The organism is Flavobacterium sp. SORGH_AS_0622, assembly GCF_030818825.1.
GTDB lineage: Bacteria > Bacteroidota > Bacteroidia > Flavobacteriales > Flavobacteriaceae > Flavobacterium.
In genome coordinates this window covers 5,132,762-5,190,432 of record NZ_JAUTAX010000001.1, presented here as the reverse complement: position 1 = coordinate 5,190,432, position 57,671 = coordinate 5,132,762, and the positions used below count along the sequence as shown (strand labels likewise).

The window sequence follows — 57,671 nt, the reverse complement described above, 5'->3', positions numbered from 1 at the left end:
GGATTTCGATTATATCCGCTTCGATTACTGCCGAAACGTTTTTATACCAATAAATTTGAATTTGAAATCGAAGTAATTGTGCGCGCTGCGTGGAAAGGAATTGTAGTTAAAAATATTCCGATTCAGGTTTTGTATGATCCTGCAGAAAGGGTTTCGCATTTTCGTCCGTTTCGAGATTTTACCCGAATTAGTATTCTAAATACGGTTTTGGTAACCAATTCTTTGTTGTACATAAAACCGAGAGATTTTTTTAGAAGAGCAAAAAAAAAAGGTTTTAAAAAATTCTTTCTAGAAGATATTTTAGAAAGTTCTGATTCTAATTTTAAAAAATCGGCCGCTATTGCTTTGGGCATTTTTATTGGACTTTCCCCTTTCTGGGGATTCCAGACTATCTTGCTTTTTACTTTTGCCGCGATTTTTCGGCTGAATAAAGTAATCGCATATTTAACTTCTAATGTGAGTTTTCCACCTTTTATCCCTTTTATTATTTACGGTTCTTTGAAAGTAGGAAGCTTTTTTGTTTCCAGCAATGCCCCGCTAATTTTAGATAGTTCGATGACATTTGATGATATTCAAAAAAATGCTGCACAATATATCGTCGGAAGTCTTATTTTAGCAACCGTTTCGGCACTATCAGTTGGTCTTATTAGTTATTTACTTTTAACGGCTTTTAGTAAAAAACGCATCAAATAAAATTTATTTATTTTCGCCACGAATTTCACGAATTAGCACAAATTAATTCGTGGAAATTAGTGAAATTCGTTGCAAAAAAATTTTAAACCTAAACCATGCATCAATACTTCTATGCCATTCATTTATTTGTAAATCGAAGAAAGTCTCTTTCGGTTTTTTTGGCTGTTTTGATGCTTTTAGTTTTCGGATTTTTTGCTTCACGATTAAAGTTTGAAGAAGATATTACCAAACTTATTCCAACAAACGACAAAACAGATGTTACGGCAAAAGTGCTCAAACAATTAAACTTTGCCGACAAAACTACCGTAATTTTCAAACTCGAAAAAAACGGTTCGGCCGATGATTTAAAAGAAATGGCTATTGCTTTTTCAGACAGCGTTTCTAAATCCTGCAAACCATTTATAACTGGAATTCAAGGAAAAATCGACGAAGAAAATATTCAGGAAACCATTGATTTTGTTTACAACAATCTGCCTCTTTTTCTAGATGATAAAGATTATCAAAACATTCAGCAGAAGTTAGAAAAAGACAGCATTGCAGCAACTGTTCAGGGAAATTATAAATCTATTATTTCTCCTTCAGGATTTGTTACCAAAGACTTTATTTTGCAGGATCCGTTTGGGATTTCATTTATCGCTTTAAAAAAATTACAGCAACTAAATATTGGTGATGATTTTACACTCGAAAATGGTTTTGTAATGACGAAAGATAAAAAGAAATTGCTGCTTTTTATCACTTCTAATATTCCTTCGAGTGAAACCGAAAAAAACACCATTTTTGCCGAAAAGCTCAAATCTATTCAGGAAAACCTAAATCAGAAATTTAAAGGGAAAACTTCAATCAGTTATTTTGGTTCTGCTTTAATTGCTGTTGCAAACGCCAATCAAATTAAGAGCGACATTATTTTAACGACATCCATTGCGATGTTTACGTTAATGCTGATTCTGATTTTATTTTATCGGAAAATCTTAATTCCGCTTATTATTTTTCTGCCGACCGTTTTTGGAGGTTTATTTGCAGTTGCTTTTTTATATTTCGTTAGAGAACAAATCTCAGCAATTTCATTAGGAATTGGTTCTATTTTGCTCGGAATTACAATCGATTATTCTATTCATATTCTCACACATTACAAACATAATAGCGATGTAAAAACTCTTTACAAAGACATTACAATGCCTGTTATCATGAGCAGTTCTACAACTGCTGTTGCATTTTTATGTCTGCTTTTTGTAAAATCTGATGCGCTGAATGATCTCGGAATTTTCGCTGCCGTCATTGTTATGGCGACTGGCGTTTTTTCACTTTTAATTGTTCCGCATTTGTATAAACCAAAAGAAAATCCGGCAGAACATAAAAAGAATGTGATCGATAAAATGGCTCATTTTTCTTTTCACAATAATAAAATCTTAATCGGATTGTGCGTGATTATAACTATTATCTGTTGTTTTACTTATAACGACGTTGGTTTTAATAACGATTTATCACAGCTGAATTTTATTCCGAAAGACATTAAAGCCGCCGAAAAAGAATTGGAACAAAGTACCAGTTTAACTTCCAAAACCATTTATGTCGCTTCCTACGGAAAAACCATGGAAGAAGCTTTGCAGCATAATACTAAACTATTTGTAGATCTATCAAAAGAAAAACAGCAGGATAAAATCTTAAATTTCAGTTCAGTTGGCGGTATTGTACTTTCACAACAAGCGCAAATTGAAAAAATTAATAAATGGAATTCATTTTGGACTTCGCAGAAAAAGCAATTCATAAAATCAGAATTAATTAATAAAGGTTCTAAACTTGGATTTAAGCCTACCACTTATAATTTATTTTTTGATCATTTAGATTTTGATTTCAAACCTGTTGCTGCAACTGAATTTTTAAAAATCAAAGCGCTTCAATTACAAGAATTTATAACCGAAAAAAATGGTTTTTATACGATTTCGACTTTAGTAAAAGTAGCGCCCGAGCAGCGCGATGCTTTTGTAAAATCAGCTTCAGCTAAAGAAAATGTAATTGCCATCGATCGCCAGCAGATGAACGAAACGTTTTTCAGCACTTTAAAAACTGATTTTAATTCTCTTGTCAATTATTCTTTTGTTGCCGTAATTCTAATTCTATTTTTCTTTTTCCGTAGAATCGAATTGGTTATCATCAGCTGTATTCCAATTGCTTTAACTGGAATTGTAACCGCAGGAATTATGGGCATTTTCGGCATTCAAATGAATATTTTCAGTATGATTGTCTGTACTTTGATTTTTGGTCACGGAGTCGATTTCAGTATTTTTATGACGAGCGCATTACAAAAAGAATATTCGACTGGCGTTAACGAAATCGCAGTTTACAGAACGTCAATTATTTTGGCGGTCATTACAACGATTTTAGGAATCGGTGCGATGATATTTGCCAAACATCCTGCATTGACTTCAATTTCAGCGGTTTCTTTAATTGGGGTTTTTGCGGCTCTGATTATTACTTTCATTTTTTATCCGATTTTATTCAAACTGTTTTTATCAAATCGCCCAAAAAAGGGAAATCCTCCTTTTCAATTGAGAACTTTTGTTCATGGCGTAATTTCGTTTGCTTATTATGGTTTAGGCGGAATCTTAATGTCGATTTTTAGCTTTACCATTATGCCAATTTTGCCTTTCAGCAAAAAATCAAAAATGAAAGCGTTCCGATACGTGATTTCAAAATTCATGAAATCGGTATTGTATTCCAATCCGTTTATACGCAAAAAAGTCATTAATAATTTTAATGAAACTTTTGAAAAACCAGCTGTAATTATTGCCAATCATTCATCGTTTATAGACATTTTGACAATTGGAATGCTGAGTCCAAAAATTATTTTCTTGGTTAGCGACTGGGTTTACAACTCCCCTATTTTTGGCGGTGTCGTTAGAAAAGCAGGATTTTATCCCGTTTCTGAAGGTCTGGAAGGAGGCGTTGAACACTTACGAAAAAAAATAAACGAAGGATATTCATTAATGGTTTTTCCAGAAGGAACACGATCCGAAAATAATGTGATTAAACGCTTTCACAAAGGTGCTTTTTTCCTTGCAGAAGAATTTAATTTAGATATTATTCCGATTGTCATTCACGGTGCTTCAGAACTGATTCCGAAAGGTGATTTTGTCATTCATCATGGAAATTTGACGGTTAATATCTTAAAGAGAATTAGTCCTGATGATTCCTCATTTGGAACAAATTATACCGAAAGAACCAAACAAATTAGTTCATTCTTTAAAGCAGAATATCGTAAAATTCGCCAAGAACTTGAAGGTCCAGATTATTTCAAAAAAATGCTGATCGCCAGTTATGATTATAAAGAAATTGAAATTGGCAACAGCGTAAAAGAAGATTTAAAGCAAAATCTGGAAACCTATTATAACTTAAATAAGCACATTCAGCCAAAAGCCAAAATCCTACATTTAGGAAATGATTATGGACAGCTGGATGTTTTACTAGCTTTGCAGGAACCGCAGCGAAAAATATTTTCTTTTATTACTGAGGAAGAAAAATTGCTTGTCGCAAAAACGAATTATATCGTTACAAAAAGAAAAATATCATATTTGGATCAATTGGAAAATGCATTTGAAAATCAATATGACGTGCTTTTGATTTCTGACGAAAGTTACAAAAACGACCTTGAAAAAGGATTTCAAAACGTTTCTTTTATAATTTTAGTAAATTGTCCGAATTTAAAAGATCTGTTTACAAGTTCAGATTTTGAAATAGTTTCAGAAGAAAAGGGTTTACTTGTTTTAAAGAAAAAAGAATGAAAAAGCAGTACGATGTAGTAATACGTTGGCAGCGGTTTAGGCGGATTGGTTTCTGCTGTTATTCTGGCAAAAGAAGGCTACAGCGTTTGTGTGCTCGAAAAAAACAATCAGTACGGGGGAAATCTTCAGACTTTCGTAAGAGATAAAACCATTTTTGATACGGGAATTCATTATATCGGAGGTTTAGGCGAAGGCCAAAATCTTCATCAGTATTTCAAATATATTGGAATAATGGATGATTTGAATCTGAAAAAACTAGACGAAAATGGTTTTGATATTATTTCTTTTGAAGATGATAAAACCGAATATCCGCATGCACAAGGTTTCGAAAATTTCATTCAGCAATTAACAAATTACTTTCCCAAAGAAAAAGAAAATCTCTTCAACTACTGTCAAAAGATAAAGGAGGTATGCAAGGCATTTCCACTTTATAATCTAGAATCTGAAGGAAAATATAATGATGAAATTTTAGCGCTTAATGCGAAAGAAACCATCGATTCTTTTACTCAAAATGAAAAATTGAAAGCAGTTTTGGCTGGATCCAATTTTCTTTACGCTGGAATTGCAGAGAAATCTCCGTTTTATGTACATGCGCTTGTTGTCAATTCGTATATCGAAAGTTCATGGCGATGCGTAAATGGCGGAAGTCAGATCACGAAACAATTGCTCAAACAACTCAAAAAGCACGGCGGCGAATTTTTTAAACATAAAGAAGTAATTCAATTTGAAGTTGAAAACCAAAAAGTAAATTCGGTTAAAATGAAAGACGGAACTGAAGTTTCTGGAACGTATTTCATTTCTAACATCGAACCTAAGACGACTTTGAAAATGGCGGGTCAGGAAAATTTCAGAAAACCGTTTTTCAATAGAATTCAAAATCTGGAAAATGTCTTTTCAGCTTTTAGTCTTTATATTGTTTTTAAACCCAAAACTTTCAAATACATCAATCATAATTATTATCATTTTAAAAGTCAAAATGACGTTTGGACCGCGCATGATTACGATGAAAATTCATGGCCAAAAACCTTTATGGCTTCTATGAATCCTTCGAAAAAAGACGAAGAATGGGCAGACGGAATGACCTTTTTAACTTATATGAAATATGAGGACGTTAAAACTTGGGAAAACACTTTTAATACCACTTTTGAAGAAAATGAACGAGGCGAAAGTTACGAGGAATTCAAAGCTAAAAAAGCGGCAAAATTTTTAGAAGAAGTTGAAAAGAAATTTCCTGGAATTAAAGACTGTATTAAATCGGTTCATACTTCGACCCCGCTTTCGTACCGCGATTATATTGGCGGCGACGGCGGAAATATGTACGGCTACATTAAAGATTCTAATAATCCGATGAAAACTTTAATTCCCACAAAAACTAAACTAGAAAATCTGTATCTTACGGGCCAAAGTATCAACATGCACGGTGTCTTGGGCGTTACGGTTGGAGCTGTTTTAACCTGCTCTGAGATTGTAGGTAAAGATTATCTGCTGGAAAAAATTAAAAAAGCATCTGAATAATTGAATCATGAAAAGCCGAATTATATATTTCTTCTCTCTCGGTTTTTTAAGCTTGCTGATTTCTTGCGGTACTTCAAAATCAAAACATCATAAACCAGATATTACGGCTTATAACTCGACGAAACCTGTTGTTGAAAAAGTAACAGACAGTACATTTATCTCTGGAAAAAATTCATTTTTAAAAAATAAACAAGGTCTTTGGGAATTGTATGTCGAAGGCGATCCGCTGGAAATTGGTTTGACAACCGGAGCTTTAACCGACTCGCTTTTGCAAAAGCAACAGCGTATTTTTTTCTCTAAAATCACCGATTTTATCCCGTCTAAATTTCAGCAGAAAATGCTTCGCCAGTTTTTAAAATGGTACAATCGCAAATTGTATTTGAATGTTCCAAATGAATATCAAACTGAAATTTACGGCGTTTCGCAATATACTTCGAATGAGTTTGATAATATCGCACCGCAATACCAGCGCAGTTTATATTTACACGCGGCGCACGATATTGGGCACGCGCTTCAAGATCTGGCTTTAGTTGGCTGTTCTTCTTTTGCGGCTTGGAACGAAAAATCGGAAGAAGGTAATTTAATTTTGGCGCGTAATTTTGATTTTTATGTGAATGACGCTTTCGCGGAAAATAAAATCGCAGCCTTTATCAAACCAAAAGAAGGATTTCCGTTTATGATGGTTACCTGGCCGGGAATGATTGGAGCCGTTTCTGGAATGAATTATGAAGGATTGACTGTAACGATAAATGCTTCTAAATCTAAAATTCCGCTGAGCGCGAAAACTCCAATTTCGATTTTGACCCGCGAAATTTTACAGCACGCCAAAACTTTAGACGAAGCTATCGCCATTGCAAAAAAGAGAAAAGTCTTTGTTTCTGAATCGATTATGGTTGGAAGTGCCAATGATAATAAAGCGATTTTAATTGAAGTTTCGCCCAATAAAATGGATGTTTACGATGTTCCTAACAGTGATCAATTAATTTGTTCGAATCATTTTCAAGGCGATGCTTTTGCAGCTGATAAAAGAAATCTGGAACAAATTGCAAACAGCCATTCTGAATATCGTTACGAAAGAATGCAGGAATTACTATCTGAAAATCTGAAAGTAAATCCTGAAATTGCATCAGAAATTCTTCGAAATAAAGAAGGTTTACAAAATATTGCTTTAGGATATGGAAATGAAAAAGCCCTGAATCAGCTCTTGGCACATCACGGAATTATTTTTAAACCAAAAGAAAAATTAGTCTGGGTTTCGGCAAATCCGTATCAATTGGGAGAATTTGTCTGTTATGATTTGAATGCTGTTTTTGGTGAAAATAGAAATAAGATAGAATCTTTTCAAAGTAAAAATCTGAATATTGCCAAAGATCCTTTTTTAGAAACAACTGCTTATCAGAATTTTAAAAAATTTAAAGTTGAAGATCACAAAATAGATGTTCTTCTTGAAAAGAAAGAAGTGATTTCTCCAGAGTTCATTCAAAATTATCAATCGTTAAACCCCGATTATTGGGTTGTATATTATAAGGCAGGATTGTACTTTTACCAAAAAAAGGAATATCTGCAGGCTAAGCTTAATTTTGAAAAAGCTTTAACCCTTGAAATTACTACAGTTCCTGATAAAGAAAAGATTGAAAAATATTTAAAAAAAGTCAAAAGAAAATTACAATGATTCCAGCAATAGAAAAAGATTCTTTAGAAGAGATTAAAATTTTTCAAGAAAAAAAATTAATTGAACTTCTAGAATACATCAGTCAAAATTCTCCTTTTTACAAAAGACTTTTTGCTGGACAAAATATTGATATTTCTAAAGTAAAAACATTAGAAGATTTACAATTTCTTCCAGTTACAACGAAAGAAGATCTACAGCAATATAACGATGATTTTTTGTGTGTTCCGCAGCAAAAAATTATCGATTATGCCTCAACTTCAGGAACTTTAGGCGATCCTGTAACTTTTGGTTTAACGGATTCCGACTTAGATAGACTGGCGTATAACGAAGCCATTTCGTTTGCCTGCGCCGGAATTGCAGAAGGAGATGTTGTGCAGTTAATGACCACAATTGACCGAAAATTTATGGCCGGTTTAGCTTACTTTCTAGGTCTTAGAAAATTGAAAGTCGGCGTTATCCGTGTTGGTGCTGGAATTCCAGAAATGCAGTGGGATTCTATTTTAAAATACAATCCGAGTTATTTAATTACAGTTCCGTCTTTCCTTTTAAAATTAATTGAATACGCTGAAGCCCACGGAATCGATTATAATAATTCGAGTATAAAAGGCGCAGTTTGTATTGGAGAATCTTTGAGAGAACAAGATTTTTCGATGAATATTCTATCCAAAAAAATTACTGATAAGTGGGATATTAAGTTGTTTTCGACTTATGCTTCTACCGAAATGAGTACTGCTTTTACAGAATGTGAACACGGAAAAGGCGGACATCATCATCCGGAATTGATTATTGTTGAAGTTTTGGATGAACATAATCAGCCTGTAAAAAATGGAGAAACCGGCGAACTTACTTTTACTACTTTAGGAATTGAAGCCATGCCATTACTGCGTTTTAAAACTGGCGATATTGTACAGCTTCATGACGAACCTTGCGCCTGCGGTAGAAATACTTTGCGAGTTGGTCCAGTTGTCGGCCGTAAAAAACAGATGATAAAATACAAAGGAACAACGCTTTATCCACCAGCAATGAACGATGTTTTGAGCAGTTTTGATAATATCGAAAATCATCTTATCGAAATTTCAACCAACGATTTAGGCACAGACGAAATCCTGATTAAAATTGCTGCAAAAAATCAAACTCCTGAATTTCTTCAGGAAATAAAAGATCATTTTAGAGCCAAACTAAGAGTAACTCCAAAAATAGAATTTGCTTCAAAAGAAGTTTTAAACCCGCTAGTTTTCAATCCGATGAGTCGAAAACCTATTCGCTTTTTTGATTATAGATAATTTTTTAGGGACAAAGTTGCAAAGGGACAAAGGTTTCTTAATAGCTTGATAAAAAAGCCTTTGAAACTCTGAAACTCAATTAGAGACAAAGTTGCAAAGGTTTCTTAAAAAACTGATAAAAAAACCTTTGTCCCTTTGCAACTCTGAACCTTTGAACCTCAATTTGGTACAAATTAAACTAAATGTTGTAATTTTGCAAAAAATTACGAAGATGGTCAAGATTGGCAACATAGAATTACCTGAATTTCCTTTATTACTCGCTCCGATGGAAGACGTCAGCGATCCGCCGTTTCGCAGATTATGCAAAGCGCACGGGGCAGACATGATGTATTCTGAATTTATTTCGTCGGAAGGATTAATTCGTGATGCTATAAAAAGCCGCATGAAGCTGGATATTTTTGATTACGAGCGTCCAGTTGGAATTCAGATTTTTGGCGGTGATGAAGAAGCGATGGAAATGTCATCTAAAATTGTTTCAACAGTAAAACCAGATTTAGTGGATATCAATTTTGGATGTCCAGTAAAAAAAGTAGTTTGCAAAGGTGCTGGAGCGGGAGTTTTAAAAGATGTTGATTTGATGGTACGTTTGACACAAGCAGTTATTAAAGGAACTGATTTGCCTGTTACAGTAAAAACACGTTTAGGCTGGGATGAAAATTCAATTAACATTGATGAAGTTGCTGAAAGACTTCAGGATATTGGCGTTCAAGCTTTAACGATTCACGCCAGAACCCGGGCGCAAATGTATAAAGGTCATTCTGACTGGTCACATATTGCACGTGTAAAGAACAACCCAAGAATTACAATGCCTATTTTTGGAAATGGCGATATTGACAGCCCAGAAAAAGCATTACAATATAAAAACGAATACGGAATCGACGGAATTATGATTGGCCGTGCGGCGATTGGATATCCTTGGATTTTTAACGAAATCAAGCATTTCTTTAAAACTGGCGAGCACTTACCTGCTCCAACGGTTATTGATCGTGTTGAAGCTGCTAGAAATCATTTAATGTGGTCAATGGAATGGAAAGGGGAACGTTTGGGAATTGTAGAAATGCGTCGTCATTATACGAACTATTTCAAAGGAATTCATTCATTCAAAGAATTTAAACAAAAATTAGTTACAACTGATGCTCCTGAAGATTTATTTGCTGTTATGAAAGAAATTGAACAGGTTTATGCTGATTATGAATTTGTTTAGAAATCTAATATAATCTTTGTCAAAGTTTGAAGCTTTGACAAAATTTCAAAATAAAAAAATGCCTCCACATTTGAAGGCATTTTTTTATTTAGACTTGAGTTCTCTTCCACTTCCCTCTCTTATAGAAAAAGATTCCGGCTAAAGTAATTGCAGTTTCAGCAACAGGAATTGCAATAAAAACTCCCGTTGGTCCCATATTAAAATGTTTTGCTAACACATACGCCAGTGGAATTTGAAACAGCCAAAAACCAAAGAAATTAATTCCAGTTGGTGTCCATGTATCTCCCGCTCCATTGAATGTGTTTATTAAAACCATTCCTATTCCGTAGAAGATAAAACCGATGCTCATAATTTGAAGTGCTTCGACGGCAATCGTTTTTACCATTTCATCATTGGTGAAAAAGGATATGATATATTTCCCAAAAGCAAGCGTAATAACCATAATTGTCGCCATGAAAATCACATTATAACGCGCAGTTGTATAAACCGATTTTTCGGCACGTTCAATTTGTTTGGCGCCTAAATTCTGTCCAACCAAAGTCGCTGCAGCATTACTTAATCCCCAAGCTGGGAGAATAAAAAACATCATAATTCTCAGTGCCGTTTGATAACCTGCAGAACCATGATCGCCACCAGTTGTTGCGACTAATTGTGCTAAGAAAATCCAGCTGCAAGAAGCAATTACAAATTGCAGAATTCCAGGAGCCGCGATTTTTACTAATGCCTGAATTTGTTTAAAATCTGGAACAAAATATGGAATCTTAATTTTTAAAATTCCATTTCCAAAAAACAAATGATAAACCTGATATAAAACGCCGATGCTTCTTCCGAAAGTTGTTGCCAAAGCAGCGCCAACCAATCCGAAAGCAGGAATTGGCCCTAAACCGTTAATTAAAATTGGACATAAAATAATATTGCAGATATTGGCAATCCAAAGACTTTTCATGGCGATTGCCGCATTTCCTGCACCGCGAAAAATTCCGTTAATCAGGAACAAAAGCATAATGCATAAACTAGATCCAATCATAATCTGCGTGAAGTGGAAACCATGTTCGGCTGCTTCAGGAGATGCTCCCATTAATAGCAGAATATCTTTGGCATAAACAATTCCCAAGATGCTCATAACGCTGTTTACAGCAATTGCGACAATGATCGCCTGCATTCCAGCTTTTGCTGCCGCGACTGGATCTTTTTCTCCAATTCTTCGTGCTACAACTGCAGTTGCTGCCATGCTCATCCCGATTGCAAGAGAATATATAACTGTTAGTACAGACTCGGTTAATCCAACGGTTTGAATAGCAAAACTGCTATTCTCTAAATGTCCGACAAAATATAAATCGACCAGAGCAAAAACCGATTCCATCATCATTTCTAAAACCATCGGAATGGCCAATAGAATAACGGCTTTTTTTATACTTCCAGAAGTATAGTCAAATGATTCGTCGCCATTTAAGGCTTGTTTTAATGTGGTAAAAATTTTAGAAAATAAACTTTTCTTTATAGATGTTTCTGTCATGATATTTTAGGATAAATGATAAAATTGGTCCAGATGCTCTATGATCTGAACTAAAAAAGTAAAAACGTAAGTATCCTAATTATTCAAAAAAAATAAAGTAGGATTAGGCAGAAACAATCATATGCTGTAGATTTTCAAGGCGGTAAATATAAGTAATATTTTTAAAGAAGAAATTAATCCAGCAATTTTTTGCTTACACGGCTGCTTGCAATTAATGAGGCTACAAATCCAAGTATCACAATTGTTGTCATAACAATTAGAACATTTTCTAATGAAAAAACAACGGGATAAGCTAATGTTGGTGTAATCATTATCAGTTCATATTGCTGCTGTAATATCACTAGTATTATACCCAAAATAAGTCCGATTAAGCCACCAAAAAAGCTTAACAAAGTTCCTTGCAGCAAGAATATTTTTCTAAGATTATTGATTTCTGTTCCGAGATTAAAAAGTGTTTTAAGATTTCCTTTCTTCTCTAAAATCATCATAATCAATGCCCCTACTAAATTAAAAAGAGCTACAATAATTACTAAAGTAAAAATCAAATACACTACTATATTTTCGGTATTTAGCATTTTATATAAAGACTCGTTTAATTGCGCTCTGTTTTTTAAAGTAATTTTATTTTTAAAAATAGAATTGAGCTGAGTTTTTAATGCATTTTCATCTGCATTTTCTTTGAGTTTAAATTCAATTCCAGAGATTTGATTGGTTTTATACATTAATAATTCTTGTACTAAACCTAAATCTGCAAACACGTACTTTGAATCTAAATCTTCGCTTATAGAATAAATACCAACAGGCAGGACATCGGTTTTATTGAAAGCTTCTTCCGGATTTTCGATTGCCCCTTTTCCAGGTTTTGGGGCAAAAATCTGCAATGGATTCTCAAAATCGAGAATTCCCATAGAAAAATTCTGAGCTAAACCGTATCCTATCACAACTTGATAGCTGTCTGGTTTGAGCCATTGACCGTTGTACAATTTTTTCTTAATATCATTGACAACTGCATAATTGCTATCAACTCCTTTTAGATAAGTAACTTGCTGTTTATCTTTAAACAAAAATAAAACACGCTCTTCTATAATTTTGGTGTAAGAAGCAACGCCGTTAATTTTCTTGATCTGACTTTCCTGATCTGGTGTGATTAAAAATGATTTTCCGTAAGTGCTCACCAGTTTTAAATCGGGATCAATTTCGTTTGTAAACGAAAGGCTAAAAACTTTTAATCCGCTGAAAACAGATAAAACCACAAACAAAGCCATCGTGCCAACAATGATTCCCATGCTGGCAATGCGGTTAATAATATTGATAGCATTGTTTTTGCTGCTGCTAAAAATATAACGTTTGGCTATGTAAAGGGGGAAATTCAATTTATGATTTTCTTCTTTTTTCTAAAAGATCACGATTCTCTATTGGGTTTTCTTTTCCAGCTAAAGCATTGTCGATTTTTTCGATATAATCTAAAGAGTCATCGATAAAGAATACCAAGTTTGGTACACGACGTAATTGCAAACGTACACGTTGTGATAAATCGTGTTTAATCAATGTTGTATTTGATTTGATCCCTTCTAAAGTTTCTTGTGCTTTTTCTTGAGGAAAGATGCTTAAATATACTGTTGCCACAGATAAGTCTGAAGTTACACTAACTTTGGATACCGAAATTACCAGATTAGTAATTCCGTTTTTTCGCACTTCACCTTGCAAAATGTCAACCAGATCTTTCTGAATAACACCGCCTATTTTTTTCTGTCTATTTGTTTCCATACTGCAAAAATACTATTTTTAAATTCAATCGTATAATTTCAGCTTAACGAAAGCAGTAATTTCTATTTAGGATAAGTTCAATTTCAGATTAATTTTTCTATTTCATAAAAAAAGGAGCAAAAAAGCTCCTTTTAAATTTTATCTGTTTTGTAACCATCCTTCTGGATTATTATTTGATGTATTTTGAAGAATTAAGAATTTAATAATTGTTTTTCCAGTGTCTCCACTTGTTCTTACTTTTCCAATACTTTGTTTCACTTTTACTTTATCACCTTGCTCAACAGACACCGAACTTAGATTTTGGTATACCGTAAAATAATCTCCATGTTGAATAAAAACGGCTCTGTTTACAGGAGACAATGCAATAACTTTTGATACCACTCCCTCAAATACTGCTCGAGCTGTTGCTCCTTGTTCTGTAGTAATCTCTACTCCTGAATTATGAACAGTTAAAGAAGGATAAAGTGGATGCGGCTGATCTCCATATCCTAACGATATAAATCCTTTTTCCACTGGCCAAGGCAGTTTCCCTCGGTTTGCTTTAAAATCTGCTGCTAAAATTTTACCCTCTGGCGTTAATGTAATTTTATCTGATGAATAACTTTTAGTTGTTGATGCCTCTGCTTTTTCTGCTTCGGTAGCTTTTCCCTCGGCTATTTTTCTACGTCTTTCTTCTTCAGCTCTTTGATTCGCTAATCTAATTTGTTCACGAATAAGATCTTTGATTTTTGCATCAATTCTTCTAGATTCCTGCTGTTTGGCTTTTGTATCAGCAATAATTTTATTTTTGTCTTTTTTAATCGTGTTAACAAGCTTTTGCTGTTCTTTCTTTTCTTCTTCTAAGCTTTGCTTTTCTTTTTGATTTTCAGCAATAATTTTTTTCTTAACTTGTCTTTGTCCGTCAAGTTTTGAATTGTAATCTACTAATTCAGCGGTTTTAGACTGAATTTCTAAACCTTGATTTTTTCTGTAATTCGTATATTGTTTTAAGTATTGCGCTCTCTTGTAAGCCTGCAAAAAACTTTCTGAAGATAAAATAAACATTGCTCTACTCTGTTCAGAACGGCTTTTGTAGGATTTCAAAATCATTTTTGCATAATCCTCTTTTAATACTGCCAATTCTTTTTTGAGCTTATTTACCTTAACCTGATTAATATACATATCGTTACTTAGGATTTTTTCCTGTTTAGCGGTTGTATTAATTAATTTCTCTTTTAATTTGATTTTGTTTGCCTGAATTAAATATTCATTCACAGCAGATTTCTCTTTTTTTCGAACAGACTGAAGCATCTTTTCATTGTCTCGGATTTCCTGTTGAATTTGAGCTTTACGCTGCTCCAGTTTTTCTTGCTGTGAATCCTGTGCCCATATAAATGTAGTGGCACAAATTAAAACTAGGCTTAGGAGAAATTTTGGCATGTTTCTATTTTTATTTTTGCAAATTTATTTAATTGTAACTTTTTTATACCCACTTGGAACACTATATGGGAAAGAAAGTTCTTCGTTAAATGAAATATTATTGTAATTCAAATTAATACTTGTTTTTCCTTTTGGCTGTACCGCATTTATTTCGATACTTGTTGGAAGCGTTCCTTGATCAAAAGTTTTACTATCTGAATACGCTATCTGTAAATTTCTGTTTTCAGATGGTTGTGAAATCTCTTCTTTCTGAATTAAATATTTTTCGCCATCTAAGAAGAATGTTTTTTTCAAATTAGCATCTTTTTCTTCATCCAGTCTAAAAAGGTTTTCTACAATTGTCTGCGTATATTTTCCTTTTCTTAAATCGTCAAAAGCTTCTCCAACCAATAAGTTTTGAACTTTACTGTAATCTAGATCTGTTCCAAGCCATTTACTTAAGCTTGTAAAATCTCCTTCATAATAAGTGCTGTTTATTTTTTCATAATAACTTACTGCAGAAGGTGTTATTAATGCTTTCGCCATTGTAATTCCTAAAAAGCGAACACTTATTAAAATCTGTTTGTCTTTTTCGATTCTAATTTCGGCAGTTACATTTTGACTTTGCTTTTCATCAACATATTTTGCGCTTGCCTTAATATATAAAGTAGAAAAATCTAGTTTATTATCGTAATGTTTTTCGATTATTTTCTTGTCTTCTTTTGGCGCAATTGTCTGGCTTGTATTACCTTGTACTGCAACAGCTTTCGATTTACACGAAATTACAGCAGTAGAAAGTATTAATAGTATTATATATCTTTTCATCTCAATTCTCTTTTACTTTTTTTTCTTTAATAATTCATTTGCCTTCAAAAAGTATTCCTCTTTTTTCTTTGCATCTCCCAATCCATTATATGCCTCTCCTAATTGAATATTAAAATTTGCTTCTAGTTTTACATCATCAACAACATAATCCAAACCCATTTCTAAAACGGTTTTTGCATTTTTAAATTGCTTTTGCTGATTGCTTCCTAAACCTGCATAGTAATAAAACTGTGCCTGACTCGGATACACTTCAATCAACATCATCGCTCTTTTTGTCATTGGATCAAACTGTTTGGTCTGCGAATAAGCTTCCAGCAATAACATATTGGTTTCAAGATCTGTATCTGAATGCGCGCTTAAATCTTTTTCATAATATTTAATCGCATTTTCAAATTGACCTTTGCTATGGTAAAACTTTCCTATTTCTTTTGCAACATCAACTTCTTTATCGTTGTCAAAATAAGCAATTGCTTTTTCTAAATCGGGAGCATACTGCGGATTTTTGTTTACATAAATCAAAAATTCGTTCAAAGTTCTATGTTTGATTTTTGAATCAATTTTTGAACTTGCTAAAATCACATTCATTGATTTTATGGCTTTATCCGCTTGATTGGCATCCAAATATGTTTTGAATAAACTCACTTGAGCCCATTCTGAATTCGGAATTTCTTTTGCTAATTGTTTCGCAACTTCCAGTGATTTATCATTTTCATTATTTTTTGAATATAAGAAAATAAGATTCACATAATTGGATTCTTCTTTTGGATCTTTTTTAATCTGCTGAACCAAATTGTCAATTTCAGCATTTTGATATTTTCCTTGCGATAAAATTTGAGCTTTGTAAATTTCACGATCCGCAGACTTTCCGAACTTATCATTCATTTCGTTAATCGCAGTCAAAGCTTTGTCGTACTGATTTGTTATCATATATAATGAAATCAAATCGTCCTTGTACTCTTCGTCAAAAGCAATTATTTTTTGAATGGTTTCAATTGCCAGCGGATAATTTTTTGTCTCGTAACTTACATCATAAATCCCAAGCCAAAACCATTTATTTTTAGGATCCAGCTGCGTAGCTTTTTCAAAAGCATCTTGTGCATTTCGATATTCTTTGAGTGCCAGATAATTTTTTCCTAATTCAAAATAAGCCACTGCGTCATTGGGTTTTAGTTTGATACATTTCTCCAATGACACAATAGCTTTATCATAATTTTCAATTCCTTTTTGTTTTAATGATTCATAAAATGAGTCTTGATATTCATCTGTTGCCATAGCAATATCTTCGGGTTCTGTCTGTGCAAAAACCGAAAACGATGTGCTGAATAAAGCAAAAAACAAAACTGTAAAAACTCTTTTTTTGATCATTATAAAAATTACATTTTAAACAAAAACGAAATTTTATTCCTATTTATTCTAAAACTGAGTAATCTCCAATACTTACACTAGTAAATTTACCATCATAACTTACATGATTACCAATCATTGCGTTATCTAAGTTAGCATTTTTAATTTGAGAATACGTTTGAATTAAGCTATTTTTAATAGTACTGTCTGTTACATGACATCCTTTTCCAACTGAAACATTTGGACCAATTGTTGTATTTTTCAAGACAACATTTTCTCCAATATAACACGGCGGAATAATTGTAGCGTTTTCTAGTTTCACATCATAATCAACTAAATGTTCACCGTCGTTATGTAAAAAACCTAACATTCTAGTATTGGTTTCGACCGTAACATCTTTGTTTCCGCAGTCCATCCATTCGTCAACACTTCCAGTTTTAAAAACTTTACCGTTGGCCATCATAGCTTTGATTCCGTCATTAATCTGATATTCTCCTCCATTTTGAATATTCTTATCCAAAACATTTTGAAGTTCATTTCTTAAAACCCCAACCTCTTTAAAATAATAAATCCCGATAACTGCTAAATCACTTACAAACTCTTTTGGCTTTTCAACCAATTCTATAATTTCATTATTTTGGTTTAGTTTCACCACACCAAAAGCTTCCGGCTGTTCTACTTGTTTGACCCAGATTACAGCATCTGCTTCAGGATCTAATTCGAAATCAGCTCTAATCAAAGTATCTGCATAAGCAATTACAGCTGGACCAGAGAGAGAATCTTTTGCACACATAATTGCATGACCTGTTCCAAGGGGTTGATCTTGACGATAAATTGAAGCTTTTGCTCCTAAACCTTTGGCTAAATCTTCTAAACTTTTTACGACATCATCTCCAAAAAAAGCTTCGTCGCCTAAAATAAATGCAACTTCTTCAATAGGGTCTTTTAATATTTTAGCAATATCTTCAACTAAACGATGTACAATAGATTTTCCAGCAACAGGAATTAATGGTTTCGGAACCGTTAGTGTATGAGGCCTCAATCTCGATCCGCGGCCTGCCATTGGCACAATTATTTTCATTCTTTATTTGATTTTTATGGGAAGATTAAAAAATCTTCATTGGGTTTGGTCTTTCTTTTTTTAATTTTTCCGAATTACAGAAAACTATTTAACTCCAGTACTTCCAAAGCCTCCTTCACCTCTTGATGTTTCAGAAAGTGTTTCAACTTCAATCCATTCTGCTCTTTCGTGTTTTGCGATAATCAACTGCGCAATTCTTTCGCCATTTTCAATTACAAAATCATCATTAGATAAATTTACTAAAATTACTCCTATTTCTCCTCTGTAATCTGCATCAACAGTTCCTGGCGAATTTAAAACTGTTACTCCTTTTTTAGCAGCTAAACCGCTTCTTGGTCTAACCTGGGCTTCATAACCAATTGGTAATTCAATAAAAAGTCCTGTTTTTACAATAGCTCTTTCTAAAGGTTTTAACGTAATTGGTTCTAAAATATTGGCACGTAAATCCATTCCTGCAGAAGCAATGGTTTCGTAATTTGGTAAATCATGCTGCGATTTATTGATAATTTGTATTTTCATTTTTAAATATAAAATTTTTAATCCCGGCTTACTTTCTCTTCAATATTCCTTTTATAGTATCTTTTTCAAAGTGGTAAACTAAATACATAAAAGCTAAAAGAAGTGGAATTCCAACATAATATTTTTCTCTAAATCCATAAAATGAAATTATCGAAAATAATATCGAAACGCCTAAATAAGCGCCAATCTTGTTCATGTCGTAAGGAATAGGATAATACTTATTTCCTAATATATAAGAAATAAGCATCATGCTGCCATAAGCCGAAATAGTCGCAATTGCTGAACCATAATAGCTGTATTTTGGAATTAAAAAATAATTTAAAACCAAAGTAACAATAGCACCTACAATAGAAATGTAGGCACCAATTTTTGTTTTATCTGTAAGTTTGTACCAAACCGATAAGTTGTTATAGATACCCAAAAAGAAATTCGCCAAAATAATAAGCGGTACAACTTTCATTGCTTCCCAATAGGATTTATTATCTAGTAATAAGTATTTTAAAACATCTGCAAAAACTATAACTCCTAATAGAATCAGCGAACCCAATATCACAAAATATTTGGTAATTACGGCGTAAGTCTGTGGAGCATTTGCATTTTTTGCGTGGCTGAAAAAGAATGGTTCGATTCCTAATCTAAATGCTGTTGCAAAAAGAACCATAAATAAACCTAACTTGTAGCAAGCAGAATAAGCTCCAACTTCGGACTTTGCCAAATTTTCTGGAAGCAAATACCCTAATAAGATTTTATCAAAATGTTCGTTGACAGCAAAAGCCAATCCTGCAACCAAAATAGGAAGTCCGTATTTCATCATTCTTCTCCAAAGTTCTGGATCAAATTTTCGTCCAAGCGAAAGATAATTAGGAGAAAGAACTATAAAAGTTGCTAAACTCGCCAAAAGATTTGCAATAAAAATATAAGCGATCTGGAAATTTTCGACATATAAATTATCCCAAACTGAATTAGGGTTTGAGGCTGCTAATTTTGGCAGGTACATTAAAAAGAAAATATTCAGTAATAAATTGATTACCACATTTCCAATTTTAATTGCTGCATAAACCATTGGCCTTTGGTTCGCTCGTAATTTAGAAAATGGAATTAAAACCAATGCATCCAAAACCAAAATCCAAACCGTATAGGTAACATACTGAACATCTACTTCGGCTAAACTTGCTAAAGTGTTTCTGAAGATTAAAGCAACAAATAGAAAAATAATTGATGTCCAAAAAATCGAAATTGTAGAAGTAGCTATTACGTTTTTCTTATCTTCTTCAGCACTATAAAATCTAAAAAAAGCGGTTTCCATTCCGTAAGAAAGAACTACGTTAAAGAAAACCATCCAAGACAATACTATCGACACCTCGCCATATTCGGCAGTAGGTAAAATTCCTGTATATAATCTCACTAATAAAAAACTCAGCATTCTCGGTAAAACTGTTGCCAGTCCGTAAATTGCTGTTTGCTTGAATAGATTTTTATATAATCCCAAAATATAATTGTAATAATGTTTGTAAGACAAAAATAACCATTTCTTTTGTTTAATGGTGCTTTTGTTTGATGCAATAAAGAAAAGTTCTAACTCTTTTACACCGTCATTTTCTTTTCATCCAAAATTTTCACGAAATGAAATCCTCTTGGGGCGTAACCTTGATTGTAATAAAATCTGTGTGCTCCAAAATTTCCAGTAAATGCATCTAATACAATACTGCTGCAATTTAATTCTATTGCTTTTTTCTCGATATAATCAGTGAGTAGTTTTCCAATTCCTTGAGATCGATATTCTGGATTAACAACAAAATTATCAATTTCGAGATATTTGCCTGTCCACAATTTTGTTGCCGACCAGCATCCTGTAATTCCTAAACATTTATTATTTTCAAAAACGCCAATTTGAGTATAATTATGCGGAATCATCTCCAAAAGAAAAGATTTATATTTTTCTAAAGTGATATTGGGATATAGAAATCTGATGGTTTCAATTTGAGCCAGCATTTCTTCAATCGTAGTAATTTCAAGTATTTGTAAAGTCATTTTAATAGAATAGAATTCAAAATTAATTATTTTTTCTGAGTCATTTATATAATAACCAGAACACTAACATGTGAAATATATAAATTTAAGTTAAAAATTATGTAACTTTTTTTAAACAGTGTTTTCTTAAATTTGCTTCATAGGGATTGAGAAAGCTAAATACAACCCTTATAAAAAAGGAAGCACTGGGACTAATAAAGCTTGTTTGTTCCCATAAAAGACAAAGCACAAGGGATTGATTCTGCTGTATTGTAACCCTTTAAAAAACAGAGCACTGGGACTAATAAAGCTAGTTTGTTCCCATAAAAGACAAAGCACAGGGATTGATTCTGCTGAAATGTAACCCTTAAAAAAACAGAGCACTGGGACTAATAAAGCTAGTTTGTTCCCATAAAAGACAAAGCACAGCAGAGTTATCTGTCAATTTTTTATAAAATGGTAGTGATTCTCAAATTTTGAATAATCTGAGAATCACCATTTTATAAAATTATTATTAAAAAAGAAAAAAATTTCCATAAAAGAAAAAGCCAGCTTTCGCTGGCTTTTTCTTTATATAATATGAATTGATTTATCCATTTAAAGCTTCTGCTCCACCAACAATTTCTAAAATCTCACTAGTAATAGCAGCCTGACGCGCTTTATTGTAAGTTAATTTCAATTGGTTTCTTAACTCAGTTGCATTATCTGTTGCTTTGTGCATAGCAGTCATACGTGCTCCATGCTCAGAAGCAAACGAATCACGGATTCCTTTATACAATTGCGTTTTTAAAGACTTTGGAATTAAAGTTAAAACAATTTCTTCTTTTGAAGGTTCAAAAATATAATCTCCAGAAGAAGCTACTGTACCAGTAGTATTAATAGGAGCTAACGGTAAAAACTGTTCTACTTGAACGATTTGAGTTGCTGCATTTTTAAACTGATTGTAAACTAATTCAATTCTATCGTATTCTCCAGATAAAAATTTCTCAGTCAAATTATCTGCAATTCCTGCAACATTTTCAAAAGTTAAATGATCAAAAATTGCATTATGATGACCGTGAACTTTATGAGTTTTGTTTAAAGCATCATTTCCCTTTTTACCAATAGCAAAAACATCAACTTGCTTTCCAGCGTAAAACTCTGTACGGTTTTTAATCTCTTTAATAATATTTGAATTGAATGCACCACATAAACCTCTGTTAGAAGTTATAGCTACAAGCAATACTTTTTTTACTTCACGTTGTGTTGTGTAATCTCCTCCAACTTCACCTTCAAGTGTAGCAGAAAGATCTTGCAATAACTCCGTTAATTTCTCGGCATAAGGACGCATTGCAGTGATTGCATCTTGTGCTTTCTTAAGCTTTGCAGCAGAAACCATTTTCATAGCCGATGTAATCTGCATCGTCGATGAAACGGAAGTAATTCTATTACGGATTTCCTTTAAATTTGCCATCTATTAATTAGAAAATGTGACAATTTGAAAATTAGATAATTAGAACTAAGTCTAATTATCTAATTTACTTATTATCTTATTAGTTATATTTTGCTGAGATTTCTTTTGCTGCTTTTTCGATAACATCTGTAATGCTGTCATCTAATTTACCAGCTTTCAACGCGTTAAGCGTATCTTTATGTTTACTGTTTAAGTAAGCTAAGAAATCAGCTTCAAATTCTTTTACTTTTTCTACAGGAACGTTTCTCAACAAGTTTTTAGAACCAGCGTAGATAATAGCTACTTGGTTTTCAACTGTATAAGGATCATTTAAACCTTGTTTCAAGATCTCAACGTTTCTTTTTCCTTTTTCAATTACGTTTAAAGTAACAGAATCTAAGTCAGAACCAAATTTAGCGAAAGCTTCTAATTCACGGAATTGAGCTTGGTCTAATTTTAAAGTTCCAGAAACTTTCTTCATAGATTTAATTTGAGCATTACCTCCAACACGAGATACAGAGATACCTACGTTAATTGCAGGACGAACCCCAGAGTTGAACAAATCTCCATCAAGGAAAATCTGACCATCTGTAATCGAAATTACGTTTGTTGGGATATATGCAGAAACGTCACCAGCTTGAGTTTCGATAATTGGTAAAGCAGTTAATGAACCACCACCTTTTACGATAGATTTGATAGAATCTGGTAAATCGTTCATGTTTTTAGCGATACCATCATCAGCAATTACTTTACAAGCACGCTCTAATAAACGAGAGTGTAAGTAGAAAACGTCTCCAGGATAAGCCTCACGTCCCGGTGGTCTTCTTAATAAAAGAGAAACCTCACGGTAAGCAACAGCTTGTTTAGATAAATCATCATACACGATAAGTGCTGGACGACCAGAATCTCTAAAGTACTCTCCAATTGCAGCACCAGCGAATGGAGCATAAACTTGCATTGGAGCTGGGTCAGAAGCATTTGCAGCAACGATAACTGTATAAGCCATTGCTCCTTTTTCTTCTAACATTTTAGCGATTCCTGCTACAGTTGAAGCTTTTTGTCCAATTGCAACATATATACAGAATACAGGTTTTCCTGCATCGTAGAATTCTTTTTGATTTAAGATTGTATCGATACAAACAGTTGATTTACCTGTTTGACGGTCACCAATAACAAGCTCACGTTGTCCACGACCAACTGGGATCATAGCATCAACAGCTTTTACACCTGTTTGTAATGGCTCAGTTACTGGCTGACGGAAGATAACACCAGGTGCTTTTCTTTCTAAAGGCATTTCGTATAAGTCTCCACCGATTGGTCCTTTTCCATCAATTGGAAAACCAAGAGTATTAACAACACGTCCTACCATTTGCTCACCTACTTTAAGAGAAGCAATACGTTGAGTTCTTTTTGCAGTAGATCCTTCTTTAAGTCCAGTTGATGGTCCTAATAATACAACCCCAACATTATCCTCTTCAAGATTCAATACGATACCTTCCATACCGTTATCAAATTCTACTAACTCTCCATATTGTACATTAGACAGCCCGTAAACACGAGCAATACCGTCTCCAACTTGAAGTACTGTTCCTACTTCCTCTAGCGTAGCACCAGATTCAAAACCTTCTACTTGCTTTCTTAATATTGCTGAAATTTCAGCAGGTTTGATTTCCGCCATCTTAATTTATAATTTAGACACTTTTTGTGTTATAAAAACTAATTACTTAACTCTCTTTTTAATACTTGTAATCTGTTTGCAACAGAAGCGTTGTATTGATTATCGCCTATTCTTAAAATAAATCCACCAATAATTGAAGGATCTACTATATTTTCAATTGTAATTTTTTTGTCTGATAAAGTTGCAACTTTTGCTAAAACCTTAGCTTCTAAAGCAGCATCCATTGGAATGGCAGTTGTAACTTTCGCTACTTCAACACCATTACTTTCATCAAACAATTTATTGTATTCTAATGCGATTGCATTAAGAATTTCAAATCTTTTGTTTTCAAATAATAAATGAAATAATCCTTTTGTTACTCCATTTACATCTGCGAAAACTTCTAGAAGAGCACTTTCTTTAACTTCAACTTTTGTTGTTGGGTTTTGGATAAAGGTACTCAATTCTGTATTAGTATCTATTGCTGATGCAATTGATTTCATATCGTTATTGACAGCTTCGGCAACACCTTTAGAGTTTGCTAAGTCTAGAATTGCTTTTGCATAACGAATTGCTGCTCTTGTACTTGCCATAATCTTAGTTTAACTTTACGTCACCTAACATTTTCTCAACTAATTTAGTTTGAGATTCTTTGTTAGATAATTCTTCTTTCAATAATTTCTCAGCAATACTTAATGATAGACTTGAAACTTGAGATTTCAATTCTGCCATTGCAGCATTTTTTTCGCTTTCGATAGCAGCTTTAGCTTGTTCGATCATTTTTTGACCAGCTTCTTGTGCTTCGTTTTTAGAATCAGCAATCATTTTCTCTTTCATTTCACGAGCTTCTTTTAGCATCGCGTCACGTTCTGCACGAGCTTCATTCAAAATTCTTTGATTGTCAGCTTGTAAATTTTCCATTTCTCTCTTTGCGTTTTCAGCAGAAAGCAATGCATTTTTAATACCTTCTTCTCTTGCAGTAATAGACTCCATAATTGGTTTCCATGCAAATTTCACCAAAAGTAAAATTAATACTAACAAGATTAAAGCTTGCCAAAAGAATAGACCGAATGAAAAATCGTTAATTAACTTATCCATTTTATAACTATATTAAATATTTAATTTCTTTTTTAAAAGTAACAACATCTTTAACCAACCGTTAAAGATGCTGTTATTTCTCTCTTTATTATTTTCCTAAGATTAAAGCAGCGAATGCTAAACCTTCTAATAAAGCCGCGATAATAATCATCGCAGTTTGAATTTTACCAGCAGCTTCTGGCTGACGAGCAATAGCGTCCATAGCAGATCCACCGATTTTACCTAAACCTAAACCTGCACCGATTACTACTAAACCAGCACCTACTAAAGTTGGAATTGTTCCCATAACTATTTATATATATAAAATTAAACTTCTAAATTAAATAATTGCTGTTTCATCTTCGTGGTGGTGAGCATGATCATGATCTTGAACAGCCATACCAATAAATAGTGATGATAACATCGTGAAGATAAACGCTTGTAAAAATGCAACTAAAACTTCAATAACAGAGATAAACAATGTTAAACCTAATGAGATTGGCAAATCTGCTGCTAAATTTTTACCTACGAAAATCATAGCGATCAAACTCATAATTACTACGTGACCTGCAGTAATGTTTGCATACAAACGAATTAATAATGCAAATGGTTTTGTTAATGTTCCTAAAACTTCAATTGGTGCTAAAATAATTTTCATTGGAACTGGTACTCCTGGCATCCAGAAAATGTGTCCCCAATAATCTTTGTTTGCACTAAATTGTGTAATGATGAAAGTAAATGCTGCTAAACAAACTGTAATAGCGATGTTACCTGTAACGTTAATTCCTAGTGGAGTCATTCCTAATAAGTTTAACAACCAAACAAAGAAAAATACAGTTAATAGGTAACCCATATATTTACGGTATTTTTTCTCACCAATATTAGGAACAGCGATTTCGTCTCTAATAAAAATAATAAGTGGCTCTAAAACTCTACCAAATCCAGTTGGGATTGGTCCTTTTTTATATGATCTTGCTAATCCAGTAAACATTAAAAATAATACTACTGCAACGAAAAGCATTGATACTACATTTTTTGTAATAGAAAAATCTAACGGCTTTTCATTTTCTGGATGTCCGTGCTCGTTAAAGTTAATTGTACCGGCAGCATCTGTTTTGTAAATTTTACCGTGAACTAATTTGTAAAAGTTTCCGTCAACTTCTGCAACTGCTTCACCGTGGTGTAATTTTGAAGAAGAGAAAATTTTCAATCCTCCGTCAATAAGTATAACTGGTAATGAAAAACCATAATGTTTGTTTTCTTTCTCATCTGAGAAGAAAACAAAATCGTGAGAATCTTGTAAGTGATGATCAATAAAAGCGTCCACTTTTGCTTTTGGATCAAGAGCAGCATGCTCTCCTTCCTCAGGGGCATTGTGTGAAACTACTTTCTCTTCATGAGCTGTTTCAGTTTGAACATGCGTTGAGTCATTCTCTGGATTTGCAAAACCCATAATTGGTAGAGAAGCTACAAAAGCGGCAAGAATAAAGCTGAGCGGTTTGTTTGAAATCACCATATCGTGGAAAATCTTATTTTTTTACGTTTCTAAAATTTGGTGCAAAGGTACATTTTTTATTAATATTCAAAAGGATATGAAAAATTATTTTTAAACCTTGTTTTAAAGAATTGTTATTTTAACGCTTTTCATTTAATAATCGGACAGTTAAAAGCGTCTGAAATAACAAAAACAGCACAAATGTTATAAAAAAACTAATCTTTTCAACATCGGTTTCTCCAGTTTTGATTTTTAAAATTGGCTGCAGAATTAAATATCCTAATAACATTTGTGCAAAAGTTCCAAATAAGAACGTCATCCCGACGATTTCAAAATTCTTCTTCTTTACTATTAATAATATAAGGTATAATAAAGCCGAAATTCCGAAGAAGAATAAATACTGTAATTCTAAACTGTAATGAAAGTTTTGAATATTAATTTCACAAAAAAAGAAAATTGCTTTGTGTAGAATGTAAGCTGTTAAAGCAAAACAAAATAAATAAAATACCGGTTTGTAATTTTTTAAAAGCATTTGAGATAATTTTTGCGCAAAGATGCAACTTTTATCTTAAGCTGTTTTTACTAAAAACTACTTTGTCTTGTTAATATCGTTTACCTGGCGAATTACATTATATAATGCGACTCCAACTCCAAGCATAACAAAAATGGTATTGTAATATACTTTGGGACTTGGATGCTTTTCGTCAAGCCAAGTTCCAAAGTAAGAGAATACAAAAATAATTACTCCCATTTGAAAAGGAATATTAATAAATGCAAGCCATTTATTTCTTCTATTATTATTCGGCTCCTTTTCCATCTTTTAGGGTTACTTCTTTATTGTGAGTAAGCATGGTACAGGTTGCTGTAAAATCGGCTCCTGGTTCTATAGAAAGTTTTCCTACTGCTACTTCTCCATGTATTTGAGCAGTCGATTTAATATTAAGGATTTCAAGAACTTTTATTTTGCCATGAAATTCTCCTTCAATATCCGCATTATTACAAATAATTTCTCCTTTGACAGCTCCTTTTGCGCCTATTACAATTTTTCCTTGTGAAGTAAAATTTCCAATCAATTCGCCATCTAATCTAAAATCGGCTTTTGATACTATGTCTCCTACTATCGATGTTCCTTCTACAATACGATTTGTTTTTCCTAATTGCTCTGTTCCGCTTTTTTTTACTTTTTCAAACATTATTATGGGGTTTTTGGGGTCAAGTAGGCTTCGAGGTTCTTTTTAATTTGAACCACTTTGTAATTATCTGTTGATATAATAACAGCAGGATGTGCAATTTTATATTTCTTGTCATCTCTCAAAACTCCCGCAACATCTTTAGCATAAGCTTCAGATTTTAAACCATGAATAATTACAAAACTTTCAGATTGATTGTATTTATCAAAAGAAGTTGTTAAGCGTTCAAAATTTTCAACTAATAAAAATACTCTAATCGCTTTTTCAATTTGTTTAAGCGTTTTAGTATCACTATTAGGCACTGCATATAAAATTTTCCAGCTTTTGTTGTCTACTGTTGTAAAATTTAATCTTTCTAAAGCCGGCACTTGTTTCTCTAGAATTTCTCTTGCACTTTTACCCTCTTCACTATTCGGATAATTATCGGCTACATTTTCAAGTCCTTTTTTATAAGCTTCTAAACCATTTACTTTTCCTAAAGTATTGGCTTTTAATAATTCATATTTCGAAACGATATCATCTCCAGAATATTGATTGATCAAATTATCAATATTGGCTAAGACTTCATCAAATTTTTCTTCTTCAAAAAGTTTATACCATTTTTGGTATTCTTTGTCTGGACTTGAGTTAGGATCTTCTGCTCTATTATTTAAAATCTGAGCATATCTCGAAGTTGGATATTTAGTTGAAATTTCCGCTTTTATCTCTTCTGCTCTTTGTGGATTTGTAATTTGGTAAATTTTATACAAATTATACATCGTCGGCAATACCAGTTTTTCTTCTGGATTGTTGCGCAGTAATTGTTCTAGTTTATCACTAGCCAAATTATATTCTTTAAACTTCTCCTTATATATAAGTCCTAATTGGTAGTATGCAAAATTACGTTCTATACCAATACTGTCCATTGCCGGTTGTGACGTAGGAAGTTGTTTTACATAATAGGCTACAGTATATTTTTCTGCAACCACTGTATCTTGTAAAGTATTTGCAACATCTTTAGTATTGATGGTATCGTTCATTGCATCGTTGTTAGCAGATTTTATTCCTGCCAATCTCCAGTTGCCGCCCAATGTTCTATTACCCCACATTTTTTTAAATTGCAATTTTCCATAAGCAACTGTTGTTGGATTATAGAAATAAAATGTGCTTCCGTTTTCATTTGCTCCAGGAGGCATTCCTACTCCTTCTGGTTCTACTGGTTTTCCTAACGACTGCGGATTTACAGCTCCATTTCCTGAAATCTGTGCCTGCGAGTTTAAGTCGATATTTGCTAAACGCTCTTTTTCTTTTTCTTCTAAAAGTCGTTTGGCTTCATCTTTCTTTTTTAACTCTACAATATAATTTTCGAAATAAATCTTTTTCTCAGTTGCCGGCAGATTGTATACCTTAATAATACTATCATTGCGTTTTGCAATAGCTTCGTACTTAATTACATTATCAAGGTTTTTTCTGTTTTTTTCTATAAAAGCGTATTCTCTGGTTTTAGGATCTAATTTCACCAATGTACTGTCATAATATTTAGCAGCCATTGTATAATTTGTATTTTTAAAATACATGTTCCCAATGTTTCTGTATGCAGAAGCCACCAAATAAGGATCTTTTGATTTTCTTCCTAAAGACTTGTTATAAAACTTTAAGGCATTTTCTTGATCTTTCTTTTTATCATAAAAAACTCCCATTTCGTAAAACAGTACATCATAATAAGGGCGATTCTCTCGGTCAGTAACAAGTTTATTAAACATTTTTAAAAAGATGGTATCATTATCTTTTTCATAATCATACAACTGTGCTTTTTTAGCGTACGCGTGCATCATATATTTACGATCTGCTTTTCGATTCAAATCGATTACACCATCATAAAAATAAATTGCACTGTCCCGTTTTCCTTGTTCCTGATACATTTGGCCAAGAATAAAACGGTATCTAGCTCGCTCTTCATTCTTTCTTGTAAATTCCTCAGCAATTCTTAGTTTAGCAACAGCACTATCTTTTTCTTCTAAATTTATAAAAGCTTCAGCCAGAAGAGCATTAGCATCAGCATAAGTCTGTTTGTCTAAATCTATATTTTTAAGTAGCAGCTTAATGTTTTTTAACGCAATGGCATCGTTACCTAAACGCATATTGGTTTTTTCGCGCCAGATTTTAGCAGTATAAATATTATTGCTGTTTGGATATTTGTATAAAATATAATTGAATGCTTCAACTGCAGGAATAAAACGCTGATCGTAATATCTTGCTTTTCCGAGCATTAAATACGCTTCGTCAATTTGTGAATTTCTTTCCCTGCCTCCAATATTCATGGAGTGTTTTTGAATGGCTTTGGTCGCTTTTGTTTCTGCGCGCTCAAAATCTGGATTTTTAGCTTTTTCTCCTTCAGAAAAATTTTCGTCAAACTGCATTTTTTCAATTGGCAGTAATTTCCAAAAATTATCTTGATCATTGGCCTGAATAGATTTTAAGCCTTTATCTAGACCGATTCCTCCATTGTACAAAATATTATATTTCGTGCCAACAGAATGCGAAGTTCTAGACAAAAAGGTATTTTTTTTGGTAGAACAAGCTATCAAAAAGAATAAAAAAACGAAAGTAAAACTATATTTAAGAGTATTCTTTTTCAATAGAAAAGAGTTTAAAACAGATAACTACTAAAAATCGATTTTAGTATATAGACTTGTAAAAATACGCTTCTTTTTGTAATCTAAAAACTTATACCGCAAAAAACGATTCTAGTTCCTGCAAGGTCTCTTTTGAAGTTTTGATATCCTTTACAATTTCTCCTTTATTAAGTGCAACAATTCGGTCGCAAACCTCTACTGTGTGCTGCAAATCGTGGCTTGAAACTAAAACCGTAACATTTGGATTATCTGCCAGATCTTTGATGATTTTTTTTAACCTGCTGACAGTTGTTGGATCTAAATTGGCAAAAGGCTCATCTAAAATAATAACTTCTGGATTACCTATAAGTGTAGCAATTATACCTACTTTTTTCTGATTTCCTTTAGACAAGTCTCTTAGATACTTTTTATTTTTTAAAATTTCTCCATTAAAAAATTCTTCATGCTGAGCCAATAAAGCATCAACATCAGCCTTATTTTGATTGCGAAGATCTCCAATAAAATAGAAATATTCTTCTGGTGTTAAATAGCCAATTAAGAAACTTTCGTCAAGAAATGAGCCGGTAAAAGATTTCCAATTTTCACTTGTATTTACCTGAATATTATTGTTATGAATACTTCCTTTTGAGGGTTGAATTAAATCTAAAAGAAGGCTGAAAAATGTTGTTTTTCCTGCGCCGTTGTTTCCTACTAATCCGAAACTTTGTCCTTTTGGAATTTCAAGATTTTCTATGTTTAAAACTGTTGTTCCGTTATAATTTTTTATAAGTTGATTTACTTGTATCATTTTAATTTTAGATTTTAGATTGTTGATTTTAGATTTCTAATTGATAATATTATCTGATTATCAAATTGGCACATTTAACTTTTTTGTTTATAAGCATTTATTGTACTGTACTTTTCGATTTTGTACCTTTTTTCGATTAAAGAAAAAACCTTATCTCTAAAAATAAATCCTAAAACACCTGCACCAGCCACTAACCCTAATCCAAGATTTTTGTTGTTTAGATAAAGTCCGATTGAGTACAGCGCTAAAGGCAGTAAAATTTTTGGGAGCGAAAGAAGCATAGCATTAACATTGAACGCTTTTTTATCTCCAAAAGCTCCGCCGGCGTTGCTTAAATCGATTGGCGTTTTGGTAAATGCACCGCCTAAAAGAACTAAGTGCGAATTAACTCCTATATTATAAATTGCTCCAACGACAATAGTTAAATATACCTCCCAACCGTAAAAAAGATAAAACGAAGCCAGAATTGTAGAAATGAAAGTTGCAATAACAATCAGCCACCACTTCGAGGTAATATAACCACGATACGGAACATTTTGTGTCATCAATAATTGATAATAAGAACTATCCCAGCTTGGCACAAACTGCCCAAATACAAACAAGAATCCGCCTGAAACAAATATGCCCGCAAAAATGTGCATTACTGCTGGTTGATGCGAGTTTGCAAAAAATATTAGTCCATAAAACAAAAAGAGAAAACTCATAAAAATAGTTGTTTTCGATCTCTTATTTCTTTTGATGAGTTTAATATCATTTTTAAGAAATGTCCCCAAGGTTCCAAATTGATTCAGCCATGTAAGATTTTCTGTCGAAGCAATATCTTGTTTTACAGATAGTCCTGCATCTAGATATAAATTTTTCTTGAAGTATTTAAAAGTAAAAGCATGCAGCACGATTAATACTAAAATCGGAATTAAAAACACTCCTTCTATGTCGTAAAAATTTTGAAAAAACGGAGTTGTAAAAGTCGTAATATCAAACAATTTATAATATTGTGCTCCTGCTAAAGCCAGAATCAATACTACAAAAACAGCAAATAATTTATCGATATTACTTAATATAATATTCAAAAAGTTATTGATGTAAATTATGGCCATAATTCCCAAATGCCAGAAAACAATTCCAACAACATCATATCCGTTCAAAATTAATACAACCGAAAACGGAATAAAAAATAAGGCATGCACCCAATTAAAAAAAGACAAAACTGTTTTGCCTAAAGAAAAATGCACAATCGTTGGTTTTTTAAAGGGTAAAACTAATAATGGTTTGATATTTAAAACTGGGATTGACTGCAGTAACAACCTAATTATCAAATCGAATAGAAAATAATAAATCAGAAATTTGTTAATGGTTACTAATGGTTCTAATTTCATGTCCTTTAAAACATAAAATGCTCCAACTCCCATTCCGATAAAAATTAATGAAAAATAGATCATTAAAAATCCAATTATAATTTTCATTGTTAGGTTTTTACCAAAAGATGCCGATCTAATAAAGGCCTTCCATTCTAGGTAAATAAACTTCTTAATCATGGTTTATAGTTTTAGTTTCTGTGTAGTAAGAGATCAAATGTAGGAAAACGTTACAAAAAAAGTTAAAAAAAATAATTTCGTGCCAATCATTTAACACTGGTTTTGCTACTTTTGCAGAAAAATTCTAACATGCCTTCATTCTTAAAACTTATAATTAAAGAGGTAAAACGCGAAACTGCAGATGCTGTTTCTATACTTTTTAATGTTCCCGAAGAACTAAAACCAGATTATAAATTTATAGCTGGTCAATATATAAACTTAAAATTAACTCTTGATAACCAAGAAATTAGACGTGCTTATTCTATTTGTTCTGCACCAGACAGCGGCGAATTAAGAATTGCTGTCAAAGCTGTAAAAAATGGTCTTTTTTCTCAGTTTGCCAATACAAAATTAAAATCTGGAGATGTTCTTGAAGTGGGTCAGCCAGAAGGAAAATTTACTTTTGAGCCTGATTCCGAAAGACAAAAAAATTACGCCGCATTTGTTGCAGGAAGTGGTATTACTCCGGTTCTTTCTATCATAAAAACGGTTTTAAAAAATGAGCCGAAAAGTTCATTTGTATTGGTTTATGGAAATAGAACTCCAGAAAACACTATGTTTCATCAGGAACTTCATGATTTACAATTACAATATGTAGGCAGATTTTTTGTGCATTACGTATTTAGTCAGGCAAAAGCTGAAAATGCTTTGTTTGGAAGAATTGAAAAATCTGCTGTGAATTTTGTTTTAAATAACAAACATAAAGAACTTGAGTTTGATAAATTCTTCTTGTGCGGACCAGAAGAAATGATCAATACTGTTTCTAATGTTTTGAAAGAGAAAAACGTAAAAGAATCTGCTATTAAATTTGAGCTTTTTACTTCTTCTTCTGAAGAACACATAATTCAAGGTTCTCAAGAAGGGCATACAAAAATTACGGTTTTGGTAGACGATGAGGAAACTACTTTTGAGATGTCTAAAAAACAGACTATTCTAGATGCTGCTCTAAAACAAGGAGTTGATGCTCCGTATTCTTGCCAAGGCGGAATTTGCAGCAGCTGTTTAGGACGTGTTACAGCAGGATCTGCCGAAATGACTAAAAACTCTATTTTAACAGACAGCGAAATTGCCGAAGGATTAATTTTAACTTGTCAAGCGCATCCAACTTCTGAAACTATTTATGTTGATTACGACGATGTTTAGTATTTAGAAATTTCAATATTAAAAATCCAAATTCCAAATAAAACTGGAATTTGGATTTTTTTTTGACTTATTATAAATATTATAATTTTTACAAAATGAGAATGAAAGATTGGGGTAGTAATATCAATTTATTATAAAACCAATTTTTAATTGAAATATTGCTGAATTTTTATTATATTAGGGGTGAAATTATGGTAATCGCAATCTGAGTATATTGCTGTATTACTAAATAAAATTTGTCAACACATTTAAATATTAAATATTATGGCAACGCATCACTACCTTCGTTTATCTTTTATCGCGCTTTTTGTAATTACATCTCTTATTTGCGTTTACTTCATAATTAAAAAACAACGAAATAAAAAAGGACCAAAATTACTGTCTAAAGAAAAATATGACTCAACAATGAGTGGAAAAATGACAGAAGTAAAAGTTTCTGATCATAATTTTTTTAATATCTGGCCTTATGTAAGTAAACTAAAAGCCGCGAACATACTGTCCAGAAAAATTAAAGAATCTCAATTGGTACATAAAGTCTATAGAAATTCAACAGAAGATTTTGAACATATTTTGCTGTCTACAGAAAAAGAAAATCATTTTGTTGTAATTGTTGCTAATAGAAACAAAAAGAAAACAATTGGATATTTTCTCTATGATTTTAATGGATTATATGCTTAACTGAATTTTCTCTACTATATCTTTTGGAGAAATACTTCTCATTGCATCTTTGTAACCTTCAACAACTTTATTTCCGTAAACAGAAGTTGGCAGTTGAGGATATTGATTTCTGTTTGAAGTTAACGCATTTTCTAAACTTTGATTAAAGGGTAAAAATCCTGCGTACGGATGCGTAGCGCCCCAGAGTGTAATAACTTTAACGCCGAGCATTGCCGCAATATGAGCATTTCCAGAATCCATAGAAAGCATAACATCAAGATTGCTTATCAATTGTAATTCCTGCTGAAATTTAATTTTACCAGCCATATTAATTACATTTTCATACGGTTGCGAAAGTGAATCTAAAATCTCGATTTCTTTTTTTCCGCCGCCAAAAAGTAAAATTTTATACGACTGATTTTTAGCTAGAATTGAGATAACTTCTTTCATTAAATCTATCGGATAAACCTTAGAATCATATTGTGCAAAAGGCGCAATTCCAATTAATTTTTGATTTTTTCCGCCGATGATTTCTAAAATTTCGGCACTTAAAACTGCTTTTTCAGGAAAACTCGGATTGGATAAATCTAACGGAAAACCAAGTTCTTCAAACACTTTTGCATGTCTTTGGAACATCGTTGGCAATTGTTTAAAAATCTTATTCTCGGCTCTTGTTAATTCTTTTTTTCCTTCTCGGCCTTTGTCTACAGTTGCTCTTTTTTTTCCGCTTAAAGCGAAAAGTAAGCTCACAACTTTAGATCTCAATACATTATGAAGATCTGCAAAAGCATCAATTTTTAGTTTTTTTACGTCGTTATATAAACGTACAAGTCCAAGAAATCCTTTGTGTCTTTCTTTTTCATCAAACGCAAAAAATTCCAAATTTGGGATTCCATCAAAAAAAGGTTTGAAAAAAGGACGGGAAATAACGGTCAATTTCACCGTTGGATATTGTTTTACGAAAGCGCGTAAAACAGGAACCGTCATGGCGACATCTCCCATTGCGGATAGTCTCATGACGGCTATATGCTTAATTTTGCTAGACAAGTCTGCCAAATTATTTTTTATTTTGATATAAAACTGGATTCAATTCATCATCATTGTACATTTTCATTTGTTTGTACACTTTCATGAATTTATCACCATTTTCAATATCTGTCAATAATTCTTCAATTGCTGTAGATAAATCTGTTCTTTGTTCTAAAAGAATATTTAATTTTTCCTGGCATTTATCTCTATGTTCTTGTGAAGCTTCTGCACGAGTTGCTTCTTCATTCATGTGATAAATTTTTAAAGCTAAAATAGACAATCTATCAAATGCCCAAGCAGGACTTTCAGAGTTGATTTTTGCTCCGTCTTTTACTTTTACATCACTGTATTTTTGTAAAAAATAGCTGTCGATATATTCCACCATATCAGTACGTTCTTGATTTGATGCATCAATTCTTCTTTTTAAAGTTAAGGCTGCAACTGGATCAATTTGCGGATCACGAATAATATCTTCAAAATGCCATTGAACAGTATCAATCCAATTTTTCAAATATAATAAATGTTCAAACTTATCTTTTGGATAAGGATTATTAATCGGTTGATCGACATTATCAAATTGATGATAATCTTTGATACTTTGCTCGAAAACAGAATATGCTAATTTTGAAAACATGTTTTTATTTTTTTATAAAACAAAGATACTTTTTATACTTTTATAGTTTGAAAAAAACTACTAATTTTTCAATTCTTCTTAAAAAACTATTGATCTACTAAAAAAATATTATGAAAATTCATTATATCTCTGAGAATAACAGTGTATTAAATCATTTTCTAGGACAAATTAGAAATGTAAATGTGCAGAACGACAGTATGCGTTTTCGTAGAAATATTGAACGCATTGGAGAAATCATGGCCTATGAATTGAGTAAAATTTTGCCATACAAAAATGTTGATATTCAAACGCCTCTCGGCATTAAAAAAACAACAGAAATTGAAACAGATTTAGTTTTATGTCCAATTTTAAGAGCTGGATTACCGCTTCATAACGGTTTTCTAAATTATTTTGACCACGCAGAAAACAGCTTTGTTTCGGCTTGCAGATATCACCCAAATAATGATGATGAGTTCGAAATTTTGGTTGAATATCAGGCTATTTCAAACTTAAACAATAAAACGGTTTTACTTCTTGATCCAATGCTTGCAACGGGTCAGTCTATTGTAGCAGTTCACAAAAAATTAGTCGAAAATGCCGCTCCAACAGAAATTCATATTGTAGTGGTTATTGCCGCACCAGAAGGTGTCGCATATCTAGAAAAAAATCTTCCGGATAATTGTCACTTATGGGTCGCTTCTTTAGACGAAAAACTAAATGAGAAAAACTACATTGTTCCTGGTCTTGGCGATGCGGGAGATCTTGCTTACGGAAGTAAATTATAATTGTGAAAAGAATGTAAATAAACTGCAGACAATCAACACATAATATACAATTTCGTTGTTCAATTTTTGCTGCATATATTCAACATGACTTGTCGCCATAATTGCTAATGGTGCGATACTGAACAATAATAAATCATTGCTCTTGTTTGGTGAAATGATATACACAAAAGCCGCAATAAAAAAGCAGGCTACAATTTTCTTATATGAAGAATGAACAATCTGCGGTCTGTTTGATAATGTCATTAACATCGAAGTAACAAAAAATAAGGCAACGGCGGTATATATTGAAAGTGCCCCGTTTTCGTAATTATTTTTAAAATAATCAATTCTAAAATCGATTACAGCTCTTTCTTGGAAAAATGAGATGGCATCGATATGAAAAATTAAAGATGTCATATAAAACAATACTGCTACTGCTAAAAATGCAATAAAAGGCAAAACCCAGTTTCTATAATCTCTCGAAACATGAAAAACAATTGATATAAAAACCAATATTAAGAAAAGTACACTCCAAAATTGAAATAAAGAAGCTACAAAAATCCAAAATGATGCATCGAATATTTTTTCTTTTGATGCTTTGAGAGATTGAAGTGAAATCAGCCTTCGAAGTGCCAATAAAATAAAAAAGTTCGCATAAATAACATTTGGATTGTTAAATATGGTTGGAAAAAACAAAAGAAATAATAAATAGAAAAGTATCGCGTAACCATTGTCTTTACTGAGTCCGTTCTTTTTTACAATAAAATTTATCATAAAAAAAGAAGCCAAAATAAAGCACAACAAACTCACTTTTTGGAAAGCCAAAAAATAGGAAGTAACCCAAGATGGGTCTTTAATTTGGAACATAAAAAAGAAAACCAGTATTAAAATTACGACCAATGAATAATTTAATGGCGTAGATTTTTTAAAAACACTTGTTATCATAAGGATATTTTATACTTTTGTGATTGTAAAGATAATACTTGTTTAAAATGAAAACCGAACAAGTTGAAAAAAGATTCTAATAACTGAATTTTATCTTCAAAGCATTACACAACAATAAATAACATATAATTTTAAAAAATTATGACAGCTTTTTTTGAAGGAATACAATACTTATTCGTTAACATTTTGTTTGCTCCTCTTGACTTTTTACGTCGTTTGGAATTAATTACATGGTTTGGTGCAAACACAATTAACTGGATTTTCATGATCATCTGTTCATGCGCAATCGTTTATTGGATTAAACAATTACGTATTTTTGATGACGCTGGAACAGAAAACCAAGATACAACAGCTCATTCATTTTTAAAATAAAAACTAAACCCTTAATTAAAAGGGTTAGTTCCATTATTTTTAAATTAAATCGAAACCGATATCTTTTCTAAAATACATCTTATCAAAGCTTAGTTTATCTATGTTTTGGTAAGATTTTTTTATGGCCTCCTGGAAATTATCTCCGTAAGAGGTTATAGCAATTACACGTCCTCCAGTAGTAACGACATTTTCGTTATCTAATTTTGTTCCTGCATGAAAAACTATAGAATCTGTTACATTTTCTAATCCAGAAATTACTTTTCCTTTTTCAAAATCTTCCGGATATCCGCCAGAAACTACCATAACTGTTGTCGCGCTTCTTGGATCAATTTCTAAATTAAAATCACCCAATTTTTGATCTGCAACAGATAAGAACAATTCTACTAAATCTGATTTTAATCTCGGTACAACTACTTCTGTTTCTGGATCTCCCATTCTTACATTGTACTCAATAACAATTGGTTCGTTTTTCACATTGATCAAACCAATAAATACAAAACCTTTATATTCGATTCCGTCTTTCTGGAAACCTTCTATTGTTGGTTTTACGATTCGAGTTTCGATTTTTTCCATCAAAACAGCATCTACATAAGGAACTGGAGAAACTGCTCCCATTCCACCTGTGTTTAAACCTGTATCTCCTTCTCCAATTCGTTTGTAATCTTTTGCCGTTGGAAGAATTTTGTAATTTTTTCCGTCAGTCAAAACAAAACAGCTTAATTCGATTCCGTCCAAAAATTCTTCGATTACAACTTTAGAACTTGCAGTACCAAATTTTGCATGAACAAGCATGTTGCGTAATTCTGTTTTTGCTTCTTCAAGATCTTGAATAATCAAAACCCCTTTTCCAGCTGCTAATCCGTCTGCTTTTAAAACGTAAGGAGGCTGTAAAGTTTCTAAAAACTCACATCCTTTTTCAACTGTTTCGGCAGTGAAACTATCATAAGCTGCAGTTGGGATATTATGTTTCATCAAGAATTCTTTAGCAAATTCTTTACTTCCTTCTAACTGTGCTCCAAGTTTTGAAGGTCCAATAACAGGAATATTTTTTAACGCTTCGTCATTTTTAAAATAATCGTAAATGCCTTTTACCAAAGGATCTTCAGGTCCTACGACTACTAAACTTATATTTTCTTTAAGCACTAAAGCTTTTACAGCTTCAAAATCTGTCGCAGATATTGCCACGTTTTCAGCAATTGCAGCAGTTCCTGCATTTCCAGGTACTACAAAAAGTTTTTCGCATAGCGGACTCTGAGTCATTTTCCATGCAAATGCATGCTCTCTTCCGCCCGATCCCAATAGTAAAATTGTCATGGTGTTGTTGTATTTAGTTGTGGTGCAAAAATAATTGCTTTTGAACGTAAAAAATAATTAAATCTTAAAAAGTTCGTGATTCTTCTCTGTTAGTAATTGGTAAATATTATTTTTGATGAAAATTATCCTTAAAATGATTCGTCTTTTTGATTTTTCCCTTCGATTGAACGGCTTTCCGATAAAGAAAGCGAAAGTAGAATTGGATCGAATTGTGAATTTATCCGAAGAAGAATATGCTTTGTTCCTTGAAAATAAAAAAAAGGAAATTGTCGATTTTCACTTAAAAAATAATTCTTTTTACAAGGAATTAGTCGGAAATACAAATATTCAAAACTGGGAAGATTTACCAATTTTAAATAAGCAAAATCTACAAAAACCGCTTGAAGAAAGACTTTCAAACGGTTATTCAAAGAAAAACATTTACCTCAACAAAACTTCCGGATCAAGCGGAACGCCTTTTGTTTTTGCCAAAGATAAATATTCGCACGCTTTAACTTGGGCTTCAATTATGATGCGTTTTGGATGGTTTGGAATTGATTTTAACCATTCTAATCAGGCACGTTTTTATGGCATTCCGATGGATTTTATTGGATATCAAAAAGAGCGTATTAAGGACTTCATGACACATCGTTTCCGATTTCCCGTTTTTGATTTATCTGATGAGATTCTCGAAAAATTTCTAGAAAAATTCAAATCGAAAAAATTCGATTATATTAATGGTTATACAAGTTCTATTGTTTTATTTGCGAAATATCTGGAAAAGAAAGATATCATTTTAAACAAAATCTGCCCAACTTTAAAAGCTTGTTTTGTCACTTCGGAAATGCTTTTTGAAACAGATAAAAAACTACTGGAAAAACAATTCGGAATTCCGATTATTAGTGAATATGGAGCTTCAGAATTGGATTTAATTGCTTTTGAAAATCCTGAGGGAGAATGGCAGGTAAATTCTGAAACACTTTTTGTCGAAATTTTAGATGAAAATGATAAAGTTCTCCCTTACGGGGAAGAAGGCCGACTTGTCATTACTTCACTATTCAACAAAGCAAATCCTTTTATCAGATATGAAATTGGTGACATCGGAATTCTCGATGAAAAAAGTACTCCTAAAAAACCAATTTTAAAAAAATTAATTGGACGAACCAATGACGTTGCAATTTTACCAAGCGGTAAAAAATCTCCAGGCTTAACCTTTTATTACGTTACCAAAAGCATTATTGAAGATGATGGAAACGTAAAGGAATTTATAATCAAACAAACTCATTTAGATACTTTTGAAATTGAATATGTTGCTGAAAAAGAATTAGTTTCATCACAAATTCAAAAAATAAAAGACGCGATTGATTTATATTTAGAAACCAATTTAAACTTCACTTTTACCCGAAAAACGGTTTTAGAAAGAACCAATCGCGGGAAGCTAAAACAATTTAAATCGTATTTATAATATAAATAAAATCTTACATTTGTCTTTTTTATTTAAAAACTCATGGACGATCAATCTTTACTTTCTGAAGAAACAATTTCTAATAAAATATATTTTATCCGCGGACAAAAAGTGATGCTGGATCGTGATTTGGCTCTACTTTATGGAATAGAAACTAAAGTTTTAAAACAATCCGTTAAAAGGAACTTATCGAGATTTCCAGAAGATTTCATGTTTGAACTTATTAAAACAGAATATGATTCTCTAAGGTCACAATTTGTGACCTTAGAGAAAGGAAGAGGTAAATATCAAAAATATCTTCCTTTTGCTTTTACTGAACATGGTGTTTTAATGTTATCTAGCGTTCTAAAAAGTGACAAAGCAATTCAAACGAATATTCAAATTATGAGGATTTTCACTAAAGTGAGACAAATGCTTTTAGATACAACAGAAATTAAAGTTGATATTTTACAGATTCAAAAGAAGTTAGAAAATCATGATAAGAATATTGAATTGGTTTTTTCTTATTTAGATGAACTAACTGAGAAAAAAGAAAATGAAAGTGAAAGAGTGAAAATTGGCTATAAAAAATAACTAATAACTCTAAATCTTTAAGGTCACAAATTGTGATCTTAAAGAATCTAAAAAATTAAATAAATGGAGGTCGCAAATTGCGGCCTCCATTTTTTATTAGATTAATTTACGAGATTCTCCAAAAAATCACATCTACACTTAGAAGAAAATCTTTCAAACTATCTAGAATCCAATTTAAACTTTACTTTTGCCAAAGAAAGTTTTTAGAAAGAATCTATGAAAATTACCATTATTGCAGGTGCACGGCCAAACTTCATAAAAATAGCCCCGATTATTAATGCTGTGAAAAGTAAGCAGAATGAGGGTTTTGATGTTTCATTTCGTTTGGTTCACACTGGTCAGCATTATGATAAAAACTTAAGTGATACTTTTTTTGAGGAATTAAATATTCCTCAGCCAGATGTTAATTTAGAAGTAAAAAGCGGTTCTCAGGCCGAACAGACGGCAGCAATTATGATTGCTTTCGAAAAAGAATTACTTCAAAATCCGTGTGATTTGGTTTTAGTCGTAGGAGATGTAAACTCGACAATGGCCTGCTCTATCGTGGCAAAAAAATGCAATACAAAAGTTGCACATGTCGAAGCCGGAATTCGTTCTGGAGACTTAACAATGCCCGAAGAAATCAATAGAATGCTAACGGATAGTATTACTGATTACTTTTTTACAACCTCAACTTCAGCTTCAGAAAATTTATTAAAGTTAGGTTCAGATCCAGAAAATGTTCATTTTGTGGGAAATGTGATGATCGATACTTTATATCAAAATATCAGCAGAATTACAGCGCCTGATTTTTGGAAGGAACATCAATTACAAGAGAAAAACTATATCATTTTAACGTTGCATCGTCCTGCAAACGTTGACGAAGTTTCATCACTTATTGATTTACTTTACGGAATTGATTTATTAGTGAATGACAAAAAAATAATTTTCCCAATTCACCCAAGAACGCAGGCAATTTTGAGTGAAAGCAAAATCGAGTTTAAAAACATCATTTTTGTTTCGCCTCAAGGTTATTTAAATTTCATGTATTTAATCAAAAACAGTTTTGCCGTTATTACAGACAGCGGTGGAATTTCTGAAGAAACAACTGTTCTTGGAATTCCATGTTTTACTATGCGTGATAATACTGAAAGACCTGAAACAGAAACTATTGGTTCTAATACCATTGTGGGAACATCTTTAAAAAATCTGCAAAAAGTTTTTGGTTCATTTTTACAAAACGGTTCCAGAAAAAGCGGTATTCCAGAATTATGGGATGGAAAAGCTTCTGAGAGAATTGTTTCAATTTTATTGGAAAAGAAATAATGAACGACATTTTAATTATATCCAATTATTATCCTCCTGAAAAAGGTGCAGCTGCTAATCGAATTGAACAATTGGCTTTGAAATTAAACCAAAACGGATATGAAGTTTGTGTGATTTCTCCTCTTCCAAATTACCCAAAAGGTGAACTTTTTCCAGAATATAAAGGCAAATTTTCGGTTACAGAAAAAATTCAGAATATTACTTTAAAACGTCTTTGGATTTATCCAAGCAACAGCTCTAACATTTTTAAAAGAATTGTTTCGACATTATCGTTTTCAAGTGTTTTGTTTTTTTATTTATTATTTGCTAAAACACCTAAAAAAGTAATTGTACAATCGCCGCCGTTGCTGTTGTCTTTTGTTTCTGTTTTTGCTCTATGGATCAAAAGGAAAAAAATAATTTTGAATGTTTCAGATCTTTGGCCAACTGCTGCCATTGAACTTCAGGTTTTGAAGAAAAACAGTATTTCGCATAAAATGCTTCTTTTTATAGAACGTTTTATTTACAAAAAAGCAACGCATATTTTTGGTCAGTCTAATGAAATTATTGATCATATTCATTCTATTTTTCCAAAAAAGAAATGCTTTTTATATCGTAATTATCCAGATCATTTTATAGAAAATGTTATTCCTGAAAACGGTAATTCTAACGAACCAATAAAATTGTTTTATGCCGGATTGTTAGGCGTTGCTCAGGGCGTTTTTGAGCTTATTCAACAATTGAATTTAGAAAATCTGAATATCGAATTGCATATTTTTGGAGATGGTGCCGAGAAAGCCCAAATCGTAAATTATATGAATCAGAATCCGATGCAGAAAATTATCTTTCACGGAATGTTAGATCGTAATGTCCTGCATGAAAAATTGATGGGTTTAGACATTGCTCTTGTTCCTCTAAAAACAAGAATTTACGGTTCTGTTCCTTCAAAAATATTTGAATACAGCGCTTTAGGATTTCCTATTCTTTATTTTGGTGGTGGCGAAGGAGAATCAATTGTTGAGGAAAATAATTTAGGCTGGGTTGTTCCTGTGGAGGATTTTGAAGGTTTAAACGTCGCTTTGCAAAAGATTTCAGCAACTGGAAAAGATAAAATTCAAAGCATGAAAAAGACAATTTTTCTGCATGCAAAAAGCAATTTTAATCTTGATCAGCAGATGAAAAATCTCATTGAAAATGATGCTTTTTAAGAAAACTATTATAAATGAAAAGGGGAAATATTCTAATAATATTTCCCCTTTTTTTATTTTATATAACTAGAAAAATCTTTGTGTTCTTCTTTTGAAAGTTCTTCTTTCGAAAGTGACCTGAAATAATCGTAAGTGATTTTCATTCCTTCAGAACGGCTTACTTTTGCTTCCCAGCCTAACAATTCTTTTGCTTTTGTCGTGTCTGGCTGACGTTGTAATGGATCATTTATTGGTAATGGATGATATACTACTTTCTGGTTTGTTCCGGTCAGTTTTATAATTTCTTCTGCAAAATCTTTAATCGTAATTTCATCTGGATTTCCAATATTTACTGGATATACATAATCTGAATGTAATAATCTAAAAATACCTTCAACTTGATCGTCTACATAACAGAAAGAACGCGTTTGTGAACCATCGCCAAAAATCGTTAAATCCTCACCACGTAAAGCCTGACCGATGAAGGCTGGAATTACGCGTCCATCGTTTAATCGCATTCTTGGTCCATAAGTATTAAAAATACGCACGATTCTGGTTTCTACTCCGTGAAAAGTATGATATGCCATTGTTATAGATTCTTGGAAACGTTTTGCTTCATCATAAACACCGCGCGGTCCAATTGTATTTACGTTTCCGTAATATTCTTCGGTCTGAGGATGAACCAGCGGATCTCCATAAACTTCAGATGTTGATGCAATTAAAATTCGCGCTTTTTTTTACTCTCGCCAATCCTAATAAATTATGTGTTCCAAGAGATCCTACTTTTAAAGTCTGAATTGGAATTTTTAAATAATCGATCGGACTTGCCGGCGAAGCAAAATGCAAAATATAATCTAAATCACCTGGAACATGAACAAATTTTGTAATATCATGATGATAAAACTCAAAGTTTTCTAGTTTAAACAAATGTTCGATATTTTTAAGATCTCCAGTAATTAAATTATCCATTCCAATAACAAAATATCCTTCTTTGATAAATCTGTCACATAAATGCGATCCTAGAAATCCTGCAGCTCCGGTGATAAGTATTCTTTTCATGATAATTCTTTATTCTGCGCAAATGTAACTGATTTGAAAATTATTTTTCAGTTATATTTCCGATTTATCTTGTTTTAAAGACTCTTGATGTGCTTTATATTTTGCTTCTACAAATTCTTTTATTTCTTTTTCAAATCGTTTTTTTGAAAATAAAACGGCATGCTCTCGTATTATTTTTGGATCGAATTTTTTGGATCCGAAATTAATTACTGCTTCCTTTATTTTGTCAGATGACTGTTCGTCAAAGAAAATCCCTGTGTCATTATCAACAACGGTTTCCAGAGTTCCCCCTTTTGACAAAGCAATAACTGGAGTTCCACAAGCTTGTGCTTCAACGGGAATTATTCCAAAATCTTCTTCTGCAGCAAAAACAAATGCTTTTGCTTTTTGCATTAAACTTCTAAGCTTCTTGTTTTCGACATAGCCAACAAATTCTATATTGCTTTTGGCTATTTTTTGAAGCTTTTCTAATTCTGGTCCTTCTCCTGCAACGATCAGTTTTAAATGAGGCAATTCATTAAAGGCTTCTACGATAAGCTGCGTTTTTTTATATGCTACCATTCGTGAAGCTGTTAAATAATAATCTTCTTTTGTTTCTTCTAAACTAAAAAAATCAACATCAACAGGCGGATAAATTACAACAGAATCTTTATTGTAGGTCTTTTTTATTCTTTGCGCAATATGCTTAGAATTAGCTATAAAATAATCTACATTTTCTGAATTTGAAAGATCCCATTTTTGGATTTTATCTAAGACTGATTTCGCATAAAATCCTTTTAATCCTTTGGTTAATCCCGCGTCTTTTAAATATTGCTCTCTTAAATCCCAGGCGTAGCGCATTGGCGAATGACAATAACAAATGTGCAGCTGGTTTTTATTGACTTTAATTCCTTTTGCCACTGCCGATGAAGAACTGATTATTAGATCGTAGTCGCTTAAATCAAATTGCTCTATGGCTATTGGAAAAAGCTGTAAAAATTTGCGATGGTTTTTTTTTACAGTCGGAAGTTTTTGAATAAAGCTGGTTTTAGCTTTTTTTCCATTTAAAATAAACTTACGGTCTTCTTCATTCAAAAAATCAATTAGCGCAAAATGATCAAAATCATTCCAAATTGAATTGATAGAATGAATCACTTTTTCGGCTCCTCCATTTACATAATACCAATCGCTAATTAGGGCTTTTTTCAAAATGATCTATTCGGTTAATTAAAAAAAGTGAATTAAAAAAAGTAAAGAAGACAACACCAACTTGTCTGTCAAATATATTTTCTGTTAACATTGCTGCCATAATTATAAATATAAAAATACCGTATAGTAAATCTATATTTTTAGTGCCCCAAAGTAAGAAAACTAAAAACAGAATTAAGCCAAATATACCATATTTAAGCCAAATATCTAAATACTGATTGTGTGAATTATATTCTATTTTTGAATAATCATCATAATTTTTATAGGTATAACTTGAGTAACAGTTGTCTAGTTTTTTTTGAACATTTCCTGGTCCGACTCCTAATATCCAATTTTCCTTTAAAATAATACTTACGCAATTGTAAATACCATATCTGAAGTTAACTTCTTCTGATTTTTGATCTTGGTTTGGTAATATGAGTTTCGTATTTCGTATTTCATCTATTCTTTTTTTTGAAGAAGGTATAACAAAGATCAAAAAAACAGAGGATGCAAGAAATATCATAAAACCAATCTTAATCCAGACTTTCGGTGTTTTTTTTAAAACTAAAAAAATTGATAATACAAGAAATAAAACGAGCGCTAATCTTGCCGCATAAGTAATAACTGAAAAAATAAGTAATGCTATTCCTAAAGATCTAAAAATGAAAACATAATTGAATTTTATTCGATTACTTAATATATCATTTAAAAGCACTAAGCTGGAAAATACAAATAAAATTCCTAAGTAAGGTAAATGAATTTCGGATATATCGCTAAAAAAATTCCTGATAATTGGATTGTAATAAGTATCAGAATTCATTACCTTTTCATAACCATTTGATAGAATTACAATCCAAATATAAGACGCTAAAATTATATTTGAAATAATAAAAATATTAATGGATTTTCGTAATGTGTTGCCGTAAATAAAATTTTTATTTACAATTATAAATAATGGGAAAATCAAAAAGGCAACGTTTTTTTCTAAAAATCTTGTGGCAAGTTTCTTGTCTTCAATAAATAAAAAACTTACTACAAATGCTAAATAATAACTTGTTAAGACCAGTAAATTAATCTTATCCCTTTTCTGAATCGTTTTATAGCTTTTCTCAGAAATCATTAATATTAATGAAAAAACAGCCCATAAAATAATTGCTAAAACACTTTTCTTTAACCCAAGAATTGGAAAAGATCCCAGAAAAATAGTCGAATAATTATATAAATCTATTTTATTAATTTTCATCTTGAATTTCTTTTTTCAAAACAGATAAATAATTATTTTGGGTTAAAAAATCCTGAGCATTATCTACCATTTTTTGTCTTGTGTCAATATTCATAGTAAATGTTTTCAATATTGCATTTATAAAATCTTCCGGGAGGTCTGCTTCAAGGTACATCTCATTTTTTACCAATCCTGTTCCTTCAGCACCAATTTTAGACGAAATTAAAATTAAACCATTTTGAATTGCATTTATAGATTTTATTTTTACTCCAGCTCCATGAAGCATCGGATTAATAAAAATTGTCGATTGTGAATAATAACTGCTTAAATCACTTCGATTTAACAGAACCTCGACATTGGAATATTTTTTAAAAATATCTTCAAATATTATGGGTTCTTTGTCGCCTGTACTTCCTGCAATAATTAGTTTATAATTTTTTTCTGTGATTAAAAAATGAACATTTTGTAGATACCACATTATGGCTTCCAAATTATTTGGCATAAATAAAGCTCCTATAAAAAGAACCGTTTTATTAGATAATTCTTGTTTTACAAAAACCTCATTTACTGATGCTGGCAAGTATATAGATTTATTTCTAAATAATATATGGCAATTTTTTATTTCTTCATTAGAAATAAACCAAAGTCGGTCTGCTTTTTCAAAAATTGCTTTTGAATACTTTTTATACTTTATTCCTTCAAGATAATAATATAGTTTTTCTATATATTTTTTGGTGCTTTTAGCTAATTGAAAAAAGTAATCTGATTCATTGTTATGAACTCGCACAACTATTTGCGAAGCTTTTAAATATTTATTTTCAAGTATAATTCCAACACTTTCGGCTTCTAAAATTGCATAATCATAATTCTTTTTTAATGCTACTTTTTTAAGTGATTTTCTTGAAATGACTTGAAGTGGTTTAGCAGAAAATAAGTTAATAATTTTGTTTTTTCGAGGAACGATTATAAGTTCATTTATAAATTGTTTTAAAAAAACTACATTTTTTTCTTCTGGAAATTCTTTACATGTGCAAACTAAATCAATATCATGTCCTAATGACTTTATACCTTTAATACGTTCTAAAACATCAAAAGCACCGCCAAAATGAGGCGGATAAGGAAAAAAACTAGCTACTATAAGTATTTTCATTTTCTTTTGAAATTTTATTATTTATTTGACTCTGTAAAGCATCTAAAAAAGCCATTAAAAACCATACTTCATATTTTATATAAAAAGTAATATAAATTAGTCCTGCTAGAATACAAAATAAAAGAGGTGCTTTAATAAAAAAGAAATTTGTATCACGAAACTTAGAGAAAAAGAAATATCTCTTAATGAAGAAATTGTAAAAGAAAACAATAAACCCAAGTCCGCCGTACATCAAATTGTCAAAAAAATCAGTCTTTGTTGATAATGCTTTTGTAGTTGTTAAATACCCTTTTATTTCTTGTAAATTTAATGTACTAACCCAAGACGTATTGATTATATCTCTAATGGCTTCCGGATAATAATAAATAAACCCGCTCCAGCCTACTCCAAAAGGATGGGTAATAAAAACTTTGAGCGAAGCTAAGTATGATGTCAATCGTGTACCAAAGGTTATACTTGTATGAAGCTGGTCATCAATGGTTTTTTGTAAAATCATAACTACAAAAACAGCAATTATAAGAATTATTGGAGATCCAACAAATAAAACTTTTCTAAGTTTGTTATGACTATACATATACTGAATTGCCATTGGCAAAACAGAAACTATTATTAATAAAAGATATCCTTTTGACTCACTAAAAAATGTGTAATAAAGAAATATAAAGGTTGAGAAGGCATATATTTTTTGCTTTATTTTTTTGGGCTTTTTTAAATAATTTGCTAGAAAAATGGGAATAAAAATAAAGATGGTTAGTACTGTACCAATCCAGCTTTCTTCTAGAGTTAATAGTCGCACCCTGTAATATTTCAAATTGTCTGAATGCAAGAAAGAAGCAAAAATTGTTTCTTTTTTTAAAAAAATTACTTCAAAAAACAAGTAAACTGCTAAGAGTACTTGAAGCGTGAAAACAGCATTAAAAAAATAATCAAAGCTGTTTTTTCCTGAGCTAAAAAGCATGTAAACAAACTGATAAAAAATCAATATTGAAAGCGGGTATACAAATAATTTTATAGCCTTTAAAATTATGTTTTCTTTTATGATTAAAAACGAACCATTGAGATAATAAACAATTGGAATAAATATTAAAGATATTATAAGCACATACAAGATATAATACATAAAATACCTTGTGTATTTTGAAAGTATTAGTTTTTGATGCATTAGTATATAGATTAACATTGGAATTGTTAAGAATATAATAGGTGAACGTGCTATTTCTCCGAAGATATTGACCAAAGGAAAATCTTGATAGAGTGCTAATAGAAGAACTACAAAAAATAGTAATGTTTTTATCTTAATTTTCATTTGTAAAAAGTAATCTTTAACAGTTCTAGTCCAAGTTTAAATTTTCCTTTTCTAACTCTATTTAAAATCAATAACAAGCTTGATATATAAAATTTGAATCCGAGGTTATAATATTTTTCGACAAAAATCTTTCTGCTTTTAAATACATTTATTTCAGAAAATAAAGACTTTTGTTTTGAATTATAAGAAGAACCTATAGTTGCTCCTTCTTTATGAAAAACTAGAGATTCTAAACATGAATCTAGAGACCAGCCTTTCTTTTTTGCTCTATAAGCCCAGTCTAATTCTTCGTAGAAAAGAAAAAAATCTTCGCACAAAACACCTGCATCAGCTAAAAATTTATAGGTAACAAACATCGATGCTCCTATTACATAATCAATTTTATCAAATTCAGATTTTAATTTATCTATAGATTCTCCCTCTCCAATATGACTTGAGATGTAAAATTTTTTATTAAACTTTCCCCCAACAGCTTGCAATGTATCTTTTTTGTAATAGTAGATTAGTTTACCTCCTAAAATACCGATTTTAGAATTTTCATTTCTTTCTAAATACGAAATTTGCTCTTTTAATGATTCTTTATCTACTACGGTATCATTATTTAATAACCAAATGTAAGAATCTAATTCTTTGGTGTTTAAAATGGCATTCAGAGCAATATTATTACCCGCTGCAAATCCTTTATTTTTTTCGGCTTTTACAAAGACAATCTGGCTTTTATTTATTGAAAGATCTAAGTTCTTTTCAATTGTATTATCAAATTTAATTTTTTTTAATGATGCCCAATCTATTAAGATTTGAAATGGTAAATCTGTTTCACTATTGTCTATAACTATAACTTGATAATTGAAATAATTTAGCTGTAAAATACTTTCTAAACATTCTGTTGTATCATAAGATCCTTTATGATTTAGAATAACGATATAAACCTTACGATCCAAATGAGTCATATTTAAATTATCGGTAAATTCTGTTTTCTTAATCATTTTTTTTAAAAAGTGATAAACTGGATAGAATAATAGATGTAGTTATAAATATTTCAACAATATATATCGAAATTATACTTCCTTGCAAATTGAAATTTTTTGATAGAAAATAACAGCTTACAAACATTAATAAAGAGCCCAAAAACGATATTCTAGCGATTTTGTTTTGATAGTTTTTTAATATCAACATTTGATAGAATGGTATGTTTAATGCAACTATCAACGAAACAAATAAAAAGTTTGTACAAAACAAAAGCGAGTTTAGCAGTTTTTTATCTAAGCCAAATTCCTTAATAAAGAAAAACGATATAACATATAAAGTAACGACTATAAGCGCTAAAAAGATAATATTAGCTATATTTATTTTCTTTAAATGGGAAATCGCTTCTTTTTTATTTTCAAAGTAAATATTGCAAAATCTAGGAAAGCTTACATTAAAAAAGACTGTCAAATAACTTCTCAAAATACTTAAAAACATATCTCCAATCTTGTAAATTCCAGCATAAAAATCTCCCAGGATATATTTTACAATCAAAATTGGAAAATTAGTGTAAACTGCTATTGATAAATTAGAAACTATTATCGGGTATTCTCTTTTTATATTATCAATTAATCTATTTTTAGAAACAGAGGATAAAGACATTTTATATTCTTTAAAAATCTTTAAGTAATAAAAGGAATAAACAACTGTATTAGCTAATCCTAATAAAAAAATTACATATATATAATCTGATTTTTGATTAACAACCAAATAAACCGAAAGGATATAGATTGCTTTCGAAAAAATTATTACTTTATTAATCCTTTTAAAATTTTCAACTCCAATATAAAACCAAATTGGATTGAAAAACTGTGATATTAATAATGATGATCCTAGAAAATATAGTTTGAAATCTAAATTGGGTACTAAAAATAAAACTAAAAAAAGGCAGAAAATAATAAATAACAACACGATAAAACGAAATGCATAAGTAACATTTAGATATTCGGCTATACGATTTTTGTTTTCTTTATTAGAACTAATTTCTTTTACTCCTAAAAGTTTAGAACCAAAGTCTATAAATATTTCTAGTAATATAAAAACAGATGTTGCAGCACCTATTTTTCCCCATTCTTCAATTCCACAAACTGATATCACATAAGGAGCAACCAGTAAAGGAGCTAATAAATTAACAAACTGACCTGATCCGAAAATTACATAATTTCGAACTTCTTTAAATTCAATCTTCTTTAAATTCATTAGCCTAAAAAGATATAACCAAAAACAAAAAACTACCTCAAGATTTGAAGTAGTTTTTTGTTATTCAGTAATTTTTACTAACTGAATAGCAAGTTCATCATTACCCATTAAAAATGGATCATATTTATCATTAATGACATTTAATTTATAACCAAAATAATTTGGATCCCAAGTCACGAATTCATTAGGGTAAAAGTACTTTGTATATTTCTCAAAATCACCATTTATTTCTTTTGATTTATATTTTACTGAAATGTTTTTTATAGTAACATTTGTTTGCGTTGGATTAAAACCTAAATCAACTCTAATGTTTTCTGGAACAACTTTTTCTGGAAAATCGACTACAATTTTCTGCATTTCCTTTGAAGCATAAACGGGTTGTGAAACCGAATTTGCATCTTTCCAAACATCGCCTGCTATTAAATAAAAAACTTGAATTTTGTCGTTTTTTTCAAATATACCTTCAATAATGACAGTAAAATTTTTCTTCTCTTTAATTACTTTTTCTTCTTTACACGAACTGAAAAGAAGTCCGCAAATTAAAACTGATAATATAAATTTTATTTTCATTGAATCTTTTTTGCGCAAAAATATATCTTTTTACTATTGAATAGTATTTCACATTAATATTTTAAAATTTTTAAGAGGCGCTCAGATGCTTTTGTCTTTTATAAAAAGCAATAAAAAATCGACAAAAGATAAAGAATAGTATAAATAATAATGGTAATACAAATTTTAAATATTTTCCAATAATTTTTTGAGATTCAATATTGGCAGTACTACTACTTTCTTTAACAATTTTATCAAATGTAATTAGCTCTATTTGATGAATTGCTTGTTCGTTAATTAAAGCATCTTTTGTTTTAATGATGTCATTCAACTGTGTATTTTCATTGTAATAAACAAGTTTATCGCTCTTATAATTAGTATTTGAAGATTTAGAAAAATTATTTAAAACACCATCTATTTGTTTAATAATTGTATCGTTTTTTCTCATTTTTAACTGAACATTTCGATACATTTCTTTTTGTATTTTATTGTAATGATCAGAAGTATTAAAGTATTTTAAAAGTGGTTTAACAATTTTATCCTCAGATATTTTACTTTTTGTTCCTAAAATTATGGTCTGAAAAGTATAATTTTTACTCGTTATATTTTCCTGAAGAACCTTATTAATATCACCATCTTCAGCCATCAATTTTATTAACTCAAAGTTTTCAGGTTTGTTTTGAATAAAATTATAAACATCGGCAATAGGTTTTATTTCTATAGATTTCAGATTTTTTGGCTGTTGAATTCCTACAACATTTTTCAAAAACAAAGTGTCATTTTCTTTAATTTTTGAATCTATTAAATCGATTTTTGAATATAAATAATCGGTGCTTCCAAAATTAGGCGTTACAATAATTTGGTGTTCATAACTCTTTTGGGTTTTATCCAAAAAAATACCTAGACCAAAACCAGCCACAATTAATATTAAAACAATAATCCAATTTCGGACAAAAAACTGAATTCCATTAAATACAGATGTTTTACCAGACTCAAAAAAGGTATTTATCTTTTTTGAAATCTGGGATAAATCAATCTCTTGATCCTCTGAATTGTGGGGTACTTTTGTACTCATTTACACTGGTTCTTTTATATTGAAAATCTGTTCAAGAATTTTTATTGTAATCAAATAAGTTGGTTTTACTCCTGTTGTTCCTAATCCGCCAGATGCTAACGTACTTCCTGTTTCTAATGGATTGTCTGAAGCGTAATAAGCATAACGAACTTTAATATCATGCGGCACACTTTTTCTAATTTTAGATGCCGACTGAATTGCTTTTTGGTAATAAGATCCTTCCATTTCAAGACCAATTACGCCCCAAGTTGATTCATGGAAAAATTTTAATAAATCTCTATTTTGTAAAGATGTTCCAAGAACGGTAACCATCGCACCTTCATAAATGTCAATATCATTTCCTTCAAACATAGCACCTGTAAGTTCGTTTTCGAAGAAATAATTATCTGCTGTACCCTCGTTTATATGTGCCGTCGGGATCATGATATCTCCCTTTCCTCCTTCTAGAATTCCAGCTTTACCCATAATAGAAACCGATTTTACATTTAGTAAAGTCTCTTTCTTAAATGGTTTCAAAAGTTCATCGATAGTTTCATAAGCTTGTTCTCCAAAAGCATAATCCATTACAATGATAACTGGTTTTTCTTCGTCGATATTAGCATAAGAAAATGCCGTTTTCGACCAGTCAATTTTCGCCGTATCAAAAATCTGAACGTCGATATTGGTCCCAGAAGTATCTGGAAGCGAAATCATTCCGTTTTTAAGAGCCAATTCTTCAACTTGACCTCTAATTTCTTTTGATCCTGAACTGCTTAATTCTTCGTAAATAAAGAAATCTGTTTTTCCTTTAAATTTTGTTTTTAATAATGGCGTTGCAAAAATCGAATTCATGACACTGTGCATATTCGCACTAATAACGTGAATTGGTCTTTTCAGCAAATCGTTTGCTTTAAGAACTTCCTTAATATTTGTTGCCCAGATTTCTCCGTGAATATGGTGCCCTAAACGCTCGCGAAGAACCGGACTAAATGTAATTGTACGTTTATTATTCTCAACAATTTCTTCGATTGCTAATTTTCCTAACCAATAAATAACGTGCAAGAAACGATCTGGTGCATTCTCAGAACCAAAAGCATCGTAAATATCCAAAACTTCTTCGAAAGTTCTTGCTAAAATATTAGCCACGTGCGAAATAGCTTTTTCTTTTTCAACTTGAGATAGCTTTTTGGTCTGCATAACAGCTTGCTCCAATTTTTGCCAGTCGCGAGAAACTTCTCCTCCGTCATCAATTAAAACTCTGTTTTTAATTTTATGAGATTCAATAAAAATGAAAGTCAAATGCGTTAGAATATCATAAATATCAGAACGTCCGCGCGTAATTTCTACGTTCATTTGTTCTTCGTCGATTCTGTAGCAGTTTCTTCTTCTTTTTGGAGGAACAATTGCCTGAAAATGCGATTTAGAATATCCTTCGTCCGAAGTTAAATTGATAAAACGGCATTGTTCAATTCCGATTGGAAGACGCTCAATCACGTATAAAAGTCCGTTAAGTTCTACTTTTTCTTCGGCTATATTTCCGTAGATTTCAGGACGTAATGCTAATAATGATTCACGTAAGCTGTCGCCAGAAACTCCCATTGGTTTATAAAAACCACGGTTGAATAAATGGCGCATTGTAATGTACATTTTTTCTATCGCTGCAGATGATTCCTGCGCTCTAGATCTTGATATATGTTTGGTTTCTTTCATGCTTTTTTATTTTAAAATCTTCTTTCATGAAGAAGATTTAAGTATTTTAATTAAACGAAAATAGGAATTTAATATATAATTTCGGTCAACCTTTATTTAACAAATTGTTAGAGAGATAAATAAATTTTATTTCAAATTATCCGCAATCTCCCTATTATTAGACAATCTCGGAATTTTATTCTGTCCTCCTAATTTTCCCTGCGATTTCATATAATCCTGAAATCCGTTTTTAGAAACTTTAGTAACCACGACTTTTCTTAAAACATTTCCGGTAATCAAATCATCGTAATAAATGTTTTGCTTTCGCATTGAGTTATCAATAGTTTCTGCAAAGACCTCTAGATTTTCAGGCTCATTTTCAAATTCTATCAGCCATTCATGGTATGGAAGTCCGGTTGAAGGATTAATCTGCGGAGCTACCGTAAATTCGTTAATCACAATATTCGTTGAGGCAACGGCTTCTTTCATTGCATTTTCTACTTCATTGGCAATCACGTGTTCTCCAAAAGCAGAAATATAATGCTTGATACGTCCAGAAACTATAACACGGTATGGAGATAAAGATGTAAACTGAACAGTATCACCAATATTATAACGCCAAAGCCCAGCATTTGTAGAAATAATCAAAACATAATTTACCCCTATTTCTACTTCTCCAATTGTCAGCACTTTTGGATTTTCTTCAAAAAACTCATCTGCTTTTATGAACTCGTAGAAAATTCCTGAATTCAACAATAAAAGCATTCCTTTTTCTTTCTGAGAATCCTGATAGGCAAAAAATCCTTCAGAGGCCGGAAATAATTCTATACTATCTACCTTTCTGCCAATAATGTTTTCGAACTTGGCACGATATGGTTCGTAATTAACGCCCCCATAAATAAACAGATTAAAATTTTTAAAAATATCGCCTATTTTCTTCCCGCCGCTTTTTTGCTGCAAACGTTCAAAATACATCTGAACCCAAGACGGAATTCCAGAAATAACCGACATATCTTCTTTAATTGTTTCGTCTACAATTGCATCTACTTTGGTTTCCCAATCTTCTATGCAATTGGTTTCCCAAGACGGCATTCTGTTTTTTTGCAGATATTTAGGGACAAAATGAGCTACAATTCCAGAAAGTCGTCCGAATTTGATTCCATATTTTTCAGTCAGAATAGGGCTTCCCTGCAAAAAGATCATTTTTCCGTCAACAAAATCGGCATTTCCGGTTTCATGAACATAATGTAAGATGGCATTTCGAGCAGCTTCAATATGATAGGGCATGGATTCTTTCGTCAGCGGAATAAATTTTGCACCCGAAGTTGTTCCCGAAGTTTTAGCAAAATATAAGGGCTTTCCTTTCCATAAAATATCTTCTTCTCCTTTTACAACTTTTTCTATATAAGGTTTTAAATCTTCATAATCTCGTACCGGAACATTTTTCTGAAAATCTTCAATTGTATTTATTTCATCAAAACGATGGTCTTTACCAAAACTTGTTCCTTTTGCCTCTTTTATTAATTTCTTAAAGATTTTCTGTTGGGTTTCGACTGGTTTTTGTGCCCAAGTTTGTGTTTGATGGTATATTTTACTGGCAAATAATTTTGCCGCGATTCCTTTAATTGACATTTGATGTGGTATTATTTTTTGTCACTTTTCTTTTTGTCCTTCGATTTGGTGTTTTGTTCCTTTTCAGTTGCTGCGACTTCTTCTCTTAATTTAATTTCAGCATCAGAAGCTTTCATGTTTAAATCTGATGGATCTACAACTGTTTCTGCTAAAATAGAATCTTTGTTAAATTTTGAATATTCTAATTCTCCTTTTAATACTTTTTGAACTCCTTTAATATAAGCTTCATTTTGTTTTAAAGCTGTTTCTAGTGAATCTGATTTAATTGCCAATTTCGTAGCATTTCTTTTTAATTCGGTAGAAGAATATCCTGGAATAAACTCGCGAAGCGGTGTAAAGGCTATTATGAAAGTTGTAATTAGAATTAAAAAAATACCTCCTAAAGTAAATGTCACAAAAACGTTCATTAAAGTAAGTCTAAAGGAAAATATCTCTTCAAAAGTATCTTCATTCAAAACTACCAGCCGATTTTTGATGAATAATTTTTTCCTTAGATTTTTCTTTTTTTTCTTAGCCATTATACTTCTTTATTCAAGCAAATATAGTAATTAATCATATTGATAATGCCCCGTTAATTTCTCCAAATTTGCTTAATATAGCATTTTATAAAATATTTAACGTGGTATAAGACAAATATTTTAAACCAAAAATACTTTTAGTTCGTATATTTCTATATACCTTTGCGGTGAAAACTTAATAATCAATTTGCTTCGGCATTAAATATACAGTCATGGGAAGATTAGGTCTTACAGAAATCCTTGTTATAGTAGGTATTGTGATATTACTTTTTGGAGGTAAAAAAATTCCAGAATTAATGAAAGGTTTAGGAAGTGGAATTAAGGAATTTAAAAACGCT

Annotated in this window: 51 protein-coding genes and 2 pseudogenes (2 of these 53 running past the window's edge); 15 read left to right on the top strand and 38 right to left on the bottom strand. The window is 31.6% G+C overall.

Going from position 1 to position 57,671, the window contains the following annotated elements; genetic code table 11:
- From QE431_RS22225 to dusB, 6 genes and pseudogenes are all read left to right on the top strand, one after another.
- A protein-coding gene (locus QE431_RS22225; protein WP_307300385.1) for a DUF2062 domain-containing protein crosses the window boundary here: on the top strand, window positions 1-693 show its 3' portion. It extends 477 nt beyond the left edge of the window; 693 of the gene's 1,170 nt are visible here — the last part of the coding sequence; the start codon falls outside the window, past its left edge; it ends in the stop codon at window positions 691-693.
- Between the two features lie 95 nt (window positions 694-788).
- A complete protein-coding gene (locus tag QE431_RS22220) occupies window positions 789-4,472 on the top strand; it encodes a 1-acyl-sn-glycerol-3-phosphate acyltransferase (protein ID WP_307300383.1) in 3,684 nt (1,227 codons plus the stop codon).
- Window positions 4,469-5,987, top strand: a pseudogene (locus QE431_RS22215) (phytoene desaturase family protein). The gene QE431_RS22220 and the pseudogene QE431_RS22215 overlap by 4 nt, the downstream one beginning before the upstream one ends.
- A gap of 7 nt (window positions 5,988-5,994) precedes the next feature.
- Complete coding sequence (locus QE431_RS22210; protein ID WP_307300381.1) at window positions 5,995-7,659, top strand: C45 family peptidase; 1,665 nt, start codon at window positions 5,995-5,997, stop codon at window positions 7,657-7,659.
- On the top strand, window positions 7,656-8,942 hold the full coding sequence (locus QE431_RS22205; protein WP_307300379.1) for a phenylacetate--CoA ligase family protein: 1,287 nt from the start codon (window positions 7,656-7,658) through the stop codon (window positions 8,940-8,942). The genes QE431_RS22210 and QE431_RS22205 overlap by 4 nt, the downstream gene beginning before the upstream one ends.
- 211 nt (window positions 8,943-9,153) lie before the next feature.
- Window positions 9,154-10,146 carry a tRNA dihydrouridine synthase DusB gene (gene dusB, locus QE431_RS22200; RefSeq protein WP_307300377.1) on the top strand — a complete coding sequence of 331 codons (993 nt, stop codon included), beginning with the start codon at window positions 9,154-9,156 and terminating at the stop codon, window positions 10,144-10,146.
- 88 nt (window positions 10,147-10,234) lie between these two features.
- Here dusB and QE431_RS22195 read toward each other — a convergent pair whose 3' ends face one another.
- The 22 genes from QE431_RS22195 to QE431_RS22090 form a co-directional block, all read right to left on the bottom strand.
- Complete coding sequence (locus QE431_RS22195) at window positions 10,235-11,662, bottom strand: MATE family efflux transporter (protein ID WP_307300375.1); 1,428 nt, start codon at window positions 11,660-11,662, stop codon at window positions 10,235-10,237.
- Between the two features lie 173 nt (window positions 11,663-11,835).
- Window positions 11,836-13,035, bottom strand: coding sequence for an FtsX-like permease family protein (locus QE431_RS22190; RefSeq protein ID WP_307300373.1), 1,200 nt, complete (start codon window positions 13,033-13,035; stop codon window positions 11,836-11,838).
- A gap of 1 nt (window position 13,036) precedes the next feature.
- The gene (rbfA, locus tag QE431_RS22185) at window positions 13,037-13,429 is read right to left on the bottom strand and encodes a 30S ribosome-binding factor RbfA (protein ID WP_057115514.1); all 393 of its coding nucleotides are present in this window, start codon (window positions 13,427-13,429) and stop codon (window positions 13,037-13,039) included.
- A gap of 138 nt (window positions 13,430-13,567) precedes the next feature.
- Entirely contained in the window at window positions 13,568-14,848 is a 1,281-nt protein-coding gene (locus tag QE431_RS22180) for a murein hydrolase activator EnvC (RefSeq protein WP_307300370.1), read from the bottom strand.
- Window positions 14,849-14,872: 24 nt separating this feature from the next.
- Entirely contained in the window at window positions 14,873-15,652 is a 780-nt protein-coding gene (locus QE431_RS22175) for a DUF4292 domain-containing protein (protein WP_134138825.1), read from the bottom strand.
- A gap of 12 nt (window positions 15,653-15,664) precedes the next feature.
- Window positions 15,665-17,017: a lipopolysaccharide assembly protein LapB gene (locus QE431_RS22170; RefSeq protein WP_307300367.1), complete on the bottom strand. Its 1,353-nt coding sequence runs from the start codon at window positions 17,015-17,017 to the stop codon at window positions 15,665-15,667.
- Between the two features lie 43 nt (window positions 17,018-17,060).
- Window positions 17,061-18,077: a sugar phosphate nucleotidyltransferase gene (locus QE431_RS22165; RefSeq protein ID WP_307300364.1), complete on the bottom strand. Its 1,017-nt coding sequence runs from the start codon at window positions 18,075-18,077 to the stop codon at window positions 17,061-17,063.
- Window positions 18,078-18,161: 84 nt separating this feature from the next.
- Window positions 18,162-18,596 carry a dUTP diphosphatase gene (dut, locus tag QE431_RS22160; protein ID WP_057115509.1) on the bottom strand — a complete coding sequence of 145 codons (435 nt, stop codon included), beginning with the start codon at window positions 18,594-18,596 and terminating at the stop codon, window positions 18,162-18,164.
- Between the two features lie 28 nt (window positions 18,597-18,624).
- Window positions 18,625-20,085, bottom strand: a complete 1,461-nt coding sequence (locus QE431_RS22155; protein WP_057115508.1) for a lipopolysaccharide biosynthesis protein — start codon at window positions 20,083-20,085, stop codon at window positions 18,625-18,627.
- Window positions 20,086-20,180: 95 nt separating this feature from the next.
- The gene (locus QE431_RS22150; RefSeq protein WP_057115507.1) at window positions 20,181-20,627 is read right to left on the bottom strand and encodes a GNAT family N-acetyltransferase; all 447 of its coding nucleotides are present in this window, start codon (window positions 20,625-20,627) and stop codon (window positions 20,181-20,183) included.
- A gap of 568 nt (window positions 20,628-21,195) precedes the next feature.
- Window positions 21,196-22,059, bottom strand: a complete 864-nt coding sequence (gene atpG, locus QE431_RS22145) for an ATP synthase F1 subunit gamma (protein ID WP_307300360.1) — start codon at window positions 22,057-22,059, stop codon at window positions 21,196-21,198.
- 79 nt (window positions 22,060-22,138) lie between these two features.
- Complete coding sequence (atpA, locus tag QE431_RS22140; protein ID WP_057115505.1) at window positions 22,139-23,716, bottom strand: F0F1 ATP synthase subunit alpha; 1,578 nt, start codon at window positions 23,714-23,716, stop codon at window positions 22,139-22,141.
- Between the two features lie 38 nt (window positions 23,717-23,754).
- Entirely contained in the window at window positions 23,755-24,288 is a 534-nt protein-coding gene (gene atpH, locus QE431_RS22135; protein ID WP_057115504.1) for an ATP synthase F1 subunit delta, read from the bottom strand.
- A gap of 4 nt (window positions 24,289-24,292) precedes the next feature.
- Window positions 24,293-24,793 carry a F0F1 ATP synthase subunit B gene (locus QE431_RS22130; protein WP_057115503.1) on the bottom strand — a complete coding sequence of 167 codons (501 nt, stop codon included), beginning with the start codon at window positions 24,791-24,793 and terminating at the stop codon, window positions 24,293-24,295.
- Between the two features lie 88 nt (window positions 24,794-24,881).
- Window positions 24,882-25,079 (bottom strand): ATP synthase F0 subunit C, encoded by a 198-nt coding sequence (atpE, locus tag QE431_RS22125; protein WP_008465835.1) that lies wholly within the window; start codon window positions 25,077-25,079, stop codon window positions 24,882-24,884.
- A 33-nt stretch (window positions 25,080-25,112) separates the two neighbouring features.
- Entirely contained in the window at window positions 25,113-26,288 is a 1,176-nt protein-coding gene (gene atpB, locus QE431_RS22120; RefSeq protein WP_057115502.1) for a F0F1 ATP synthase subunit A, read from the bottom strand.
- 118 nt (window positions 26,289-26,406) lie between these two features.
- Window positions 26,407-26,799 carry a hypothetical protein gene (locus QE431_RS22115; protein WP_281867035.1) on the bottom strand — a complete coding sequence of 131 codons (393 nt, stop codon included), beginning with the start codon at window positions 26,797-26,799 and terminating at the stop codon, window positions 26,407-26,409.
- Between the two features lie 57 nt (window positions 26,800-26,856).
- Window positions 26,857-27,084 carry an AtpZ/AtpI family protein gene (locus QE431_RS22110; RefSeq protein ID WP_057115500.1) on the bottom strand — a complete coding sequence of 76 codons (228 nt, stop codon included), beginning with the start codon at window positions 27,082-27,084 and terminating at the stop codon, window positions 26,857-26,859.
- Window positions 27,065-27,460: a polymer-forming cytoskeletal protein gene (locus QE431_RS22105; protein ID WP_307300342.1), complete on the bottom strand. Its 396-nt coding sequence runs from the start codon at window positions 27,458-27,460 to the stop codon at window positions 27,065-27,067. The genes QE431_RS22110 and QE431_RS22105 overlap by 20 nt, the downstream gene beginning before the upstream one ends.
- A 2-nt stretch (window positions 27,461-27,462) precedes the next feature.
- Window positions 27,463-30,075, bottom strand: a complete 2,613-nt coding sequence (locus QE431_RS22100) for a tetratricopeptide repeat protein (RefSeq protein ID WP_307300339.1) — start codon at window positions 30,073-30,075, stop codon at window positions 27,463-27,465.
- A gap of 88 nt (window positions 30,076-30,163) precedes the next feature.
- Window positions 30,164-30,859, bottom strand: a complete 696-nt coding sequence (locus tag QE431_RS22095) for an ABC transporter ATP-binding protein (protein ID WP_057115497.1) — start codon at window positions 30,857-30,859, stop codon at window positions 30,164-30,166.
- Between the two features lie 74 nt (window positions 30,860-30,933).
- Entirely contained in the window at window positions 30,934-32,394 is a 1,461-nt protein-coding gene (locus tag QE431_RS22090; protein WP_281867033.1) for a DUF5687 family protein, read from the bottom strand.
- Window positions 32,395-32,523: 129 nt separating this feature from the next.
- On the opposite strand from QE431_RS22090, the gene QE431_RS22085 reads away from it, so the two are divergent.
- Both QE431_RS22085 and QE431_RS22080 read left to right on the top strand, forming a co-directional pair.
- Window positions 32,524-33,576, top strand: coding sequence for a 2Fe-2S iron-sulfur cluster-binding protein (locus QE431_RS22085; protein ID WP_307300336.1), 1,053 nt, complete (start codon window positions 32,524-32,526; stop codon window positions 33,574-33,576).
- Window positions 33,577-33,840: 264 nt separating this feature from the next.
- Window positions 33,841-34,254: a hypothetical protein gene (locus QE431_RS22080; protein ID WP_057115494.1), complete on the top strand. Its 414-nt coding sequence runs from the start codon at window positions 33,841-33,843 to the stop codon at window positions 34,252-34,254.
- Here the strand turns inward: QE431_RS22080 and QE431_RS22075 are convergent.
- The gene (locus tag QE431_RS22075) at window positions 34,243-35,250 is read right to left on the bottom strand and encodes a glycosyltransferase family 9 protein (RefSeq protein ID WP_307300334.1); all 1,008 of its coding nucleotides are present in this window, start codon (window positions 35,248-35,250) and stop codon (window positions 34,243-34,245) included. The two genes, QE431_RS22080 and QE431_RS22075, sit on opposite strands and share 12 nt — an antisense overlap.
- 40 nt (window positions 35,251-35,290) lie before the next feature.
- Window positions 35,291-35,896 carry a DUF4254 domain-containing protein gene (locus QE431_RS22070; protein ID WP_057115492.1) on the bottom strand — a complete coding sequence of 202 codons (606 nt, stop codon included), beginning with the start codon at window positions 35,894-35,896 and terminating at the stop codon, window positions 35,291-35,293.
- A gap of 110 nt (window positions 35,897-36,006) precedes the next feature.
- Here QE431_RS22070 and upp point away from each other — a divergent pair, with 110 nt between their 5' ends.
- Window positions 36,007-36,660 carry a uracil phosphoribosyltransferase gene (gene upp, locus QE431_RS22065; protein ID WP_281867030.1) on the top strand — a complete coding sequence of 218 codons (654 nt, stop codon included), beginning with the start codon at window positions 36,007-36,009 and terminating at the stop codon, window positions 36,658-36,660.
- Here upp and QE431_RS22060 read toward each other — a convergent pair.
- Window positions 36,655-37,584 carry a DUF6427 family protein gene (locus QE431_RS22060; RefSeq protein WP_057115490.1) on the bottom strand — a complete coding sequence of 310 codons (930 nt, stop codon included), beginning with the start codon at window positions 37,582-37,584 and terminating at the stop codon, window positions 36,655-36,657. The genes upp and QE431_RS22060 overlap by 6 nt on opposite strands.
- A 141-nt stretch (window positions 37,585-37,725) precedes the next feature.
- On the opposite strand from QE431_RS22060, the gene QE431_RS22055 reads away from it, so the two are divergent.
- A complete protein-coding gene (locus QE431_RS22055; protein WP_031453858.1) occupies window positions 37,726-37,956 on the top strand; it encodes a hypothetical protein in 231 nt (76 codons plus the stop codon).
- Between the two features lie 39 nt (window positions 37,957-37,995).
- Here QE431_RS22055 and purD read toward each other — a convergent pair whose 3' ends face one another.
- Window positions 37,996-39,270, bottom strand: a complete 1,275-nt coding sequence (gene purD / locus QE431_RS22050; protein ID WP_307300327.1) for a phosphoribosylamine--glycine ligase — start codon at window positions 39,268-39,270, stop codon at window positions 37,996-37,998.
- 133 nt (window positions 39,271-39,403) lie between these two features.
- Here purD and QE431_RS22045 point away from each other — a divergent pair, with 133 nt between their 5' ends.
- The 4 genes from QE431_RS22045 to QE431_RS22030 all read left to right on the top strand — a co-directional run bounded on the left by QE431_RS22045 (window position 39,404) and on the right by QE431_RS22030 (window position 43,779).
- On the top strand, window positions 39,404-40,714 hold the full coding sequence (locus QE431_RS22045) for a phenylacetate--CoA ligase family protein (RefSeq protein ID WP_307300595.1): 1,311 nt from the start codon (window positions 39,404-39,406) through the stop codon (window positions 40,712-40,714).
- 42 nt (window positions 40,715-40,756) lie between these two features.
- On the top strand, window positions 40,757-41,287 hold the full coding sequence (locus tag QE431_RS22040; protein ID WP_307300324.1) for an ORF6N domain-containing protein: 531 nt from the start codon (window positions 40,757-40,759) through the stop codon (window positions 41,285-41,287).
- Window positions 41,288-41,503: 216 nt separating this feature from the next.
- Window positions 41,504-42,592, top strand: coding sequence for a non-hydrolyzing UDP-N-acetylglucosamine 2-epimerase (gene wecB / locus QE431_RS22035; protein ID WP_307300321.1), 1,089 nt, complete (start codon window positions 41,504-41,506; stop codon window positions 42,590-42,592).
- On the top strand, window positions 42,592-43,779 hold the full coding sequence (locus tag QE431_RS22030) for a glycosyltransferase family 4 protein (RefSeq protein WP_307300319.1): 1,188 nt from the start codon (window positions 42,592-42,594) through the stop codon (window positions 43,777-43,779). The genes wecB and QE431_RS22030 overlap by 1 nt, the downstream gene beginning before the upstream one ends.
- A gap of 53 nt (window positions 43,780-43,832) precedes the next feature.
- Here QE431_RS22030 and QE431_RS22025 read toward each other — a convergent pair.
- The 12 genes and pseudogenes from QE431_RS22025 to QE431_RS21970 form a co-directional block, all read right to left on the bottom strand.
- Window positions 43,833-44,817, bottom strand: a pseudogene (locus tag QE431_RS22025) (UDP-glucuronic acid decarboxylase family protein).
- Window positions 44,818-44,868: 51 nt separating this feature from the next.
- Window positions 44,869-46,005, bottom strand: a complete 1,137-nt coding sequence (locus QE431_RS22020) for a glycosyltransferase (RefSeq protein ID WP_307300316.1) — start codon at window positions 46,003-46,005, stop codon at window positions 44,869-44,871.
- Complete coding sequence (locus tag QE431_RS22015) at window positions 45,986-47,230, bottom strand: O-antigen ligase (RefSeq protein WP_307300313.1); 1,245 nt, start codon at window positions 47,228-47,230, stop codon at window positions 45,986-45,988. Before QE431_RS22015 ends, QE431_RS22020 begins: the two co-directional genes overlap by 20 nt.
- Window positions 47,220-48,359 carry a glycosyltransferase family 4 protein gene (locus tag QE431_RS22010; RefSeq protein WP_307300311.1) on the bottom strand — a complete coding sequence of 380 codons (1,140 nt, stop codon included), beginning with the start codon at window positions 48,357-48,359 and terminating at the stop codon, window positions 47,220-47,222. The genes QE431_RS22015 and QE431_RS22010 overlap by 11 nt, the downstream gene beginning before the upstream one ends.
- On the bottom strand, window positions 48,337-49,665 hold the full coding sequence (locus QE431_RS22005; protein WP_307300308.1) for a hypothetical protein: 1,329 nt from the start codon (window positions 49,663-49,665) through the stop codon (window positions 48,337-48,339). The genes QE431_RS22010 and QE431_RS22005 overlap by 23 nt, the downstream gene beginning before the upstream one ends.
- Window positions 49,662-50,651: a glycosyltransferase family 2 protein gene (locus tag QE431_RS22000; protein ID WP_307300305.1), complete on the bottom strand. Its 990-nt coding sequence runs from the start codon at window positions 50,649-50,651 to the stop codon at window positions 49,662-49,664. The genes QE431_RS22005 and QE431_RS22000 overlap by 4 nt, the downstream gene beginning before the upstream one ends.
- Window positions 50,644-51,891, bottom strand: a complete 1,248-nt coding sequence (locus QE431_RS21995; protein ID WP_307300302.1) for a lipopolysaccharide biosynthesis protein — start codon at window positions 51,889-51,891, stop codon at window positions 50,644-50,646. Before QE431_RS21995 ends, QE431_RS22000 begins: the two co-directional genes overlap by 8 nt.
- 60 nt (window positions 51,892-51,951) lie before the next feature.
- A complete protein-coding gene (locus QE431_RS21990) occupies window positions 51,952-52,461 on the bottom strand; it encodes a hypothetical protein (protein WP_307300299.1) in 510 nt (169 codons plus the stop codon).
- A gap of 70 nt (window positions 52,462-52,531) precedes the next feature.
- Window positions 52,532-53,515, bottom strand: coding sequence for a hypothetical protein (locus tag QE431_RS21985; RefSeq protein WP_307300297.1), 984 nt, complete (start codon window positions 53,513-53,515; stop codon window positions 52,532-52,534).
- Complete coding sequence (locus QE431_RS21980) at window positions 53,516-55,204, bottom strand: hypothetical protein (protein ID WP_113676991.1); 1,689 nt, start codon at window positions 55,202-55,204, stop codon at window positions 53,516-53,518. It abuts the gene before it with no gap.
- Window positions 55,205-55,330: 126 nt separating this feature from the next.
- Window positions 55,331-56,815 carry a GH3 auxin-responsive promoter family protein gene (locus tag QE431_RS21975; RefSeq protein WP_307300293.1) on the bottom strand — a complete coding sequence of 495 codons (1,485 nt, stop codon included), beginning with the start codon at window positions 56,813-56,815 and terminating at the stop codon, window positions 55,331-55,333.
- 11 nt (window positions 56,816-56,826) lie between these two features.
- The gene (locus tag QE431_RS21970; RefSeq protein WP_057115474.1) at window positions 56,827-57,333 is read right to left on the bottom strand and encodes a hypothetical protein; all 507 of its coding nucleotides are present in this window, start codon (window positions 57,331-57,333) and stop codon (window positions 56,827-56,829) included.
- A 212-nt stretch (window positions 57,334-57,545) separates the two neighbouring features.
- Between QE431_RS21970 and QE431_RS21965 the strand changes: the two genes are divergently transcribed.
- A protein-coding gene (locus QE431_RS21965) for a twin-arginine translocase TatA/TatE family subunit (protein WP_057115473.1) crosses the window boundary here: on the top strand, window positions 57,546-57,671 show its 5' portion. The gene runs 51 nt beyond the window's last position; the window shows 126 of its 177 coding nt (coding positions 1-126); the start codon lies at window positions 57,546-57,548; its stop codon lies off the right edge, out of view.

Excerpts from the sequence above, each read along its gene's own strand:
- QE431_RS22095 (WP_057115497.1), bottom strand. The coding sequence starts at position 30,859 with ATGATACAAGTAAATCAACTTATAAAAAATTATAACGGAACAACAGTT.
- atpE (WP_008465835.1), bottom strand. The coding sequence starts at position 25,079 with ATGGGAACAATTCCAACTTTAGTAGGTGCTGGTTTAGTAGTAATCGGT.
- QE431_RS22010 (WP_307300311.1), bottom strand. The coding sequence starts at position 48,359 with ATGAAAATACTTATAGTAGCTAGTTTTTTTCCTTATCCGCCTCATTTT.
- QE431_RS21985 (WP_307300297.1), bottom strand. The coding sequence starts at position 53,515 with ATGAGTACAAAAGTACCCCACAATTCAGAGGATCAAGAGATTGATTTA.
- QE431_RS22175 (WP_134138825.1), bottom strand. The coding sequence starts at position 15,652 with ATGAAAAGATATATAATACTATTAATACTTTCTACTGCTGTAATTTCG.
- QE431_RS22205 (WP_307300379.1), top strand. The coding sequence starts at position 7,656 with ATGATTCCAGCAATAGAAAAAGATTCTTTAGAAGAGATTAAAATTTTT.
- QE431_RS22150 (WP_057115507.1), bottom strand. The coding sequence starts at position 20,627 with ATGACTTTACAAATACTTGAAATTACTACGATTGAAGAAATGCTGGCT.
- QE431_RS22210 (WP_307300381.1), top strand. The coding sequence starts at position 5,995 with ATGAAAAGCCGAATTATATATTTCTTCTCTCTCGGTTTTTTAAGCTTG.
- wecB (WP_307300321.1), top strand. The coding sequence starts at position 41,504 with ATGAAAATTACCATTATTGCAGGTGCACGGCCAAACTTCATAAAAATA.
- QE431_RS22080 (WP_057115494.1), top strand. The coding sequence starts at position 33,841 with ATGGCAACGCATCACTACCTTCGTTTATCTTTTATCGCGCTTTTTGTA.
- QE431_RS22165 (WP_307300364.1), bottom strand. The coding sequence starts at position 18,077 with ATGAAAATAATTGTGCCAATGGCAGGCCGCGGATCGAGATTGAGGCCT.
- QE431_RS21970 (WP_057115474.1), bottom strand. The coding sequence starts at position 57,333 with ATGGCTAAGAAAAAAAAGAAAAATCTAAGGAAAAAATTATTCATCAAA.
- QE431_RS21990 (WP_307300299.1), bottom strand. The coding sequence starts at position 52,461 with ATGAAAATAAAATTTATATTATCAGTTTTAATTTGCGGACTTCTTTTC.
- QE431_RS22085 (WP_307300336.1), top strand. The coding sequence starts at position 32,524 with ATGCCTTCATTCTTAAAACTTATAATTAAAGAGGTAAAACGCGAAACT.
- purD (WP_307300327.1), bottom strand. The coding sequence starts at position 39,270 with ATGACAATTTTACTATTGGGATCGGGCGGAAGAGAGCATGCATTTGCA.
- QE431_RS22030 (WP_307300319.1), top strand. The coding sequence starts at position 42,592 with ATGAACGACATTTTAATTATATCCAATTATTATCCTCCTGAAAAAGGT.
- QE431_RS22105 (WP_307300342.1), bottom strand. The coding sequence starts at position 27,460 with ATGTTTGAAAAAGTAAAAAAAAGCGGAACAGAGCAATTAGGAAAAACA.
- QE431_RS22075 (WP_307300334.1), bottom strand. The coding sequence starts at position 35,250 with ATGAGACTATCCGCAATGGGAGATGTCGCCATGACGGTTCCTGTTTTA.
- QE431_RS22000 (WP_307300305.1), bottom strand. The coding sequence starts at position 50,651 with ATGATTAAGAAAACAGAATTTACCGATAATTTAAATATGACTCATTTG.
- rbfA (WP_057115514.1), bottom strand. The coding sequence starts at position 13,429 with ATGGAAACAAATAGACAGAAAAAAATAGGCGGTGTTATTCAGAAAGAT.
- QE431_RS22045 (WP_307300595.1), top strand. The coding sequence starts at position 39,404 with ATGATTCGTCTTTTTGATTTTTCCCTTCGATTGAACGGCTTTCCGATA.
- upp (WP_281867030.1), top strand. The coding sequence starts at position 36,007 with ATGAAAATTCATTATATCTCTGAGAATAACAGTGTATTAAATCATTTT.
- QE431_RS22170 (WP_307300367.1), bottom strand. The coding sequence starts at position 17,017 with ATGATCAAAAAAAGAGTTTTTACAGTTTTGTTTTTTGCTTTATTCAGC.
- QE431_RS22015 (WP_307300313.1), bottom strand. The coding sequence starts at position 47,230 with ATGAAAATTAATAAAATAGATTTATATAATTATTCGACTATTTTTCTG.
- QE431_RS22055 (WP_031453858.1), top strand. The coding sequence starts at position 37,726 with ATGACAGCTTTTTTTGAAGGAATACAATACTTATTCGTTAACATTTTG.
- QE431_RS22110 (WP_057115500.1), bottom strand. The coding sequence starts at position 27,084 with ATGGAAAAGGAGCCGAATAATAATAGAAGAAATAAATGGCTTGCATTT.
- QE431_RS22195 (WP_307300375.1), bottom strand. The coding sequence starts at position 11,662 with ATGACAGAAACATCTATAAAGAAAAGTTTATTTTCTAAAATTTTTACC.
- QE431_RS22115 (WP_281867035.1), bottom strand. The coding sequence starts at position 26,799 with ATGCTTTTAAAAAATTACAAACCGGTATTTTATTTATTTTGTTTTGCT.
- QE431_RS21980 (WP_113676991.1), bottom strand. The coding sequence starts at position 55,204 with ATGAAAGAAACCAAACATATATCAAGATCTAGAGCGCAGGAATCATCT.
- QE431_RS22090 (WP_281867033.1), bottom strand. The coding sequence starts at position 32,394 with ATGATTAAGAAGTTTATTTACCTAGAATGGAAGGCCTTTATTAGATCG.
- dusB (WP_307300377.1), top strand. The coding sequence starts at position 9,154 with ATGGTCAAGATTGGCAACATAGAATTACCTGAATTTCCTTTATTACTC.
- QE431_RS21975 (WP_307300293.1), bottom strand. The coding sequence starts at position 56,815 with ATGTCAATTAAAGGAATCGCGGCAAAATTATTTGCCAGTAAAATATAC.
- dut (WP_057115509.1), bottom strand. The coding sequence starts at position 18,596 with ATGAAAATACAAATTATCAATAAATCGCAGCATGATTTACCAAATTAC.
- QE431_RS21995 (WP_307300302.1), bottom strand. The coding sequence starts at position 51,891 with ATGAATTTAAAGAAGATTGAATTTAAAGAAGTTCGAAATTATGTAATT.
- QE431_RS22180 (WP_307300370.1), bottom strand. The coding sequence starts at position 14,848 with ATGCCAAAATTTCTCCTAAGCCTAGTTTTAATTTGTGCCACTACATTT.
- atpB (WP_057115502.1), bottom strand. The coding sequence starts at position 26,288 with ATGGTGATTTCAAACAAACCGCTCAGCTTTATTCTTGCCGCTTTTGTA.
- QE431_RS22005 (WP_307300308.1), bottom strand. The coding sequence starts at position 49,665 with ATGAAAATTAAGATAAAAACATTACTATTTTTTGTAGTTCTTCTATTA.
- QE431_RS22070 (WP_057115492.1), bottom strand. The coding sequence starts at position 35,896 with ATGTTTTCAAAATTAGCATATTCTGTTTTCGAGCAAAGTATCAAAGAT.
- atpG (WP_307300360.1), bottom strand. The coding sequence starts at position 22,059 with ATGGCAAATTTAAAGGAAATCCGTAATAGAATTACTTCCGTTTCATCG.
- QE431_RS22040 (WP_307300324.1), top strand. The coding sequence starts at position 40,757 with ATGGACGATCAATCTTTACTTTCTGAAGAAACAATTTCTAATAAAATA.
- QE431_RS22220 (WP_307300383.1), top strand. The coding sequence starts at position 789 with ATGCATCAATACTTCTATGCCATTCATTTATTTGTAAATCGAAGAAAG.
- atpA (WP_057115505.1), bottom strand. The coding sequence starts at position 23,716 with ATGGCGGAAATCAAACCTGCTGAAATTTCAGCAATATTAAGAAAGCAA.
- QE431_RS22130 (WP_057115503.1), bottom strand. The coding sequence starts at position 24,793 with ATGGATAAGTTAATTAACGATTTTTCATTCGGTCTATTCTTTTGGCAA.
- QE431_RS22060 (WP_057115490.1), bottom strand. The coding sequence starts at position 37,584 with ATGATAACAAGTGTTTTTAAAAAATCTACGCCATTAAATTATTCATTG.
- atpH (WP_057115504.1), bottom strand. The coding sequence starts at position 24,288 with ATGGCAAGTACAAGAGCAGCAATTCGTTATGCAAAAGCAATTCTAGAC.